Annotated in this window: 59 protein-coding genes and 2 pseudogenes (1 of these 61 cut by a window edge); 38 read left to right on the top strand and 23 right to left on the bottom strand. The window is 42.3% G+C overall.

Features of this window, described 5'->3' with window-relative positions:
- The 4 genes and pseudogenes from walI to bslm_RS21500 form a co-directional block, all read left to right on the top strand.
- A protein-coding gene (gene walI / locus bslm_RS19920) for a WalRK two-component regulatory system regulator WalI (protein WP_003244037.1) crosses the window boundary here: on the top strand, positions 1-719 show its 3' portion. 124 nt of this gene lie to the left of the window's left edge; only the last 719 of its 843 coding nucleotides appear in the window; its start codon lies off the left edge, out of view; its stop codon occupies positions 717-719.
- Between the two features lie 21 nt (positions 720-740).
- Positions 741-1,535 carry an MBL fold metallo-hydrolase gene (locus tag bslm_RS19915; RefSeq protein ID WP_046381476.1) on the top strand — a complete coding sequence of 265 codons (795 nt, stop codon included), beginning with the start codon at positions 741-743 and terminating at the stop codon, positions 1,533-1,535.
- Between the two features lie 81 nt (positions 1,536-1,616).
- Positions 1,617-2,819 (top strand): serine protease HtrC, encoded by a 1,203-nt coding sequence (htrC, locus tag bslm_RS19910; protein WP_046381475.1) that lies wholly within the window; start codon positions 1,617-1,619, stop codon positions 2,817-2,819.
- A 20-nt stretch (positions 2,820-2,839) separates the two neighbouring features.
- Positions 2,840-2,966, top strand: a pseudogene (locus bslm_RS21500) (hypothetical protein).
- Here the strand turns inward: bslm_RS21500 and bslm_RS19905 are convergent.
- Both bslm_RS19905 and bslm_RS19900 read right to left on the bottom strand, forming a co-directional pair.
- Positions 2,963-3,463, bottom strand: coding sequence for a PepSY domain-containing protein (locus bslm_RS19905; protein ID WP_046381474.1), 501 nt, complete (start codon positions 3,461-3,463; stop codon positions 2,963-2,965). The pseudogene bslm_RS21500 and the gene bslm_RS19905 sit on opposite strands and share 4 nt — an antisense overlap.
- A 160-nt stretch (positions 3,464-3,623) precedes the next feature.
- Positions 3,624-4,523, bottom strand: a complete 900-nt coding sequence (locus bslm_RS19900; protein ID WP_046381473.1) for a PepSY domain-containing protein — start codon at positions 4,521-4,523, stop codon at positions 3,624-3,626.
- Positions 4,524-4,734: 211 nt separating this feature from the next.
- On the opposite strand from bslm_RS19900, the gene bslm_RS19895 reads away from it, so the two are divergent.
- Positions 4,735-5,418 carry a response regulator transcription factor gene (locus tag bslm_RS19895; protein ID WP_038428106.1) on the top strand — a complete coding sequence of 228 codons (684 nt, stop codon included), beginning with the start codon at positions 4,735-4,737 and terminating at the stop codon, positions 5,416-5,418.
- Positions 5,415-6,881, top strand: a complete 1,467-nt coding sequence (locus bslm_RS19890; RefSeq protein WP_046381472.1) for a sensor histidine kinase — start codon at positions 5,415-5,417, stop codon at positions 6,879-6,881. Before bslm_RS19895 ends, bslm_RS19890 begins: the two co-directional genes overlap by 4 nt.
- On the opposite strand, the gene rocR is transcribed toward bslm_RS19890, so the two are convergent.
- Positions 6,863-8,248, bottom strand: coding sequence for an arginine utilization regulatory protein RocR (rocR, locus tag bslm_RS19885; protein ID WP_003244510.1), 1,386 nt, complete (start codon positions 8,246-8,248; stop codon positions 6,863-6,865). The two genes, bslm_RS19890 and rocR, sit on opposite strands and share 19 nt — an antisense overlap.
- A gap of 226 nt (positions 8,249-8,474) precedes the next feature.
- Between rocR and bslm_RS19880 the strand changes: the two genes are divergently transcribed.
- The 8 genes from bslm_RS19880 (at position 8,475) to rocF (ending at position 15,860) form a co-directional block, all read left to right on the top strand.
- Complete coding sequence (locus bslm_RS19880) at positions 8,475-8,759, top strand: autorepressor SdpR family transcription factor (RefSeq protein ID WP_015715052.1); 285 nt, start codon at positions 8,475-8,477, stop codon at positions 8,757-8,759.
- Entirely contained in the window at positions 8,759-9,394 is a 636-nt protein-coding gene (locus bslm_RS19875) for an SdpI family protein (RefSeq protein WP_014481470.1), read from the top strand. The genes bslm_RS19880 and bslm_RS19875 overlap by 1 nt, the downstream gene beginning before the upstream one ends.
- Before the next feature lie 183 nt (positions 9,395-9,577).
- A complete protein-coding gene (locus tag bslm_RS19870; protein ID WP_015715050.1) occupies positions 9,578-10,132 on the top strand; it encodes an SdpA family antimicrobial peptide system protein in 555 nt (184 codons plus the stop codon).
- On the top strand, positions 10,117-11,070 hold the full coding sequence (locus bslm_RS19865; RefSeq protein ID WP_014481469.1) for a sporulation-delaying protein SdpB family protein: 954 nt from the start codon (positions 10,117-10,119) through the stop codon (positions 11,068-11,070). Before bslm_RS19870 ends, bslm_RS19865 begins: the two co-directional genes overlap by 16 nt.
- Positions 11,071-11,125: 55 nt before the next feature.
- On the top strand, positions 11,126-11,734 hold the full coding sequence (locus bslm_RS19860; RefSeq protein WP_014481468.1) for a sporulation delaying protein family toxin: 609 nt from the start codon (positions 11,126-11,128) through the stop codon (positions 11,732-11,734).
- A gap of 331 nt (positions 11,735-12,065) precedes the next feature.
- Complete coding sequence (rocD, locus tag bslm_RS19855) at positions 12,066-13,271, top strand: ornithine aminotransferase (protein ID WP_033882007.1); 1,206 nt, start codon at positions 12,066-12,068, stop codon at positions 13,269-13,271.
- Positions 13,272-13,493: 222 nt separating this feature from the next.
- Positions 13,494-14,897 carry an amino acid permease gene (locus tag bslm_RS19850; protein ID WP_014481465.1) on the top strand — a complete coding sequence of 468 codons (1,404 nt, stop codon included), beginning with the start codon at positions 13,494-13,496 and terminating at the stop codon, positions 14,895-14,897.
- A 72-nt stretch (positions 14,898-14,969) separates the two neighbouring features.
- Entirely contained in the window at positions 14,970-15,860 is an 891-nt protein-coding gene (gene rocF / locus bslm_RS19845; RefSeq protein WP_003226959.1) for an arginase, read from the top strand.
- A gap of 236 nt (positions 15,861-16,096) precedes the next feature.
- Here rocF and bslm_RS19840 read toward each other — a convergent pair whose 3' ends face one another.
- The gene (locus tag bslm_RS19840) at positions 16,097-16,213 is read right to left on the bottom strand and encodes a Phr family secreted Rap phosphatase inhibitor (protein WP_003226961.1); all 117 of its coding nucleotides are present in this window, start codon (positions 16,211-16,213) and stop codon (positions 16,097-16,099) included.
- Positions 16,214-17,311 (bottom strand): response regulator aspartate phosphatase RapG, encoded by a 1,098-nt coding sequence (gene rapG / locus bslm_RS19835; RefSeq protein WP_014481464.1) that lies wholly within the window; start codon positions 17,309-17,311, stop codon positions 16,214-16,216. It lies immediately after the preceding gene.
- Between the two features lie 110 nt (positions 17,312-17,421).
- Here rapG and bslm_RS19830 point away from each other — a divergent pair, with 110 nt between their 5' ends.
- The 6 genes from bslm_RS19830 to fdhA all read left to right on the top strand — a co-directional run bounded on the left by bslm_RS19830 (position 17,422) and on the right by fdhA (position 21,767).
- Positions 17,422-17,892, top strand: coding sequence for a GNAT family N-acetyltransferase (locus bslm_RS19830; RefSeq protein WP_014481463.1), 471 nt, complete (start codon positions 17,422-17,424; stop codon positions 17,890-17,892).
- Positions 17,893-18,033: 141 nt separating this feature from the next.
- Positions 18,034-18,771 carry a YiiX/YebB-like N1pC/P60 family cysteine hydrolase gene (locus tag bslm_RS19825; protein ID WP_014481462.1) on the top strand — a complete coding sequence of 246 codons (738 nt, stop codon included), beginning with the start codon at positions 18,034-18,036 and terminating at the stop codon, positions 18,769-18,771.
- A gap of 10 nt (positions 18,772-18,781) precedes the next feature.
- Positions 18,782-19,939 carry a hypothetical protein gene (locus bslm_RS19820; RefSeq protein ID WP_046381471.1) on the top strand — a complete coding sequence of 386 codons (1,158 nt, stop codon included), beginning with the start codon at positions 18,782-18,784 and terminating at the stop codon, positions 19,937-19,939.
- Positions 19,940-19,954: 15 nt separating this feature from the next.
- On the top strand, positions 19,955-20,203 hold the full coding sequence (locus bslm_RS19815) for a DUF2651 family protein (RefSeq protein ID WP_014481460.1): 249 nt from the start codon (positions 19,955-19,957) through the stop codon (positions 20,201-20,203).
- A gap of 104 nt (positions 20,204-20,307) precedes the next feature.
- Positions 20,308-20,478 (top strand): hypothetical protein, encoded by a 171-nt coding sequence (locus bslm_RS21180; RefSeq protein ID WP_014481459.1) that lies wholly within the window; start codon positions 20,308-20,310, stop codon positions 20,476-20,478.
- Positions 20,479-20,540: 62 nt separating this feature from the next.
- The gene (gene fdhA / locus bslm_RS19805) at positions 20,541-21,767 is read left to right on the top strand and encodes a formaldehyde dehydrogenase, glutathione-independent (protein ID WP_082098086.1); all 1,227 of its coding nucleotides are present in this window, start codon (positions 20,541-20,543) and stop codon (positions 21,765-21,767) included.
- Positions 21,768-21,800: 33 nt separating this feature from the next.
- On the opposite strand, the gene bslm_RS19800 is transcribed toward fdhA, so the two are convergent.
- Positions 21,801-22,214 (bottom strand): hypothetical protein, encoded by a 414-nt coding sequence (locus bslm_RS19800; RefSeq protein WP_046161069.1) that lies wholly within the window; start codon positions 22,212-22,214, stop codon positions 21,801-21,803.
- A 183-nt stretch (positions 22,215-22,397) separates the two neighbouring features.
- Here bslm_RS19800 and bslm_RS19795 point away from each other — a divergent pair, with 183 nt between their 5' ends.
- From bslm_RS19795 to bslm_RS19780, 5 genes are all read left to right on the top strand, one after another.
- On the top strand, positions 22,398-22,568 hold the full coding sequence (locus bslm_RS19795; protein ID WP_003219122.1) for a CxxH/CxxC protein: 171 nt from the start codon (positions 22,398-22,400) through the stop codon (positions 22,566-22,568).
- Between the two features lie 80 nt (positions 22,569-22,648).
- Positions 22,649-23,128 (top strand): 23S rRNA (pseudouridine(1915)-N(3))-methyltransferase RlmH, encoded by a 480-nt coding sequence (rlmH, locus tag bslm_RS19790; RefSeq protein ID WP_003243164.1) that lies wholly within the window; start codon positions 22,649-22,651, stop codon positions 23,126-23,128.
- Entirely contained in the window at positions 23,125-23,253 is a 129-nt protein-coding gene (locus bslm_RS21795) for a hypothetical protein (RefSeq protein WP_257726411.1), read from the top strand. Before rlmH ends, bslm_RS21795 begins: the two co-directional genes overlap by 4 nt.
- Before the next feature lie 129 nt (positions 23,254-23,382).
- A complete protein-coding gene (locus bslm_RS19785) occupies positions 23,383-25,341 on the top strand; it encodes an AAA family ATPase (RefSeq protein ID WP_046381469.1) in 1,959 nt (652 codons plus the stop codon).
- Positions 25,342-25,423: 82 nt separating this feature from the next.
- Entirely contained in the window at positions 25,424-26,914 is a 1,491-nt protein-coding gene (locus bslm_RS19780) for an SIR2 family protein (RefSeq protein WP_046381468.1), read from the top strand.
- Positions 26,915-27,197: 283 nt separating this feature from the next.
- Here the strand turns inward: bslm_RS19780 and fbp are convergent, their stop codons facing one another.
- On the bottom strand, positions 27,198-29,123 hold the full coding sequence (gene fbp, locus bslm_RS19775; RefSeq protein ID WP_046381467.1) for a fructose-1,6-bisphosphatase: 1,926 nt from the start codon (positions 29,121-29,123) through the stop codon (positions 27,198-27,200).
- Positions 29,124-29,603: 480 nt separating this feature from the next.
- Between fbp and bslm_RS19770 the strand changes: the two genes are divergently transcribed.
- Both bslm_RS19770 and bslm_RS19765 read left to right on the top strand, forming a co-directional pair.
- Positions 29,604-30,233, top strand: coding sequence for an ATP-binding cassette domain-containing protein (locus tag bslm_RS19770; protein WP_014481448.1), 630 nt, complete (start codon positions 29,604-29,606; stop codon positions 30,231-30,233).
- A 20-nt stretch (positions 30,234-30,253) separates the two neighbouring features.
- Positions 30,254-30,976: a peptide ABC transporter permease gene (locus bslm_RS19765; RefSeq protein WP_014478516.1), complete on the top strand. Its 723-nt coding sequence runs from the start codon at positions 30,254-30,256 to the stop codon at positions 30,974-30,976.
- 90 nt (positions 30,977-31,066) lie between these two features.
- Here bslm_RS19765 and bslm_RS19760 read toward each other — a convergent pair whose 3' ends face one another.
- Positions 31,067-31,777, bottom strand: a complete 711-nt coding sequence (locus tag bslm_RS19760) for a GntR family transcriptional regulator (protein WP_040081205.1) — start codon at positions 31,775-31,777, stop codon at positions 31,067-31,069.
- A 156-nt stretch (positions 31,778-31,933) separates the two neighbouring features.
- On the opposite strand from bslm_RS19760, the pseudogene bslm_RS21900 reads away from it, so the two are divergent.
- From bslm_RS21900 to bglA, 3 genes and pseudogenes are all read left to right on the top strand, one after another.
- Positions 31,934-32,095, top strand: a pseudogene (locus bslm_RS21900) (PTS transporter subunit EIIB); the annotation flags it as partial.
- 28 nt (positions 32,096-32,123) lie between these two features.
- Positions 32,124-32,339 carry a PTS glucose transporter subunit IIA gene (locus bslm_RS21895; RefSeq protein ID WP_394336118.1) on the top strand — a complete coding sequence of 72 codons (216 nt, stop codon included), beginning with the start codon at positions 32,124-32,126 and terminating at the stop codon, positions 32,337-32,339.
- A gap of 13 nt (positions 32,340-32,352) precedes the next feature.
- Entirely contained in the window at positions 32,353-33,792 is a 1,440-nt protein-coding gene (bglA, locus tag bslm_RS19750; protein WP_046381465.1) for a 6-phospho-beta-glucosidase BglA, read from the top strand.
- Positions 33,793-33,901: 109 nt separating this feature from the next.
- On the opposite strand, the gene ahpF is transcribed toward bglA, so the two are convergent.
- From ahpF to gntR, 6 genes are all read right to left on the bottom strand, one after another.
- Positions 33,902-35,431 (bottom strand): alkyl hydroperoxide reductase subunit F, encoded by a 1,530-nt coding sequence (gene ahpF, locus bslm_RS19745; RefSeq protein ID WP_003226996.1) that lies wholly within the window; start codon positions 35,429-35,431, stop codon positions 33,902-33,904.
- A 13-nt stretch (positions 35,432-35,444) separates the two neighbouring features.
- Complete coding sequence (gene ahpC / locus bslm_RS19740; protein WP_003243686.1) at positions 35,445-36,008, bottom strand: alkyl hydroperoxide reductase subunit C; 564 nt, start codon at positions 36,006-36,008, stop codon at positions 35,445-35,447.
- A gap of 465 nt (positions 36,009-36,473) precedes the next feature.
- On the bottom strand, positions 36,474-37,880 hold the full coding sequence (gene gnd / locus bslm_RS19735) for a decarboxylating NADP(+)-dependent phosphogluconate dehydrogenase (protein WP_019712613.1): 1,407 nt from the start codon (positions 37,878-37,880) through the stop codon (positions 36,474-36,476).
- A gap of 22 nt (positions 37,881-37,902) precedes the next feature.
- Positions 37,903-39,249 (bottom strand): gluconate permease GntP, encoded by a 1,347-nt coding sequence (gene gntP / locus bslm_RS19730; protein ID WP_019712612.1) that lies wholly within the window; start codon positions 39,247-39,249, stop codon positions 37,903-37,905.
- Between the two features lie 28 nt (positions 39,250-39,277).
- Entirely contained in the window at positions 39,278-40,819 is a 1,542-nt protein-coding gene (gene gntK / locus bslm_RS19725) for a gluconokinase (RefSeq protein WP_019712611.1), read from the bottom strand.
- Entirely contained in the window at positions 40,812-41,543 is a 732-nt protein-coding gene (gene gntR, locus bslm_RS19720) for a gluconate operon transcriptional repressor GntR (RefSeq protein WP_014478509.1), read from the bottom strand. The genes gntK and gntR overlap by 8 nt, the downstream gene beginning before the upstream one ends.
- A 195-nt stretch (positions 41,544-41,738) precedes the next feature.
- Here gntR and bslm_RS19715 point away from each other — a divergent pair, with 195 nt between their 5' ends.
- Both bslm_RS19715 and bslm_RS19710 read left to right on the top strand, forming a co-directional pair.
- Complete coding sequence (locus bslm_RS19715; protein WP_046381464.1) at positions 41,739-42,887, top strand: glycerate kinase; 1,149 nt, start codon at positions 41,739-41,741, stop codon at positions 42,885-42,887.
- A 92-nt stretch (positions 42,888-42,979) separates the two neighbouring features.
- Complete coding sequence (locus bslm_RS19710; RefSeq protein WP_021481049.1) at positions 42,980-44,011, top strand: polysaccharide pyruvyl transferase family protein; 1,032 nt, start codon at positions 42,980-42,982, stop codon at positions 44,009-44,011.
- 39 nt (positions 44,012-44,050) lie between these two features.
- On the opposite strand, the gene bslm_RS19705 is transcribed toward bslm_RS19710, so the two are convergent.
- Together bslm_RS19705 and bslm_RS19700 are read right to left on the bottom strand one after the other, a co-directional pair.
- Entirely contained in the window at positions 44,051-44,743 is a 693-nt protein-coding gene (locus tag bslm_RS19705) for an LrgB family protein (protein ID WP_014478506.1), read from the bottom strand.
- Positions 44,713-45,117: a CidA/LrgA family holin-like protein gene (locus bslm_RS19700; protein WP_009968420.1), complete on the bottom strand. Its 405-nt coding sequence runs from the start codon at positions 45,115-45,117 to the stop codon at positions 44,713-44,715. The genes bslm_RS19705 and bslm_RS19700 overlap by 31 nt, the downstream gene beginning before the upstream one ends.
- Before the next feature lie 226 nt (positions 45,118-45,343).
- Here bslm_RS19700 and bslm_RS19695 point away from each other — a divergent pair, with 226 nt between their 5' ends.
- Positions 45,344-45,775, top strand: a complete 432-nt coding sequence (locus tag bslm_RS19695; RefSeq protein WP_003243994.1) for a MarR family winged helix-turn-helix transcriptional regulator — start codon at positions 45,344-45,346, stop codon at positions 45,773-45,775.
- A 56-nt stretch (positions 45,776-45,831) separates the two neighbouring features.
- Here the strand turns inward: bslm_RS19695 and bslm_RS19690 are convergent, their stop codons facing one another.
- Positions 45,832-46,902 (bottom strand): SDR family oxidoreductase, encoded by a 1,071-nt coding sequence (locus tag bslm_RS19690; protein ID WP_046381463.1) that lies wholly within the window; start codon positions 46,900-46,902, stop codon positions 45,832-45,834.
- 130 nt (positions 46,903-47,032) lie between these two features.
- Here bslm_RS19690 and yxaF point away from each other — a divergent pair, with 130 nt between their 5' ends.
- The 3 genes from yxaF to bslm_RS19675 all read left to right on the top strand — a co-directional run bounded on the left by yxaF (position 47,033) and on the right by bslm_RS19675 (position 50,031).
- On the top strand, positions 47,033-47,608 hold the full coding sequence (gene yxaF, locus bslm_RS19685) for a transcriptional regulator YxaF (RefSeq protein WP_029318568.1): 576 nt from the start codon (positions 47,033-47,035) through the stop codon (positions 47,606-47,608).
- Positions 47,609-47,701: 93 nt separating this feature from the next.
- Complete coding sequence (gene qdoI, locus bslm_RS19680) at positions 47,702-48,715, top strand: quercetin 2,3-dioxygenase (RefSeq protein ID WP_046161060.1); 1,014 nt, start codon at positions 47,702-47,704, stop codon at positions 48,713-48,715.
- Positions 48,716-48,822: 107 nt separating this feature from the next.
- Positions 48,823-50,031, top strand: a complete 1,209-nt coding sequence (locus bslm_RS19675) for a DUF418 domain-containing protein (RefSeq protein WP_003244185.1) — start codon at positions 48,823-48,825, stop codon at positions 50,029-50,031.
- A gap of 29 nt (positions 50,032-50,060) precedes the next feature.
- On the opposite strand, the gene bslm_RS19670 is transcribed toward bslm_RS19675, so the two are convergent.
- A complete protein-coding gene (locus bslm_RS19670) occupies positions 50,061-50,516 on the bottom strand; it encodes an RDD family protein (RefSeq protein WP_003242940.1) in 456 nt (151 codons plus the stop codon).
- A gap of 256 nt (positions 50,517-50,772) precedes the next feature.
- On the opposite strand from bslm_RS19670, the gene bslm_RS19665 reads away from it, so the two are divergent.
- Both bslm_RS19665 and bslm_RS19660 read left to right on the top strand, forming a co-directional pair.
- Positions 50,773-51,198: a DUF5391 family protein gene (locus bslm_RS19665; RefSeq protein ID WP_003242533.1), complete on the top strand. Its 426-nt coding sequence runs from the start codon at positions 50,773-50,775 to the stop codon at positions 51,196-51,198.
- A 100-nt stretch (positions 51,199-51,298) separates the two neighbouring features.
- Positions 51,299-52,531 carry an outer membrane protein assembly factor BamB family protein gene (locus tag bslm_RS19660; RefSeq protein ID WP_003243209.1) on the top strand — a complete coding sequence of 411 codons (1,233 nt, stop codon included), beginning with the start codon at positions 51,299-51,301 and terminating at the stop codon, positions 52,529-52,531.
- Positions 52,532-52,594: 63 nt separating this feature from the next.
- Here the strand turns inward: bslm_RS19660 and bslm_RS19655 are convergent, their stop codons facing one another.
- The 5 genes from bslm_RS19655 to bslm_RS19635 are packed head-to-tail and all read right to left on the bottom strand — an operon-like array spanning position 52,595 to position 57,544.
- Complete coding sequence (locus tag bslm_RS19655) at positions 52,595-53,794, bottom strand: MFS transporter (protein ID WP_003244232.1); 1,200 nt, start codon at positions 53,792-53,794, stop codon at positions 52,595-52,597.
- Positions 53,791-56,034, bottom strand: coding sequence for an asparagine synthase (glutamine-hydrolyzing) (gene asnB, locus bslm_RS19650; protein ID WP_003244103.1), 2,244 nt, complete (start codon positions 56,032-56,034; stop codon positions 53,791-53,793). Before asnB ends, bslm_RS19655 begins: the two co-directional genes overlap by 4 nt.
- A 20-nt stretch (positions 56,035-56,054) precedes the next feature.
- Positions 56,055-56,537, bottom strand: coding sequence for a hypothetical protein (locus bslm_RS19645; RefSeq protein WP_003243073.1), 483 nt, complete (start codon positions 56,535-56,537; stop codon positions 56,055-56,057).
- Positions 56,538-56,540: 3 nt separating this feature from the next.
- Positions 56,541-56,810 carry a PqqD family protein gene (locus tag bslm_RS19640; RefSeq protein ID WP_003242779.1) on the bottom strand — a complete coding sequence of 90 codons (270 nt, stop codon included), beginning with the start codon at positions 56,808-56,810 and terminating at the stop codon, positions 56,541-56,543.
- Entirely contained in the window at positions 56,810-57,544 is a 735-nt protein-coding gene (locus tag bslm_RS19635; protein ID WP_003243600.1) for a class I SAM-dependent methyltransferase, read from the bottom strand. The genes bslm_RS19640 and bslm_RS19635 overlap by 1 nt, the downstream gene beginning before the upstream one ends.
- Positions 57,545-57,671 lie beyond the last annotated feature (127 nt).

The raw sequence follows: 57,671 nt of genomic DNA, 5'->3' as shown, positions 1-57,671 counted from the left end.
ATGTCGAGCATGACATGAAGGCCGATCATATCACGTATGAAGGTTTGAATAAGGAAGCGACAGAAGGTTATCGGATCACGGCAAATCAAAAGTCTTTCTCCAAGGAGGAAATTGAGGCGCTGAAGGATCAAAAGCCTTTAATGGACATGCCTAGTGATGATCATAAAGTAACGAGCCTGAAAATGAAGTTTGCAAATCCAATCGCCCTATCAAAGAAGGATATCGAGGACGATGCTCAGGCACTTGTTTCTTCGAAAATTCAAGATGGCGAAAAATATAAGCTTTGGAAGGTTGATAAATCGAAGAAAGAAATTATTTTCTTCCAAACGTACGAAGGTCATTATATTTACCAAAAGACCGACAATCCCTCTAATATGATCGGGCAAGTGGTGCTGCACTTAAACGGTAAAAACGAGGTTGTGTCATACGACCAGACTACGCTTGAGACCTTCAAGCAAATCCAGAAAGAAAGCTTAATTACTGAAATGGATGCGGTTGAGCTATTGTACTATCAAAATCAATTAAAAGAATACAGCACTGTGAAGAGCTGTAAATTCGGCTATGTAGCACAATATCCGCTGACAAGTACGCAGGTGCTGGCGCCGGTATGGAGAATTACGGTCGAGTACGAGAAAAAAGTGAACGGTGAGAAAAAGACAGTACAAGAGTATTTTACTGTGAATGCTTTGGAGAGTACGATTTTAGATACAGATCAATGAAAATAATGGAGTGAGACAAACATGAGCTTGCAATTTAGCGTACTTGCGAGCGGGAGTACGGGAAATGCGTTTTACCTCGAAACAGAGGATCACGCATTTTTAGTGGACGCCGGTTTGAGCGGGAAAGCCATGGATGGGCTGATGGCGCAGATCGGGCGTAAGCTGGATGATGTAGACGGCATTTTTGTGACGCATGAGCATAGTGACCATATTAAGGGCCTTGGTGTCGTCGCCAGAAAGTACAAGCTTCCGATCTATGCGAACGAGAAGACTTGGAAAGCGATGGAGAATCAAATCGGCAAAATTGACACCGATCAAAAGTTTGTATTTCCGATGGAGACGGTAAAGTCGTTCGGCGGACTTGATGTTGAATCGTTTGGCGTCTCCCACGATGCGGCCGAACCGATGTTTTATGTGTTTCATTATAACGGCCGAAAGCTCGCGTTAATGACAGATACGGGATATGTCAGCGACCGAATGAAAGGCATTATCCGTTCAGCGAATGTGTTTGTGTTTGAAAGCAATCACGATGTCGGTATGCTGCAAATGGGAAGATACCCATGGAGCATTAAGCGGCGGATTTTAAGTGACGTCGGGCACGTGTCAAATGAAGATGCTGCCTTGGCGATGACGGATGTCATTGGCGATGAGACGTCTCGTATTTACCTGGCGCATTTGAGCCAGGACAACAACATGAAGGAGCTGGCAAGAATGTCTGTGCAGCAGACATTGGCTTCTAAAGGATTTATGACGGGTGAGACATTTGACTTATACGACACTGATCCGAAGAAGGCCACTCCGCTTTGCGCTGTATAATTTTTCTATGTAAATCATGACTATTCTAGGAGCTTCTAACCCACAATATAACCATATTAACGTTCTTGGAAAGGATGGAATATGGTGGATTACGAACGTGAGGAAGAACATACTACTCCTGAACAGCCAAAGAGAAGCAAAAAAGGATATTTTCTTTCAAGCCTGATTGGTGTGATTGTCGGTGCCGTATTAATGGCGTTTATCATGCCGTACCTTTCAAATGAAGGGCTGGATACGGGCGCTTTAGATCAGCAGCGGAACAATAACGGCCGGGAATCAATCAGGACGGTGAATGTCAGTGTCAACAATACGGTCACCAAGATTGTCAGCAATGTGTCGCCCGCCGTTGTCGGTGTTGTGAACATCCAAAAATCAGATATACGGGGAGAGAGCGGCGAGGCTGGGAGCGGCTCTGGCGTCATCTATAAGAAAAATGACCATTCCGCTTATGTCGTGACCAACCATCATGTCATCGAAGGCGCTTCCCAAATTGAAATCAGCTTGAAAGACGGATCGCGTGTATCAGCTGATCTTGTCGGCAGCGACCAGCTGATGGATCTTGCCGTTTTACGGGTGAAAAGCGATAAAATTAAAGCAGTCGCCGATTTCGGAAATTCAGATAAAGTGAAGTCTGGGGAGCCGGTTATTGCGATCGGGAACCCGTTAGGCCTTGAGTTTGCTGGCTCTGTCACACAAGGCGTCATCTCGGGTACGGAGAGGGCGATCCCAGTAGATTCAAACGGTGATGGACAGCCTGACTGGAACGCAGAAGTCCTGCAAACAGATGCGGCCATTAACCCTGGGAACAGCGGCGGCGCTTTGTTAAATATGGATGGGAAGGTCATTGGCATCAATTCAATGAAAATTGCCGAGTCAGCGGTTGAAGGGATTGGCCTGTCCATTCCGTCTAAGCTCGTGATCCCTGTGATAGAGGATTTAGAGAGATACGGAAAGGTCAAACGCCCGTTCCTTGGCATTGAGATGAAATCCCTAAGCGACATCGCAAGCTATCATTGGGATGAAACATTAAAGCTTCCTAAGAACGTCACCAATGGAGCGGTTGTGATGGGTGTAGACGCCTTTTCACCTGCCGGAAAAGCGGGACTGAAGGAACTCGATGTCATCACGGAATTTGACGGTTACAAAGTAAATGATATTGTTGACCTGCGAAAACGGCTTTATCAGAAAAAAGTCGGTGACCGGGTGAAGGTGAAGTTTTACCGCGGCGGAAAAGAAAAATCTGTTGACATCAAGCTGTCGTCCGCAGACCAATTAGGAAGTTAATCAAAACAGTCTGGCATCGTTTGCCAGGCTGTTTTGATATGCAAAAAAACTGAACGGGGGTCACGCCCGTTCAGTTGAAAAGGATATATCGAATATGAAGAAAAATACAAGATGGATGTTACACGTGAAACAGCAAATAGCAGTTAGCTGTAAATACTTCCGTTCTCTGCATGGACTTTAATGGTTTGTACCGTGTGGTTGCTGGCTGTGATGGTGATGATGTACACATAGGTGCCATTTTCTTTCTTCAATGCAGAAGATGTGACGGTGCCTTTGCATTTGTTCAACGCAATGCTTTGTGCTTTTGCTTTTGTGATCGCGGCTTGTTTATTTTCAACGTGATGCTTGACGATTTTTCCGCTGCTGCAGTTAATGTTAAAGGTGTGAATTTTGCCATCCTCACCAAGCACTTTAATGACATAGACATAAACGCCATCTGCTTTCTTCATTTGTGCTGATTGAACTGCGCCTTTGCAGTTCTTTATAGCGACAGTTTTTGCTTTAGAGAGCGTAATAGAAGCCTGCTGCTGGGTTTGAACTTTAGCAGTGTCTTCTTTATGCAGAACAGCCGCGTGTGCGGATGATAAAGAACTGATTGAAATGACCGCGCCTAAAGCAGCTGCAGAACATATTTTCATATTCATTTGTAGGTCCTCCTTAGAAAAAGAACTGAACGCGGGTCACACACGTTCAGTTTAAAAGAGTATTTAGAAAAAGGTAGACATGAACTTAGAACTTTGTGTTAAAACAAGACTGGTGTTATACGTTGAATTTCAGTTATTTTACTGCTGGCAAGCAGTTATTTTATTTGCAAATGCTTCCGTTTTCAGCGTTCACTTTCACTGTATGTTCAGTGTGGTTTTGGGCAGTGATTTTAAACACGTAAACGAATGTGCCGTTTTCTTTCTTCAAATCAGTAGATTTCACTGTGCCTTTACATTTATTTAGTGCAATTTGATGTGCTTTTGTTTTTGTAACGGCTGCGTTTTTCTTTTGCACTTCTTGTTTTACGATTTTACCGCTGTCACAGTTGACATGAATTTTATGAGTTTTTCCATCTTCGCCAAGCACTTTGACAACGTAGATGTATGCGCCGTTTTCTTTCTTCAGTTCAGAAGATTGAACTGCGCCTTTGCATTTGTTGAGTGCGATTTGATGCGCTTTTGTTTTAGAAAGATGTGCTTGTTTCTTTTGCTCGTGTTTTGCGACTTTGCCGTTTTCTCCATTGATATGGAGCGTGTGAAGGCTTCCGTCTTCACCCATTACTTTCACGACGTAAGCGTAAACACCGTTTTCTTGCTTCAGCTCAGAAGATTGAACCGCACCTTTGCAGTTTTTCAAAGCGATCGATTGGGCTTTTGTTTTGCTGATATAGCTTTGTTTCTTTTGAACATCATGTTTCACAACTTTGCCGCTGTTGCAGTTGACGTTCATCGTATGCTGTTTGCCGTCCTCACCGAGAACTTTCACAACATATACGTATGTGCCATTCACTTTCTTCATTTGGGCCGTTTGAACAGTACCTTTGCATTTGTTCAAAGCAACCTGTTTTGCCTTTGCTATTGTGATGGAAGCCTGTTGCTTCGTCTCAACCTTCGTTGATGTATCATCCTTTTGAATGACAGCGGCGTGAGCAGAAGTGAAAGAACTGATTGAAATAATCGTTCCCAGTGCAGCTCCTGATAAAACTTTAGTGATATTCATGTGAGATTCCTCCTTTATTTCATTGTTGGCTGTACCAACTAAGGCAATTGTATAGGCCGAAGCTGAAAATCAAATGAGGGCTGGCTGAAAACTTGCTGAATTCAGCTGATTTTTAGGGAAGATTCAGTTTGTTTTCAGTTAAAAACGAATAATAGGAGGGGAAGGGAAAAAACTAATCAGAGGTTTATGCCAACTAAGGAGAGAGCACAGCATGAATAGGATGAAAGGCATCAAGATTTTGCTCGTGGACGATGAACCGGCGATATTAGATTTTTTGACAATGGGTCTTGAAAATGAAGGCTTTGAAGTGAAGACAGCAGCTGATGGAATGACAGCGATGAACACCGTAAAGACATTTCAGCCGCATGTGGCCATCTTGGATGTGATGATGCCCGGAATGGATGGACTGGAAGTATCAAAAATGATAAAAAAAACCGGCCATACCGCGGTTATTATGCTTACGGCCAAGGATGAGGTGGGGGTTCGGGTAAAAGCGCTGACAGAGGGCGCTGATGATTATATGATCAAACCCTTCAGCTTTGAAGAGCTGCTGGCGCGAATCTATGCGAGAATTCGGGATCACTTTCCCAACCTGTTTGAAGAATTCGCGCTCGGTCCGTTTCGAATTGATGATCGGCGCAGAGAAATCCGCTATCAGGAAGAGGTGCTCAAGCTTTCAGCAACAGAATACGAGCTTTTAAAGTTTTTGGTGCTGAATCACGGCCTTGTGCTCAGTAAAGCAAGGATTCTGGATAAAGTATGGGGGTATGATTTTTATGGAGAAGAGAATATTGTTGAAGTGTACATTCGTTCCTTGCGGGAAAAATTGAATGACAAAAAGCATGAAGTGATCCGAACGGTTCGGGGTGCGGGCTATCGGGTGGATATTGAATGAAAAAACGATTCAAAACACTGCGCTTTCAGCTTTTATTCCGTTCATTATGCATTCTCGTTCTTCTATTGGTGTTTGTCGGCGCTATGCAATATGTGTTTGGAAAACGCCTCTTATATGAAAACCGAGCTGTCAGCATTCAAAGTTATATCAACTCAACGGAGCCAACCATCTGGAATAATATTAAAACATACAAAAGCCATCCCGACAGCTCGGAAAAGTCAGATGGTGCTGTCCGTCCCGCCTTTATCTATCCGGGCGTGACCATTGTTTTTATCGATAAGAAAACAAAAGACAGTACGGTATTGTCGACCGATCCATATGCGGGAGCACCGCCAACAGTGAAAAAAAGTGTATATGATGAGGCATTAAAAGATACGATGGCCTTGCATTACAAAATCACGAAAAATGAATCCGGCGAGGAAGTGCTGATTGTGTTTCAGGCTATTACTATTGATGGAAAAGAAGCAGGCGTGATCCAAATGAGTACTTTAACAGAACCACTGAAGGACGTACTGCTCCGGCAAATCAGCATTTATTCCACGCTCTCGCTGGTTGCGCTCCTGCTCGGGCTTTTCACGTTCTTGCCTGTGGTCAGACATACGCTTAAACCGTTATCACAAATGGTACATATGATGGGAGAAATCAATGCAGGAAATTTGAATAAAAGGCTTCCTGTATATCGAAAACAAATGGAAATCGACACGCTCGCTATTTCGTTTAATCGCATGCTGGAGCGGATTGAAACGTCATTTAAAGCAGAAAAAGAAGCGAAGGAGCGCATCCGGCAATTTGTATCAGACGCTTCACATGAATTGAGAACGCCTTTAACGTCCATACACGGCTTTATCGAAGTGCTGCTGCGTGGCGCCGCGCTTCAGCCGGAGCAGAGAGATAGGGCGCTGAATAGTATGTATGAAGAGTCGAAGAGAGCCACTCGGCTGATTGAGGATCTGTTGTTTTTAGCAAAAATTGATCGGGTGCCGAGCTTTGAAATGAAGAGAGGAAATCTCGATGCGCTCATAAGGGAGATGGAGCCGCAGCTCAGTCTGCTTGCGAAAGAAAGAAGGCTGCAGCTGCTGCTTGAGGATGACGCTAAAGCGGTGTTTGACCGGGATAAGATGAAACAGGTCATTCTGAATTTGGTTTATAACGCGGTGCAGTATACAAATGAGAGAACCGGTGCCATCACCATTTCTCTGCAAAAAGGCAGTTCCGGCGTGATGCTGATGATAGCAGACAATGGCACAGGCATCGCGCCGGAACATTTGCCGCATTTATTTGACCGGTTTTACAGGGCAGACCCATCCCGCTCCCGAAAATATGGAGGTTCGGGATTAGGCCTTGCCATAACGAAATCGATTATCGACAGTCACAATGGGACGATTGACGTGAAAAGTGAAATCGGCAGAGGCACTGTTTTTCTGATCAGGCTTCCTGCTCCGGATTATTCGTTAGACGAGTGAGAAAATTTCTTCAGCCGATATTGGAGGCTTTGTCTGCTGATGCCAAGCTCCTGAGCAGCTTTCGAGATGTTATGGCCGTGTTTTCTTAACACGTTCTCTATCACATATTTTTCGAAGCTTTCCATTTTTTCTTTTAAGTCCGCGGCTGGCTGGTGTCTTGGTGTTTCCGGCTCTGGGATGTCAGCCGGCTTGATTTTCATGCGGTATTGATAGGGCAGATGGGAAGCCGTAATCGTTTGCTCGTCCGTCATGAAATTCATTGCGCCTTCGATCATATGCTCAAGCTCGCGAATATTTCCCGGCCAGTCATAAGAAAGGAAAAATTGCTTCACGTCATCGCTGATGTGTTCAACATTCATTTGGAACAGATGGTTGTTTTTCTGGATGAACTCCGACGCGAGAAGCAAGATGTCTTCTTTTCGTTCCCGAAGCGGCGGGATGATCAGTGTGACGACACTCAGCCTATAATACAAGTCCTTCCGCATTCGTTCGCCTGCAATTGCATCAATTGGGTCTTCATTCATCGTGGCAATAATACGTACGTCAATCGGTGTATCCTTTGTTGAACCGATGCGCCTGATTTTCCGTTCTTGAAGGGCGCGCAGCAGCTTCGCCTGAAGGCTGAGATTTAGCGAGTTGATTTCATCTAACAGCAGTGTGCCGCCATGGGCTTGTTCAAACAGGCCGGGCTGGTCGACAGCGCCGGTAAACGCGCCTTTTTTCGTCCCAAACAAAATGCTTTCGACAAGGCTGTCTGGCAGTGCCGCACAGTTTTGCGAAATAAACGGGCCGCCAGAACGATCGCTTCCATTATGGATACTTTGCGCGAACAGTTCTTTTCCCGTGCCGGTTTCGCCTGCGAGAAGGACAGATGATGACGTACGGGTTGCCCGCTTGGCGTTTTCGATGACGTCTTGAATGGCCGGACTGGTGCCGAGAATACTGTCAAACGTATAGGTTGTGCTGCCTTTTTTGTTCATATTCTCCCTGATCAGCCGTTCAAGCTTTGTCACATCCTTGGCAATTTCAACAGCGCCCCTGATTTTGCCGTCTTGGACGATGGGATATGTATGATTGATCGTCGTAATTTCCTGGCCTTTATTATTGAAATAGCTCTGTTTGACGTTTTTAATCGTCTTGCCTTCCTGAAGAGCCTGTACCAGTGTGCTGTCCTGCTGCTTTGAAAACATAAACACATCCATCAGGTTTTTATTCAAGACGTCATGCTTCTCCATATCTTCAATCTGCATCATTTTATTGTTATAAACGATTGTGTTTCCATGCTCGTCTACCACGTGCAGGCCAACATCGATTTCATCTAAAATGCTCTGAAAAACCAATGTGAGGAATTCGCTGTCTTTGACCACTGTATGAACCTCCCTCAGTTTTCTTAATATTGCTTCTATTTTATAAAAAAATGGAGAGGATATGCAAAAGAATTTTGCACTTAGGATTTGTATTACAGTTAATCCTAATATCGTTTTATCGTAAAGGAAGGAAATACTGGTGTTGTATATTGACTGGAAAAATAAAATGTTTTATTATTTAGGTAAATATCTAAATCCTAATGTTTACCAAAGGGGGGAGAATTATTTGAATAAGGCTTTTAAAGCTCTGGCCGATCCTACAAGGAGAAGGATTTTGGATTTGTTAAAACAACAAGATTTAACAGCCGGGCAAATTGCTGACCAATTTGATATGTCAAAACCTAGTATTTCTCATCACTTAAATATTTTAAAGAACACTGATTTAGTACGAGACCAAAAAAAGGGACAATTTATTATTTATTCTTTAAATACGACTGTACTTCAAGATCTTATTGGCTGGTTTTTTTCCCTTACAGATACAGACCATGACAAGAAGGAAGGTGGAGAATGATGAAAAAATATTTCTTTGCACTAATTATGATAGCCTTAACAATTTTAGCTTGGGTTATAACATATTCACACTTACCTAATGAATTGGCAACACACTGGGGTATAAGTGGTGAAGCAGATGACTTTTCAAAGAAACCTACGGCCATAGCAACGTTGGTAGGTATAATGATAGTACAATATATTCTTATGGTGCTTATTCCTAAAATTGATCCCCGACGAAACTATCCGACCTTTACTCGTGCATACTTATCTATTTTTAATACCATGTTTCTCGTCTTATTTCTCATTAATTTGATTACAATATTGACGGGGCTGGGTATTAAACTTCCTATTCCATATTTAGGTTCATTTATTCTTGGAGCTATATTCATGGTTTTTGGTAATTTTATTCAGCAGGTTAGACCGAATTTTTTCTTGGGAATTAGAACTCCTTGGACATTAAGCAGTGAAAATGTATGGAGGCTTACACATAGATTGAGTTCAAGAATATTTGTTCTAGCCGGAATCATTATTGTTTTAACTGCATTTATTCCTGAGTCTTTTACCGAGCCGATTATTTTTATAGCGGCAATAGGTAGTATACTCTTATCCGTATTCGCATCTTATTTCATATATCAAAAAGAGCTAAATAAATAGCCGGGTTATGTTTCCTATTTAAAGAGGTTAGAGTCTTATTCTAACCTCTTTTTAACTGGGAAAAAATAACTAAATATTAAAAAACTCTTCATTTTTCATATAGCCTATGATAATATTTTTCTGTATTTTATGGGTTTATTTAGAAATAAATAGGATAAATTGTAATCGGGAGAGTGTTCAGAATTGAACGATTTTAGTAGTGATAAAAGTAGAATAGGCCTCTTTTTTTTAACAATTTGTGCATGTCTAACGATCTTGCTTTTCTCAAGTATCATAGTTGCATTACCGAAAAATCCTCTCTCGACAACTGTTAGAGCAGAGTTTTTGGTGAAACAATTTATTCCACAGGGATGGGGGTTTTACAGTAGGGATCCAAGATCTGATCATCTTTATGCATACAGTATGAGTGGAGATACAGATATGCTTTCATGGCCAAATAACAAAATAAGAAATGTATTTGGACTTAATAGATATGGCAGAGCACAGGGCATAGAACTTGGATTACTTATTTCTAAACTACCAAGTTCATTAAAGTGGAAAACATGCGATAAGGATGCAAAGAATTGTCTTGATGAGATGAAGGTACAAGTGGACATTGCAAACCCTACGCCTAATGCTTCACTTTGTGGTGATCTGGGAATCGTAAGCGGAAGTCTTGTTCCATGGGCATGGAGCCAATATAAGGTCGTTCCAACTTCTAAGGTTATGAGGGTGAATGTAAAATGTTCGAAACGTTAAACATTAAAATTTATAAGTGGGCAAATGATAACGTACCTTGGACCAATGTCTATGGTTTGGCAAGAAGTATTATGGCTTTATCTACAGCTTTAACACTTGCTTTAAATGATTCTAGCATTTTCTTTAGACCGGGTGCAGGACAAGAAACACCGTATTGTAATGGAACATATAGCATTTTTTGTACAGTGCCTAATAACCATATATACCTTAATTTAATACGATGGATTTGTGTCATCTTATTACTGGTTGTTGTGTCAGGCTGGAGGCCCAGATTGACTGGAATTATACATTGGTGGATATCTTATAGTTTACAAGTATCCGCTATGACTATTGATGGGGGAGAGCAAGTGAGTGCAGTTTTTACGTTACTACTCCTGCCTATAACTTTGACCGATTCAAGAAAATGGCATTGGGAAAGTATAAAGACTGGTACAGATCTAATCAACAAGAAAGATTTATATTTTCGCGTCATAGCACTTACAACTTTTGTATTTATTAGAATCCAAATTGCAATTTTATATTTTAATTCAGCTACGGCAAAATTAGCTGATCAAGATTGGTTAAATGGAACGGCTGTTTATTATTATGCTCAAGATCCAATGTTAGGTTTTCCGCCTTTATTACATACCTTATTTAATGACTTTTTGTCATCACCTTTAGTTGTAATTCCAACTTGGGGAACTTTAATTATTCAATTGTTATTATTTGCATTTTTATTTTCACCTAAATCATATCGAAAATATATGTTTATTATTGCAATACTTATGCATGAAATTTTTGCAGTAATGTTTGGTCTTATAAGTTTTTCAATGATTATGCTAGGTATTTTAATTCTCTATTTAAGGCCCTTAGAAAAACAATTTCATTTTTCATTAGGAAAACGGTTTTACATTAGCCATTTATTTATGAAAAGGGGTGATGCAGGAAAGTCATTATAGATATTGTTTTTGTTGTCACTAGTCGTAGCCATAGGAATAAAAATCGGGAGGAGAAATGGATATGCGTTTAGCTGCTCAAGATTTAAAACTTAAATTGGTCTATTTAATGCTCATTGTGTTGGTTGTATCTATATTTTCTGGTGCAACACCTATTACTCAAGCAAAGAATCTACATAAATACTCAGGTGAAGAAATTTTTGCTGGAATTGTTTTTGGTCAAGGTGAAATCTCGAAAAAATTTCCTGAAATTTGGAACACCAACGATTATAATGTTAGAAATTCAGATAAATCTAAAGAACTTACTCAATTGTTAATAAGTGAAATGAAAAAAATCGATCCTCAATATTTTAACGATTTGAAAAAATCGGTTTATGAAAAGGATCTTAAATTAATTGATGAGGAATTCAGCAAGGGTGGAGATCTTTTAAAAGAAGCTGCTGAGAAGGTTAACATGGGCAGTTCTGAACATGCGGATTTAGTCTCAGGTAAATGTGTTGAAACTCTGGGTGCTGCTATTTTTGTTTTGGTACTAGCAGCAGGTGGCGCTGTAGACTATCTGTACGTTTATAATGCAACTAAATTTTGGGGAATAACTTCTAATGATAAAGAGTCTAAACTTGCGACAGAGATGTTTGTTAAGGATGTTGCAGATAAACTGAACTAAGAACTATAGGTAAAAGGCGTAATCATAATTTAGATTACGCCTTTTTATAGTGGAAATATTTCTTATAAATGTCATTCTTATTTTAATTTTTTAATTAAAAGGATCTTTTTATCTGGCTTGTGAAGACCTTCTTTGTTGATATATTCATTTGAACTGCAAAATAATTTTGCCCTTACTGAAGTCTTTTTGCTCGAAATATCAGAATGTTTTTGCACCTTGTCCTCGAAAATTGTAGAAAACACACGAATTCTTGATTTGGCACAGAACTTGCATTTATATAAAGGGAAAGCAGGATAACATGTTGAAACAGAAAACAAGGGGGAATTCAAATATGACAGCTTTATCTAAATCCAAAGAAATTATTGATCAGACGTCTCATTACGGAGCCAACAATTATCATCCGCTCCCGATTGTTATTTCTGAAGCGCTGGGTTCTTGGGTAAAGGACCCGGAAGGCAATGAATATATGGATATGCTGAGTGCTTATTCTGCGGTAAACCAGGGGCACAGACACCCGAAAATCATTCAGGCATTAAAGGATCAGGCTGATAAAATCACCCTCACGTCACGCGCGTTTCATAACGATCAGCTTGGGCCGTTTTACGAAAAAACAGCTAAACTGACAGGCAAAGAGATGATTCTGCCGATGAATACAGGAGCCGAAGCGGTTGAATCCGCGGTGAAAGCGGCGAGACGCTGGGCGTATGAAGTGAAGGGCGTAGCTGACAATCAAGCGGAAATTATCGCATGTGTCGGGAACTTCCACGGCCGCACGATGCTGGCGGTATCTCTTTCTTCTGAAGAGGAATATAAACGAGGATTCGGCCCGATGCTTCCGGGAATCAAACTCATTCCTTACGGCGATGTGGAAGCGCTTCGACAGGCCATTACGCCGAATACAGCGGCATTCTTGTTTGAACCGATTCAAGGCGAAGCGGGTATTGTAATTCCGCCGGAAGGATTTTTACAGGAAGCGGCGGCGATTTGTAAGGAAGAGAATGTCTTGTTTATTGCGGATGAAATTCAAACGGGTCTCGGACGTACAGGCAAGACGTTTGCCTGTGACTGGGACGGCATTGTTCCGGATATGTATATCTTGGGCAAAGCGCTTGGCGGCGGTGTGTTCCCGATCTCATGCATTGCGGCGGACCGCGAGATCTTAGGCGTGTTTAACCCTGGCTCACACGGCTCCACATTTGGCGGAAACCCGCTTGCATGTGCAGTGTCTATTGCCTCATTGGAAGTGCTGGAGGATGAAAAGCTGGCGGATCGTTCTCTTGAGCTTGGAGAATACTTTAAAAGCGAGCTTGAGAGCATTGACAACCCGGTTATTAAAGAAGTCCGCGGCAGAGGGCTGTTTATCGGTGTGGAATTGACTGAAGCGGCACGTCCGTATTGTGAGCGTTTGAAGGAAGAAGGGCTTTTATGCAAGGAAACGCATGATACAGTCATTCGTTTTGCACCGCCATTAATCATTTCCAAAGAGGATTTGGATTGGGCGATAGAGAAAATTAAGCACGTGCTGCAAAACGCATAAATCCGTACCATGGCGGGATATTCACTTCGTTTGTATAAATTTACAACAGAAAAATCAGCACTCCCTATTTGCTCAGCTACAGTATTTTAGTATAATGTATCTTTATGAGAAGAAGTGAATTTTATATTAAATAGATAGAGACTCTTTGGACAGCAAACTGGGATAGCACCATGCAGATGTTCCAGCTTAGATCCAATACAAGTTGCTGAAGGGGTGCAGAATGTGAATACAAACCAAGATAACGGAAATCAGCTCCAGCGGACAATGAAATCACGCCACTTGTTCATGATTTCATTGGGCGGAGTGATCGGAACCGGTTTCTTCCTTGGAACCGGGTTTACCATTAACCAAGCGGGACCGCTCGGCGCGGTTCTGTCCTATTTAGTGGGCGGCTTTATCATGTTTTTGACGATGCTCTGCTTAGGAGAGCTGGCAGTCGCCTTTCCTGTGTCAGGGTCCTTCCAGACCTATGCGACAAAATTTATCAGCCCGGCCTTCGGGTTTGCGTTCGGCTGGCTGTACTGGCTCGGCTGGGCGGTTACATGCGCCATTGAATTCTTATCAGCGGGGCAGCTGATGCAACGATGGTTTCCGCATATAGACGTGTGGATCTGGTGTCTGGTCTTTGCGGCACTGATGTTTATTTTAAATGCGATCACCACAAAAGCCTTTGCGGAATCAGAATTCTGGTTTTCAGGCATTAAAATTTTGATTATCCTTTTATTTATTATTCTCGGCGGAGCTGCCATGTTTGGCCTGATTGATCTGAAGGGCGGAGAGCAGGCGCCGTTTTTGACACATTTTTATGAAGACGGGTTATTTCCGAACGGCATAAAGGCAATGCTGATTACGATGATTACCGTGAACTTTGCGTTTCAGGGGACTGAGCTGATCGGGGTTGCAGCCGGAGAAAGTGAAGACCCTGAAAAAACGATTCCACGGTCAATCAAACAGACAGTATGGAGAACGCTTGTCTTCTTTGTGCTTTCAATCATTGTCATTGCCGGCATGATTCCGTGGAAACAGGCGGGTGTCGTGGAAAGTCCATTTGTTGCCGTATTTGAGCAAATCGGGATCCCATATGCAGCTGATATCATGAACTTTGTTATTTTAATCGCGCTGTTATCTGTTGCGAATTCAGGTTTATACGCATCGACACGTATTCTGTACGCGATGGCGAATGAAGGACAGGCCTTCAAAGCGCTCGGAAAAACAAATCAGCGCGGTGTACCGATGTACTCGTTAATCGTAACGATGGCTGTGGCCTGCCTATCACTTCTGACAAAGTTTGCGCAGGCTGAAACTGTATATATGGTACTGTTATCTTTGGCGGGTATGAGCGCGCAGGTCGGCTGGATTACGATCTCGCTTTCCCAAATCATGTTTAGACGCAAATATATCCGCGAAGGCGGGAAGATAGAAGATTTGAAATTTAAAACACCGCTGTACCCGGTGCTTCCGCTGATCGGCCTAACATTAAATACGGTCGTGCTCATCAGTCTTGCATTTGATCCGGAGCAGCGTATCGCGCTGTATTGCGGCGTACCGTTTATGGTCATTTGCTACATCATTTATCATGTCGTCATTAAAAAACGCCAGCAGGCGAATCGTCAGCTAGAGCTTTAAAACGTTGTCCGTAAGTCATCTTTGTTAGAACCCGCATAGGACATTATCTTAAATGTTGAGGTGGAATCACAGATGGATAAAACGATTTCGGTTATTGGAATGCCAATGGATTTAGGACAAGCACGACGCGGAGTAGATATGGGCCCGAGTGCCATCCGGTACGCTCATCTGATCGAGCGGCTGTCAGACATGGGGTATACGGTTGAAGATCTCGGTGACATTCCGATCAACCGCGAAAAAATCAAAAATGACGAGGAACTGAAAAACCTGAATTCCGTTTTGGCGGGAAATGAAAAACTCGCGCAAAAGGTCAACAAAGTCATTGAAGAGAAAAAATTCCCGCTTGTCCTGGGCGGTGACCACAGTATTGCGATCGGCACGCTTGCAGGCACAGCGAAGCATTACGATAATCTCGGCGTCATCTGGTATGACGCGCACGGCGATTTGAATACACTTGAAACTTCACCATCGGGCAATATTCACGGCATGCCGCTCGCGGTCAGCCTCGGCATTGGCCACGAGTCACTGGTTAACCTTGAAGGCTACGCGCCTAAAATCAAACCGGAAAACGTCGTCATCATTGGCGCCCGGTCACTTGATGAAGGGGAGCGCAAGTACATTAAGGAAAGCGGCATGAAGGTGTACACAATGCACGAAATCGACCGTCTTGGCATGACAAAGGTCATTGAAGAAACCCTTGATTATTTATCAGCATGTGATGGCGTCCATCTGAGCCTTGATCTGGACGGACTTGATCCGAACGACGCACCGGGTGTCGGAACCCCTGTCGTCGGCGGCATCAGCTATCGGGAGAGCCATTTGGCTATGGAAATGCTGTATGACGCAGGCATCATTACCTCAGCCGAATTCGTTGAGGTTAACCCGATCCTTGATCACAAAAACAAAACGGGCAAAACAGCAGTAGAGCTGGTAGAATCTCTGCTAGGGAAGAAGCTGCTGTAATAAGAAAACCCCCGCACCCGCGGGGGTTTCAGCGTGTCGACAAACCCTCGCATTCGTTGTCAGGCCTGCGCTTCGGTGCTCACGAATTCCAAACATTCGCTGCGCTCCAATGCTCGTTCTTCCTAGACTTCAAGGGTTTTCAATCACGCTGAAAAGATGAAAGAATCCTAAAACTACAAACCGTTTTAGGATTCTTTCGTTAAATTGAACCCCCGCATCCCGCGGGGGTTTTTCATTTATCCAATCATTTTCTCAGCGACTTTCATTTCCTGTGAATGGGTTTGATGGTCCGCAATAAACCAACCTGATAAAATCACCGCTGCGACGCCTGCGCCAATCAGAAATCTTTTCATTTATATAACCTCCGTTCGTTTAATCAGTTCTTCAATCTGTAATGCTTCATAAAAAAAGTGGGCAGCTTCTTTGTAAAGCTCAAGTTCCCTATACCGTTCGCCAGCCAAAATGGAAAGTTCTCTTACACTGTCATACTCTTTCTCGGACAACAAGTCATCCATATGTTGTTTGCATAAGTGAAACGTTTCCGCATGACCCCCTTCTGCATAAATGGCATATAAAATGTCTATTTTTGCCTCACATATTCTATTCGGCTCAGCAGTCAATTTTTCCTTCACTTCTTGGTAATAAGATAAGGCCTGTTCTTTCTTTTTGATCTTAAACAGCTCTCGTATCAGCAGGTAGGCAGAGTGATAATAATAGGCAGAGCGGGCATACTCATCGTTCTGTAAGGCCTCTTCTAATTTCGAAACCGCTTCTTCTGATTTGCCGCTTTGCGCATGAAGAAGGCCGAAGTTATGCAAAAGCTGGGCTTCAAAAAAATGATCCTCTAATTCACTCGTGATCCGAATTGCTTCGTCCAAATAAGCCTCAGCTTCTTCAAACTGGCTCATCTCTGTAAAATTGCCTGACATGGTAATCAGGGCTGAAGCCAGCTTCTTTTTATAATCGGTCTCTTCCCTGAACGTTTTGACCGCTTGCCGTGTATGATTGAGGGACACAATATTTTGTCCCAGCTTATAATAGAGCTTTCCGACCTTCAGGTGAAATTCAGCTTTCTCAATCGGATCGGGAATGTTGTCGAGATACTGCTCTGCATCTTTATACAGCCCAATGGCAATGTCATAATTATTTTTATAGGCCTCATACATGCCTTCAAACAGAAAAAAGTAATATTTCAGCATGTCAGACGTAGCATTCATATGAGAAGGCTCCTCATGCTGAAAGCCCTGTCCTCTCGCCTCGTGAAGCAAAACCTTGTGGCGCAGTTCCAATAAGGAGAAGTAGGCAAGCACCTCCTGATCCTCTTCCATGTCATCCAATAAAGGCTTCACTTCTTCAAATAAACGGGAGGACTCTTCCACTTCATGTTTCTTGATAGCAAGGTACCAATCGTTGAGCATGCTAGCGATTTCTGCGGGTGCGATCTTATTCATGTGAAACTCCTTTCTCTAGTGACTTATCAATCTCAGTTGCTTATTCTGATAGTAACACCTCTTTCTATTTTATGTAAAATCCTCTAGTCAATATATGAAGGAGAGATGATATGACAATCATGCTGACCCCAATGCAGTCAGAAGAATTTCGGTCTTATCTCACATACACAACAAAGCATTACGCGGAAGAAAAGGTAAAAGCGGGAACATGGCTGCCTGAAGATGCACAGCTTTTGTCTAAGCAGGCGTTTACTGATCTGCTTCCGAGAGGGCTGGAAACACCCCATCACCATTTGTGGAGCCTCAAGCTGAATGAAAAGGATACCGTTGGCTGGCTCTGGATACATGCTGAACCGGAGCATCCGCAGCAGGAAGCGTTTATTTATGATTTCGGGTTATATGAACCGTATCGGGGAAAGGGCTACGCAAAGCAAGCATTGGCAGCATTAGATCATACGGCACGCAGCATGGGAATCCGCAAGCTGTCCCTTCATGTCTTTGCTCATAATCAGACGGCGCGAAAGCTATATGAGCAAACCGGATTTCAAGAAACAGACGTAGTGATGAGCAAGAAGATTTAACGAAAAGGGCCTGATAAAGGCCTTTTTCTGTAAACGATTTCTAAAAATTCTGTAAATAACCTAGTTACTTTCCTTATTTTCCTAATATAATGTGGGTGAGGAAATTACCTTTCCTACACTCACAAGAAAAGAGGAGATGTAATGAAGTTGAAGAAACGAGTGTCGATGTTTTTGGTAGCGCTTACAATGTGCGGCGGCCTGTTTGTTTCTCCCGCCAAAGCCGTAAAGACCACAAATTATGCTGAAGAAATCGCCGCACTGCAGCCAGGCACGACACCGGAAGAAATCATGAAATCTGCCAGCCAGATTGCCAAACAACAGCACGTAAAGCAGGATGTTATCCTAAAACAGTTCTATAAGGAAATCACGGCTGATAAAGCAGAGGGAGACCGGCTCGCCAAGGAAAGCGGCATGTCTATCATGGGCGGCTCGTCCGGCACGAAAAAACTCCCGACAAGCGCGAAAGGCAATATCTATTACACGAACTCCTACACAGCCTACTACAATCACGGCCACGTCGGCATGTACTCCGCTGCTGACAAAATTGTTGAATCTGTCCCGAGCGACGGCGTCAGGCAGATCGCTTATAATGCCAGAGACGTGGAAGACAACTCCATTGTGCAAACCGTCAGCGTATCCTCATCTCAAAAAACAGCTGCTGCCGACTGGGCGGTATCAAAAGTAGGCGACCCATACTCATTTAACTTCGTCAATAACAGAAATACCGGCCATGACGGCGCCAAAAACTGTTCAAAGCTCCTATGGTCTGCCTTTTTGCTGAAAGCAGGCATTGATATAGACAGCAACGGAGGCTTAGGCGTGTATCCGCGCGACATCACAAGTTCTTCGTATACGACAACCATCATGACCATCAACTAAGGAGAAGGATATGAAAAAGTGGATGATTACCATCGCCATGCTGATTCTCGCAGGAATCGCACTATTTGTCTTCATTTCTCCTAGCCATAAAACTGTAAGTCACCAGGATCTTCGAGACTCCGGTTTCTTGGATGACAAAGAAGTCCTGTTATATTTTTCAACCTCTGCGGATCAAGATGCATTTGGCGGCGGGAAAAGCTATGCCTTGTTTATCAGCCAGGACGGGTCGCTGTCTTCCTTTCAGATGAAGGGCCTTGAGCTGGGATCAGCCAAGGTTCACGGCGACAGTGTGATGCTGGAGGACAAAAACAAGATTTATACGATCAAAAACGGTCTGCGCTCCCATAAAAGAACCTATCAGCACACAGGCGACAGCGCAGGCTTTCTGCAAAACACGGACGGCTTTTATACCTTATACAACTCCGGCTACGACAAAAAGGGAGACGGGTACCGCTCAGAGCTGTACCGCCAGATGAACGGAGAGTGGAAAAAAGACGTCATCCCCTACTACATCCGGGCCTCCGGTTTTCATAAGGGCACCATTTACGCACTCGTTCCGACAACTGACGAAAAAGGTTATCAGCTCCTTCAGATTCAAGCAGATCAAAGGAAGCTCACTTATCACAAGATAACAGAATGGCAGTACCGGGAAGGAGCCTCAGTCGAATCCCAGCTTGCTGTGGACGACCAAGCTGTTTATGTTATGGTTCGCGGCCAAAAAGCCCGCAATCTCTATCAAATGGTCAAGATCAACAAAAAAAGCGGCAAAGTAGAGCTGCACGACATCGACGAATACAAAAACGACGAACAAACGATATACAGCTCCATGCCCTTCAGCTTTAAAAACAGCTTTTTCCCTTATGACGGGAACCTGTATTTCATTGACGGCTTCGGAAAGGTACACAAAATTGATGCCAAGACAGGAAAAACAAGCATCGCCTTCACCTTTTCCCAGGACAAAATGAAAGCCGATTTCAAAGAAATCACCCAAAAAGGCAGCAGCCTCTATTTCTTCACATACACGCATAACAAGCCTGCCTACATTGAACAGTACAGCCTGAAAACCGGAAAGAAATTGAAAGAAAAAGAGATTGGGAAGGTAAAGGATGTCGTGACGCCGAAGAGTCATTTGAAGCTGTATGATTTTGAGGTGATGAAGAGGTTTTAAGGCAAGGAGGGTAGTATGGGAGCCATCGCCGTTTTATTTATCGTTTTTGGTTTTCCGATCATCGCAGGTGTATTTGGTATAGCGGGTCATTTTTTATTTAAGAGATTTTGGGTGGCACCGCTCATCGTCCTTATCGCGAGCTTGATATTGTTAGTTACGTTAGCTTCGGGCAATAGCTCATTCATGTTTTGGGTTGTTATATATACGGCGATTGCGTTAGTAACCAGTATTGTCACATTATTTCTCAGGAAATTTTTTAATTGATCTCTAATTATAAAGAGACTGGTGTGAAGTCTCTTTTTTTGCTGAACCGAAATTTGCAGAGGATTTTGGGTATGGTTTAGAAACGAATCTAAAGGAGGAATTACATGCGCACCAAACGGGTTATTCTTCTGGCAGTTATGATCAGCCTGGTTTCGGCCATTACTGTATTCCTGTTAAATGGATGTAAAGTCGACTTCTTAGACATCGGCGGAACCATTATTGGCTGCTTTCTTGGCATATTTGTTGTTATAAGAATACAGAAAAAACAGTCGTGAAAAAGGGAAAGAGTCATGCCGAACCGAAGTCATGTTCAAGGACCAAGAGTCCAAAAACATGAATGGGAGGAATGGCGTTGACAGGAAACAAAGCGGTTGTGTACAAAGGCAAAGGGACTGTAGCGGTGGAGGATATCGGTTATCCGGAGTTAATCTTGAGGGACGGGCCCGGCGTCCCGAAGGCGAATGTGAATCGAAAATGTGAGCATGGGGTTATTCTCAAAGTCATTACAACCAACATTTGCGGAAGCGACCAGCATATGGTCAGAGGCCGCACAACGGCGCCTGAAGGCTTGGTGCTCGGGCATGAAATCACCGGAGAAGTCATTGAAACGGGGCGTGATGTCGAATTTATCAAAAAGGGCGATATCGTATCCGTTCCTTTCAATATTGCCTGCGGACGCTGTGTGATGTGCAAAACGCAGAAAACGCATGTGTGCCTGAATGTCAATCCGGATCGGCCGGGATCTGCTTACGGCTACGTCGATATGGGCGGCTGGATCGGCGGCCAGTCTGAATACGTCATGGTGCCATACGCTGACTTTCAGCTTTTGGTATTCCCTGATAAAGAACAGGCGTTAGAAAAGATTCTCGATTTGACCATGCTGTCCGACATTTTCCCGACCGGCTTCCATGGAGCTTACACAGCGGGCGTGCAAACAGGTTCAATCGTTTACATCGCGGGAGCGGGGCCTGTCGGCTTGGCAGCTGCACACTCCGCTCAGCTCCTAGGCGCCTCCACCGTGATTGTCGGCGATCTGAACGAAGACAGACTGGCACAGGCAAGAAGCTTCGGCTGTGAAACGGTCAACGTGCAAAAACACGACCGCCTCGGCGAGCAAATTGAACAAATACTAGGTGAACCGACCGTTGATGCCGCAGTGGACTGTGTCGGCTTTGAAGCATCTGGCCACGGCAATCAAGGGGAAGCGCCTGCCGCCGTGCTGAACTCGATCATGGACGTCACCCAGGTCGGAGGCAGCCTCGGCATTCCAGGCTTATACGTGACCGAAGATCCCGGCGCAAAGGATGCGGACGCTAAAACAGGCTCACTAAAAATCCGATTCGGACTCGGCTGGGCCAAAGCCCACACCTTCGTCACCGGACAAACACCTGCCATGACATACAACCGCAATTTGATGAAAGCGATCCTGAGCGGCAGAGCGCAGATCGCAAAAGCCGTCAACGCCACCGTCATTTCTCTGGACGACGCGCCAAAAGGCTACAGCGACTTTGACAAAGGCGCAGCCAAAAAATTCGTCATCGACCCGCATGGGACATTGAAGTAAAAGAAAAAGCCGGACGTTCTCAGAACGCCGGCTTTATTGCTGGTAATCTGTTTCTTCAAAGCGATCTCCTGATTCGTCTTGGACAATTAAATCCCCTTCGATTTTGTCCAGTCCAATCAAAATATAAGGGTTTTTCTCATTTGCCGTAGGAGCAGGTTTTCGTTTCACAGTTACAATCGTTTCTTTAGGTGAGAATTTGACGTCTGACACTTCAAGCTTCTTATCTTTCTCGCTGCTTCCGAGAGACACAATAACCATTTTTCTCCCTTCTAAAATGGTGAAGACTTGATATCCTTTCACGTCATCATGCATTTGGAGATAATTAGCGTATATTTCTAAGTCTGGACTGCCTTCACCGATTCGATCCTTCTCTAACACCCAATAAGACGGCTGACACCCAGCAAGCAGCAACATGATCACAAAAAGCCAAACCCATCTAAAGCGCAAATGCAAACCTCCCCACACATCGGTTACATCCAAACTAACACACGAGCGAAATAGAGTCATCAACAGCTTGTTTGTCGAATTGTGGATAAAACTCAGCCCGAAGCACTACTAACATGTGAATAAATAGGTTATATTGAGAAGAGAACAATTGTAAAAATGGAAGAAACATCGGAGGATTTGAACATGAAACAAGCGTATTATTCCTGTGAAGAACACATCGAAACGGTGCTGGATATGTACATAGACGACCACGAGCTGCCGCCCGAAATCAGAAAAATCGAACATACTAACAGTTTATCCACAGCCTGTGAATTATGTGGAGACCCCGCAGTATATATAGTGGGGAACGAATGATCTTACACAAAATACAGAAAAGATATCCACAATTGTGGACAACATATATGAATAACTTGTTTTTAAAGTGGGGATGACCTGTGAATATCAATATTGTGACAATCGGAAAACTAAAAGAAAAATACCTCAAGCAAGGCATTGAAGAATACACCAAACGACTTTCGGCCTACGCAAAAATCGACATCATCGAACTCCCGGACGAAAAAGCGCCGGAAAACCTAAGCGACCAGGACATGAAAATCATAAAAGACAAAGAAGGCGACCGCATCCTATCCAAAATCAGCCCCGACGCCCATGTCATCGCCCTCGCCATCGAAGGAAAAATGAAAACATCCGAAGAACTAGCCGATACAATAGATAAGCTGGCTACATATGGAAAAAGCAAAGTCACCTTCGTCATCGGCGGATCACTCGGATTGAGTGACACGGTGATGAAGCGAGCGGACGAGAAGCTATCGTTCTCGAAGATGACATTTCCTCATCAGTTGATGCGTCTCATACTAGTCGAGCAGATTTATCGGGCTTTTCGGATTAATCGGGGGGAGCCTTATCATAAGTGAGTGAAGTTTTAAAAAATACTTTGGACTTTTTAGCAAATAGATTAGCTAAATCTATTTGTAAATTAGAGTTAGCACAATTAAAACTCCAGAAGATATTATCTATGCTAGAGAAAATCGAAAGATGAAATAATTGATTTAAAATCCGGAACAATAGAACTAAGTACTAACATTTCTTCTTCATCAGGAAACATAAGGTACAACTTCTATTTTGAAATGATACAGAGGGAATGCATAAAATTTTAGGAGTGTCAAATATGATAGTAGGTCTTCTATGTAGGCATTACAAAATTTACCAAGGACTTAACTTTATACCTATCTGCAACGACTATGAAAATCCGTTCACTTTATTTATAGGCAATAATGCCGTAGGGAAAAGTTCAGTATTAGAAAGTTTAAATACTTTTTTTAATAATGGTTATTGGAATAGAACGAAAAGTACAAAATCAGATGAGGCTTTTATTGCTCCAGTTTTTCTAATAAGGAAAGATGAAATAAAAGAAAATATTGATGAAGAGTATTACCAAGTCTTGTTGAATCTTAGCAATTATTTCTGGGAGGTAACAGAGGAAGCTAATGGTAATTTAAGGAATAATGAGGTATTTGAGAAGTTTTTTCAGTTTCGAGATGAGTTGAAATATAGATACGGTAAGGATACCTATTTATTTTTCATTTTAGGTTTAGATTATACTGAAAAATCCAAAGTATACTATAGTACATTTACTACACATTTAGATAATAGTTTAAATGAAAGCGGAATTGATTGCCGGGATATAATGATAATTAACGCTATAAGAGAGTATTATTCTTATATATACATACCAGTAGAGTCTATTACAAGTGAAATCATTAAAATTGAAAATAAAGAAATGCAAGATTTAATGAGTACAGATATACTGTATGAAATTGATAATATATTAAATGAAAAAACTTTTACAAAGAAAAATGGTACAACTAGAAAAGTTAGTTTGATGGAATATCTGAACACTAATTTAGATGATTACATGAATACAATAAATCAAACAATAGGATTAATTGATGAAAGTTATGCTTACAAAGTAGAGCATGATTATAAAAAGAACTTGAAACCTTCCGATGTAAGAAATCGAATATTAGAAGCATATTTCTCTATTAGAACCCTAAAAAAAGATAAAAAAGAGATATATGAATTGAGCTCTGGAGAACAGAGAATCGCATTAATAGATATTGCTACAGCATTCTTGCAAAATAAGTCAGATAATAACAAAAGAAAAACAATATTGGCAATAGATGAACCAGAAAATTCGCTACATATTACTAAAGCATTTGGACAATTTGATAGGTTATATAATCTTGTAGGAAAGAATCAATTATTATTGACAACGCATTGGTATGGTTCTTTACCTATAACGAGTATAGGAAATGTACAACATTTAGACGTAAAGACCGAAAGAGAGAATAAAGTCTATATAAATACATTTGATTTAAATAATTATTTTGAAAAACGAGGATCTCTACCTGAAGATATACAGATGAAAAGTTATTTCGATCTTACATCATCAATACTAAGTTCAATTAGATCTGATCAGTGTAATTGGATTATTTGTGAAGGGAGTGATGACAAACTTTATTTATCTCATTATTTAAATGAAGTTGAGAACCTCCGATTATTAAGTGTTGGTGGTTGTGGTAATGTAATTAAAGTATATCGATATTTATTTACTCCTTTCTTAGAAAAAGATGAAAAGAGAGCTATAGAAAGTAAGGTACTCTGTTTAATAGATACTGATGATATAATGCATGATTTGGAAATAAGCAGTGACATAAAAGGTAAATTAAAACTAGCAAGAATTCAGCCTGAAAGAAATGGAACTATTAAGTTGCAAGCAGTATCAAAATCGGGATACTACTCACCTACAGAGATGGAAGATTGTTTAAGTCCTTTAAAATATTATAATTCTATTAAAGAAGTAGTTATGAACACAGATGATCAAGAACTAAAAGATATTTTTAATAAGTTTAAATTTAAAGAAGGTTCTACCTCTTCACGAGTTAAAAATGAAGAATTCTCTATATTAGAACCTAAAGAATTAGTACCTTATAATGAAAAAAAACGTATATTTAATTTTTTAGATGATCATTATAATAAATTTTTAATTGCGAAGCAGTATACATCTAAAGAAAGAGGAGAATTACCTGTCCTGTTTAATTTAATAAAAAAATATATAGAGGAATAAAGATGTATCATAAGTGAATGCTAAACATGAACGTGATTGGACTTTTTATTAAATAACACTACTTTAAAAGGGGTGTTGAATTTTGGAAATAGGCGAATTTGTAAATAATTTTAAAAACCATCCAATACTCTTTGTAGGAACGGGTATAAGCCTAAGATATTTAGAGAATTCATTTACATGGGATGGATTATTATCTTATATCTCTAACCAATTAAAAGGAAATGATGAGTTTTATTATGATTTAAAATATAAATACCAAGTTAACGGAGAATATGATTATCCAAAAATTGCAACAGATCTCGAGAGAGAATTTGATTTAATCTTGCAAACTGATAGAAATGGTAAGTTCAAAAAAATAAATGATAGGTTTTACGAAAATATTAAAAAGGGTGTAAACATTAGCCGTTTTAAATTGTTTATTACTGATCTCCTAAACAATTATTCTATAAAAGAAAGTAAACGAGAGGAAATGTTAGAATTACAAAAGGTTAGAAAAAATATTGGTTCAATAATTACAACTAATTATGATACTTTTATTGAAGATATATTCGAATTTAAACCACTTATAGGTAATGAAATTTTGCTAAGTAATCCTTATGGTTCAGCATATAAAATACATGGTTGTATTAATGAACCTGATAAGATTATTATAACTAACAACGATTATATAATTTTCAATGAAAAGTATGAGCTAATAAGGGCACAATTATTATCACTTTTTATTCATAGCCCGATAATTTTTTTAGGTTATAATTTAGGAGATAAAAATATCAAAAGCATCTTAAAAACAATATTTACTTATGTTGATGCTTCTTCAGAAATGGCCAAAAAAATTAGAAGTAATTTCTTGTTAGTAGAATATGAAGAAAACTCCTCTAATTTAGAAGTAGTTGAACATGATATTGATATTGAAGGAATGGCTACTATTAGAATCAACAAATTAAAAACTGATAACTATACTGAACTTTATAGACATTTAGAGAAACTAAGCTTACCTGTTTCTGCAATGGACATTAGAAAAGTTCAAAATGTAGTTAAGGAAATTTTTGCAGGAGGGGATATTAAGGTTAGTATAACAGAGGATATTGATAGCTTAAAAAATGGAGAAAAAGTATTAGCTATTGGATCCCTGAAAACTATTAAATATGAATATCATACTGCAGAAGAAATGATGATGAATTATTTTAAAATAATTGAGGAATCAAATCACCAATTGTTAAGATTAATTGAAAAACATAGAATACAAAGGAATCAATTTTTCCCTATATTTGGTTTTTTTAGAATTCAACAAGAAATTTCTAATTTCGAACGGCTAAAACAGATACAGCTAGCTAAAATTAAATCCTTAAAAGAATTGAATGATTTCGCTCCTAACCATCATAGTATTCAGAGTATATATGATGATCAAACTATTTCAAATTCTAATAAAATTTCAGCTATAGTCAAAGGGGTTCTTGCTAGAAGAATTGAAATTTCTGATTTGGAAACCTTCTTGAAAAGCTTTCAAAATAAAAAGGAAACAGATTATAAAAAACTATTGTGTGTATATGATTATGTAAAATATTATACATGAGTCAGCAGCTGAATTGACTCTATTATGAAGATCAAGTTATATTTACTTGGTAATTAAATATTCTTGATCAAAAATATAAGTAAAAAAAGACCAAGAAAAAAATCTTTTGGTCTTTTTCTATAGCAAAAAACTCACTTTTTTATAGCAGTTTCACCAACACCTCATCTATCCAATCGAACAACTCTTCCAAATTATAATCTCCGTCATGTCCCTGACCAAACAGTTTTTTTATTTTTTCTGCCTACCTTTACTGGAGCATATCATCATCGTGAAATCCTATCCCTCACTTCATATACCGATACTCCCGCAAACTCTCCAAAATAGCAACTTCCTGCAGCAGTTCCTCACCCACATTCGTTTCCTTCACTTTCTTCCGCTCGAGCTCTTTGTCCACTAATCGCTTCACCGTTAAGACATCGGTTCCGGTGCTTAGGACTTCTGCCTTGGAGTTGAAGTGTTTATGGGCGACGAGCTGCATGCCGTAGGAGTTGTATAGCAGCGTGTAGCCGGCGATGCCTGTTGTGGATTGGTAGGCTTTGGAGAAGCCGCCGTCGATGACGATCATTTTTCCGTTTGCTTTGATTGGGTCTTCTCCTTCGATTTCTTTTACGGGTGTATGGCCGTTGATGATATGGCCGTGATCTGGATTGAGGCCGAATTCTGCCAGGATGTTTCGGCAGGTTGCCTCGTCTTCTCGTAAATAATAATACGGGTTTTTCTTTTCTTTATGCGTTTCCTTCTCTTTAATGAAATACCGCTCAAATGTTGTCATGGCGCGTTTTCCAAAGAGAGAGGAGTACTCGCCTGTCCATAAATACCAGGCCATATCAGTCGCCAGATCATCGGTTTCTTCCGGGTGGGCAAAGGCTTCCCGCAAGAATCGTTCAAATACATCGAGCAGCTCACGGCCCGCATACGGTTTATCCTCAATCATCATCGTTTCCATATTGCCGTTTTCATCGACAGGAATACAGCCGTGAATCAACAGGTTGCCGTTATATTTTAAATAAAGGCTGCCTTTTTTCATCATAAAATTCATATGGCGGCCCAGCTTTTCGGAATGCTGGACAGAGAATAGCAGCTTGTCTATGACTTCTGCTTCTTCTTCTAATAGCTGATCTGGCTGCTCCGGATTAATCGTCGCAAAGCAGGTGTTTTCCAGTTGATATGTTTTACCGTTCAGCGTGATTTCATTTTTGTCATAATCTATTTTCTCTAATAACAGCCGCTCTTCCATATTAAAGTTCGGCCGTCTCTTGATAATCGGGCTCTCAAGCTTGAATTGGATCATCGCAATCGCCTGATGGATTTTTGTGATTTGCTTAATCTCATCCTCTGGCCTGTTGTCGTCTGCTTTTGGACGGAATGCTGGATTATCATCGTAATATTTTTCGGCCAGGTTCAGCAGCAGTCTCAGGTTGATGCCGTACACGTCTTCAATAATATCCAAGTTATCGTAGCGGGCACAGATGCGGATAATATTGGCCAAGCACACTTTGGACCCGGCATAGGCTCCGATCCAAAGGACATCGTGATTTCCCCACTGAATATCGACAGAATGATAGTTGATCAGTTCTTCCATAATCCTATCCGGCTGCGGGCCGCGGTCGTAAATATCGCCGACCACATGCAGATGGTCGACCACCAGCCGCTGAACGCTGTAAGCAAGGCCGGTGATCAGCTTATCGGCTTGGCCAAGCTCAATGATCTGATCAATGATTTCGGAGTAATATTGCTCCTTGTTGCCTGCTTGTTCTGTTTTGTATAGCAGCTCCTCCGTAATATAAGCAAACTGAGTAGGCAGTGCTTTGCGCAGTTTGGAGCGGGTATACTTGGAGGAGCAATATGAAACGAGCTTAATCATTCGGTTAATCGTTTCTTTATACCACTCGTTTAATGCTGCTTTCGCATCAAAGTCATGTTTGATTAACTTCAGTTTGTCTTCCGGATAATAGACCAGTGCTGCTAATTCATCGATTTCTCTATCGTAAATGACACCGCTGAAGATGTCGCGTATCTTCTCTTTGACTCGTCCTGAACCATTGCGCAGCACGTGCTGGAATGCCTGATACTCCCCGTGCAAATCACTGACAAAATGCTCGGTGCCTTTTGGCAGGTTCAATATCGCTTTCAAATTAATGATTTCTGTTACCACTTTTTCTTCACAATCGTATTTTTGTGCGAGTAGATCTAGGTACTTGCTTTCCAAAATCGTCCATCCCCTTTTTAGAATAAACCCCTATTTATGAGCATGTGCATGATAAGGTGAATTTAAAAGTATGACATTATTTTTAAACATTGGACCTTTATATGATAGTACCGCATAACTGCTTTTATAGACAATTGAAACGAGTGAAAGATTAAGGCAGCTAGAGCTGAAAAACCTTTCAGCAGAATCTACGGAGGAGGTTATTTAGTCAAGGGCTTAGGCTAAAAGGTTCAGTATCCTCCTTATTGTTGTTATCAATATGCATTGATATGGTATTGACGATCCATTTATTTAGCTTGTTGTCGGTTATCTTGTAAGGAATTGCCTTGAGGAAACTGCCGTTGTTGTACATTGAGTGTTATATATTGTAAACTAGAGTAAAAGATATCCAGATTAATCATCGAAAAACATTTCTTACAGTTCCAAACCGGAAACGAAAGAGGTACCTCGAAAATACAAATATTTCCTAGGAGTATGTATATGAATATAGCGAATTACACTTTAAAAGTGAAAGGCAAAACGTTACTTCAGGACACCGACTTGCATTTTTCGAGCGGGAAAATTAATCACGTTGTCGGAAAAAATGGAGTCGGTAAATCACAGCTTGCTAAAGACTTTTTGTTAAATAATAGCAAAAGAATCGGCAGAGATATTCGTCAAAATGTTTCTTTAATATCCAGCTCTTCGAATATACCTAATGATGTTTCTAAGGACTTTTTATTACACTTTTTGAGTAAAAAATTTGATGCAGAAATGATAGATAAAATCGCACATTTACTTAATCTGGATAATATTGATGGAAAAGTTCTGATCAAAAATTTGAGTGATGGACAAAAGCAAAAATTAAAATTGCTCAGTTTCTTATTAGAGGATAAAAATATTATTGTTTTAGATGAAATAACGAATTCATTAGACAAAAAAACGGTTATAGAGATTCATGGCTTCTTAAACAAGTATATTCAGGAGAACCCCGAGAAGATTATCATCAACATTACACATGATTTGTCTGATTTAAAGGCGATAGAAGGGGATTATTATATATTTAATCACCAAGAAATTCAACAATATCATTCAGTGGATAAATTAATTGAAGTGTATATAAATGAGTAATAAAACAGTGGGGGCTTGAGATGAAATTAGAGTTTAAAAAGAGTATTAGCAACAAAGTTATCATTATTTTAGGAGCAATGTTTGTATTTTTATTTTTGCTGGGTTATTTTTTACTTGTTGGAATTGATAAAGTCAGCAATGTTACACCTGAAATGTTTTTCTTTAGCTCCTATACTGTTGCGACCCAGTTTGGTTTGATGTTATTTTCATTTGTTATAGCTTTCTTTATTAATAGAGAGTATTCAAACAAAAATATTCTCTTTTACAAGTTAATTGGAGAGAACATCTATACTTTCTTTTATAAAAAGATAGCTGTTTTATTTTTGGAATGTTTTGCATTTATAACGCTAGGCCTGCTAATCATATCGTTGATGTACCATGATTTTTCGCATTTTGCATTATTACTTTTTTTATTTTCTGCAGTTATACTGCAGTATATTCTAATTATCGGAACTATAAGCATGTTATGTCCTAATATATTAATTAGTATAGGTGTCAGTATCGTTTATTGGATGACTTCTGTTATCTTAGTAGCTATAAGCAATAAAACGTTTGGTTTCATTGCTCCTTTTGAGGCAGGTAACACTATGTATCCCCGAATAGAAAGAGTGCTGCAATCTGATAACATGACACTTGGGAGTAATGATGTTTTATTTATTATTTTGTATTTAGTTTCAATTATTATCATAAATGCGATTATCCTTCGCTTTTCTAAAACTAGATGGATCAAAATGGGCATTTAATAAAGGAAGCTACTTCACAGTGAAGTAGCTTTTTTTGAACATAATATTTGGTGGAGAATTATTAAAAGAAATCCTATTAGATACCGAATTTCACAATAAAAAACTATTAGCCTGCACCACAAACTGCGACTGCTTATAATTATACGAAATCTTCGAGTAATCAAACGGCTGCCCATTTGTCAGGTGAAAAATACTTTCTATATACAGCTTCGGCAGTCCAGCCTCTAATCCCAAATATTCCGCTTCTTCCTCATTAAGCTGGCCCACGTGCAGAAACAAATCAGAAAAACCAATCTTCAACCCCAGTCCTTCCCGGATGTAATGGAAGATGGAGTGGGAAACGATTTCGTTGTTTAAATACGTCACGATGGATTTGTTGTAATAGGATTCTTCGTAGCAAAGGGTCTGGCCGTTGATGTAGCGGACCCTTTTGACATAGTAGATGTCTTCGTTTATTTCGATGTTCAGATTTTCCGCCGCTTCCGGTGTTGGCTTTCTCACGTCCAGTTCGATGACTTTTGAGGTGACGTTGAAATCCTCGAGGTCTTTTTTAAATCCCTGATTCGACAGAAGGCTGATATAGCCTTTTCGTTTATGTTTTCTGACGAAAATTCCGCTTCCTCTGACCTGAAAGATCGCGCCTTTTTGCTCTAGTAGCTCTAGGGACTTTGTGATGGTGCTTTTGCTGACTTCAAACTGGGCCATGAGGGTTTCTAGGACTGGCAGTTTGTCTCCCCGCTGAAGCTGGTGTTCTTCTATATATGTTTCAATTTCCGCTGCAATTTGCTGGTATTTTAACATACGCATTCCTCATTTATTCGTTTAGTTTCACTGCCAAAATTATAGCATAAACCGCTTACAATTATAGTTAGTGCGTAAATATTTTGTTTCGGCATTGATAAATTATACCGGTACAATTATAATGAAAGCGTAACCAAAACGAAGGGGTGGGTGAAAATGTCGGGGAAAGTGAGAGATTATACGAGACTAGCAAAAGACATTTTAGAGGCCGTAGGCGGGGGAGAGAATGTGATTGGGGCTTCTCGCTGCGCTACCAGACTTCGATTGGTGCTGAAGCGGTCTACCCCTAAAGCGAAGGATATCGTGAAATTGATGCCACCATCCCGGCGTCATTACGGTTGTCATGGTGGCGCCTACAAAGCTGCGTTCAGCGTCCGGCGTCGAATTGCTTGCGCACATCGGGCTGGATACGGTGACATTAGGCGGCACTCCTTTTTCCTTGAAGGTAAAAGAAGGCGATACCGTCAAAAAAGGCGAAGTGCTTGTTGAGTTTGATAAAGCTTTCATTGAAGAGATTGAGGAAAGTGCATTACATCAAAAAATATTTACAGTCGTAAGCTGAGGAGGAATTAAACATGGGAAACATGCCAAAGGATTTTTTATGGGGCGGTGCTTTAGCTGCCCACCAATTTGAAGGCGGATGGAATCAAGGCGGTAAAGGGCCGAGTGTCGTCGATGTGATGACAGCGGGTGCGCACGGCGTGCCGAGAAAAATCACGGACACGATTGAAGAAAACGAATTTTATCCAAACCATGAAGCCATTGATTTCTATCACAGATACAAGGAAGATATCGCTTTGTTTGCGGAAATGGGATTAAAATGCCTGCGGACGTCCATCGGCTGGAGCCGCATTTTTCCGAAAGGCGATGAGGCTGAACCGAACGAAGCGGGTTTGCAGTTTTATGATGATGTGTTTGATGAATTGCTGAAGCATGGGATCGAGCCGGTCATTACCCTGTCTCACTTTGAAATGCCGCTGCACCTGGCAAGAGAATATGGCGGCTTCAGAAACCGGAAAGTCGTGGACTTCTTCGTCAACTTTGCAGAGGCTTGCTTTACCCGTTACAAAGAGAAAGTGAAGTACTGGATGACATTTAACGAGATCAACAACCAAATGGATGTGAACAATCCGCTGTTCCTATGGACGAATTCAGGTGTTGTAGTTGGCGAAAACGAAAACGCCAAGGAAGTCATGTATCAAACGGCGCACCACGAATTAGTGGCGAGCGCATTAGCAGTGGCAAAAGGAAAAGACATCAATCCAGAGTTCCAGATCGGAGCTATGGTATCACACGTGCCGATTTATCCTTTCTCCTCCAATCCTAAAGATGTGATGCTGGCTGAAGAAGAAATGAGGCAGCGCTATTTCTTCCCTGATGTGCAGGTTCGCGGTTATTATCCAAGCTACGCGTTGAAGGAATTTGAACGCGAAGGCTACAACATCACATTCGAAGACGGCGATGATGAGATTTTAAGAAACGGAACCGTCGATTACTTAGGCTTCAGCTATTACATGTCAACAACTGTGAAAAGCGATGTGAAAAATGATAACACTGGCGATATTGTAAATGGCGGCTTGCCGAATGGTGTCGAAAATCCGTACATCACTTCGAGTGACTGGGGATGGGCGATTGATCCAACCGGGTTGAGATATACGTTAAATCGTTTTTATGACCGATACCAAATCCCGTTATTCATCGTTGAAAATGGCTTTGGCGCAGTGGATACGCTGGAGGAGGACGGCAAGGTTCATGATCCGGAACGCATTCAATATTTAAAATCGCATATTGAAGCATTGAAAAAAGCGGTCACGTACGATGGTGTTGATTTAATTGGCTACACGCCGTGGGGCATTATTGATATTGTCTCCTTCACAACTGGCGAAATGAAAAAACGCTACGGCATGATCTATGTTGATCGTGACAATGAAGGAAACGGATCCATGAAACGATATAAGAAAGACTCCTTTGAGTGGTATAAAAATGTCATTCAAACGAATGGTGAGGAACTATAAGAAGCGCTCGAATCGAGCACTTTTACCGTAGTGCCTGGTTCGGTTTTTTTCTGTAGAAAAAGAAAAATCCGCTATCCTGCCAATCTGGCAATATAGCGGATTTCTTATATTAGTTACGGATTAGGTAATCAAACGCGCCGAGGGCGGCAGTTGCACCTGATCCCATAGAAATAATAATTTGGTTGTACGCACTGTCTGTGCAGTCGCCGGCAGCAAATAAGCCTGGTACGCTTGTTGCGCCGTGTTTGTCGACAATAATTTCGCCCATGCGGTTGCGTTCAACCGTTCCTTCTAACCATTCTGTGTTTGGCACGAGACCGATTTGGACGAATACACCTTGAAGTTCAACGTGTTTTTCTTCGCCTGTTTCGCGGTCTACGTATGTGATGCCGTTAACGCTCTGATCGCCTGTGATTTCTTTTGTTTGTGCGTTTTTCACGACAGTAACGTTAGGCAGGCTGTAGAGACGTTTTTGCAGGACTTCGTCTGCTTTCAGTTCCGGTGCGAACTCTAGCACAGTAACATGATTGACAATACCTGCAAGGTCAATCGCTGCTTCAATACCAGAGTTTCCGCCGCCGATTACCGCTACGTCTTTGCCTTCAAACAATGGCCCATCACAGTGCGGGCAGTATGCGACACCTTTGTTTTTGAACTCTTGTTCACCTGGTACGTTGACATTGCGCCAGCGTGCACCTGTTGAAAGGATCACTGTTTTACTTTTCAGAACAGCGCCGTTTTCGAGTTCAAGTTCGAACAGATCTTTCTTCTCAAGGCGTTTCGCACGCTGAAGGTTCATGACATCAATATCATATTCCTTCACATGCTCTTCAAGACTTGCCGCAAGCTTCGGTCCTTCCGTCGCTTTGACGCTGATGAAGTTTTCGATGCTCATGGTGTCGAGAACCTGTCCGCCGAAGCGTTCAGCGACAACCCCAGTGCGGATGCCTTTACGTGCAGTGTAGATCGCTGCACTTGCACCAGCAGGTCCGCCTCCGACAACAAGAACGTCAAACGGCTCTTTGTCAGCAAACTCAGATGCATCTGCGCCGCTGCCCATTTTCGCAAGGATTTCTTCAAGCGTCATACGGCCGCTTCCGAAGGATTCGCCATTCAGGTAAACGGTCGGCACTGCCATGATGTTTTTGCTTTCAACTTCTGCTTTGTATGCTGCACCGTCAATCATCGTGTGCGTAATGTTCGGGTTCAGCACGCTCATCATGTTTAAAGCTTGTACAACATCAGGACAGTTGTGGCATGTCAGGCTGATATAAGATTCGAAGTGGTATTCACCGCTGATCTTCTTCACCTGATCAATGACTTTTTGGTCCACCTTAGGCGGTCTGCCGCTCACTTGGAGCAGCGCCAACACTAATGATGTGAATTCGTGGCCCAGAGGGATACCGGCGAAAGTCACGCCAGTGTCTTCTCCGACACGATTGACACTGAAGCTTGGCGTTCTGTTTAATTCAGCTTTTTCAACTGAAATTTTCGATGACATGGAAGCCAGCTCATCAACGAGAGCCAGCATGTCCTTAGAAGTGTCATCTTCGCCTGCGCTAACTTTGAGAACAATGTCATTCTCAATTAGCTGCATATATTGATTTAATTGTGCTTTGATGTTTGCATCAAGTACCAATTGAATGCACTCCTTAGATTTTACCTACTAGATCAAGGCTAGGTGTAAGAGTTTCGCCGCCTTCTTCCCATTTAGCCGGGCAAACTTCACCTGGGTTTTGACGAACGTATTGAGCTGCTTTTACTTTGTTTACAAGGTTGCTTGCGTCACGGCCGATACCGCCTGCATTGATTTCAACAGTTTGGATAACGCCGTCTGGATCGATGATGAATGTTCCGCGGTCAGCAAGGCCAGTTTCTTCGTCAAGAACATCGAAGTTGCGAGAGATCGTTTGAGATGGGTCACCGATCATTGCGTAAGTGATTTTGCTGATTTTTTCAGAGCTGTCATGCCAGCCTTTGTGTACGAAGTGAGTATCTGTAGAAACAGAGTATACTTCAACACCTAATTCTTTAAGAGCAGCATATTGTTCTTGAAGATCTTCAAGCTCAGTTGGGCATACGAAAGAGAAATCTGCTGGGTAGAAGCAGAATACGCTCCATTGGCCTTTCAAATCTTCGTTTGTTACATCGATGAATTCACCGTTTTTGAATGCTTTTGCTTCGAATGGAAGTACTTCTTTACCGATTAAAGACATAATGTATATTCCTCCTAAAAATGTATTAGAAAGCATAATCGCTTTCAATAATAATTCTAATTATATATGAATTATTAATTAATATATATTTTTTGTCAAGCCATAACCTACTTTTTTTCATCTTACTAAAGGTGTGACAGGTAGGATTTATGCATTTCTTTTATAACAAATGAGAGGCTGATTCTCAATTAGACAAGGTTTTCAGGGACTTTTGTAAATCAGAATGACAGGCCGTTTTGGCATTTGAACATTTTATGACACCATGGTCAAGGGCAAAGGACAATGGCCAAAAGCAGAATAGAACGGAACAGCAAGCTGCTGTCACATGATGATCTTGGGGATTGTTTCTAGCTATTATTGTATCACTGTTTATGATATTTAAAACATAACTTATGTCTTCTGTTGTTTGGGATAGAAGAAAAAAACACGGTTCAGTTGAAAACTGACCGTGTTTTTGATGACAGGTTATTCAGACCAATTCGTATGGAAGACGCCGTCCATATCAGTCCGTTCGTACGTATGAGCGCCAAAGTAATCGCGCTGCGCCTGCAAGAGGTTCGCATTGGAACGCCCTGTGCGGTAGCCGTCGTAATAAGAGAGCGCGGTAGTTAAGCATGGGAAAGAGATTCCGGTGCTGATACCCTCGCAAACGACTTTTCGCAGGCCTGTTTGATAGTCGTGGAGCTTATCTGTGAAATAAGGCGCGATCATCAGGTTTGCCAGATTTGGCTGCTCACTGAATGCTTCGCTGATCACGTTTAGGAAATCAGCGCGGATGATGCAGCCGCCTCGGAAAATCAAGGCAATGTCTTTGAGCGGCAGATTCCAGCCGTAAAGCTCAGATGACATCTTATATTGGGCAAAGCCTTGTGCATAGGCGCATACTTTCCCCATGTAAAGAGCCTGTCTGACGTATTCAATCCAGGTGTCTTTATCCAAGTGTTTTTCTTCGGATTCCGGGCCTGCTAATACGTCTTGAGCTGCCATCCGTTCTTCTTTTAAGGATGACAAGTAGCGGGCGAACAAGGACTCTGTGATGATCGTGGACGGGATGCCGTTATCAATCGCCTGCATGCTCGTCCATTTTCCAGTGCCTTTTTGTCCGGTTTTATCAAGGATGACATCGATCAGAGGCTGTCCTGTTTTTTCGTCTTTTTTGCGTAAAATCTCAGCTGTAATCTCTATTAAATAGCTTTTCAGCTCACCTTGATTCCATGTTTCAAAAATAGATGCAATTTCATCTAGCGGCAGACGAAGCGTTTCTCTTAGAAACGTATACGCTTCTGCAATCAGCTGCATGTCTGCATATTCAATGCCGTTGTGCACCATTTTTGTAAAGTGCCCTGCCCCTTTTGGTCCGATATAGACACAACAAGGGGCATCTCCGACTTGAGCTGCGATTTTCGTCAGGATAGGAGCGGCTTTCTCATAGACGTCGCGATCTCCGCCCGGCATGATGGAAGGTCCTGTTAATGCGCCGATTTCACCGCCGGAAATGCCGACTCCCAGGTAGCCGATCCCTTTTTCCTTCAGCTCGTCATATCTTCTTTCTGTGTCTTCATAGTGGGAGTTTCCTCCGTCCATGATGACGTCGCCTTCTTCAAGCAAAGGCTTTAATGATTGGATGACGGAATCTACGGGTTTTCCCGCTGTGACCATCAAAAAGATTTTTCTTGGTTTTTCTAACGATTGAACAAAGTCCTCAAGCTCGTAATACGGGCTGAGAGATTGTCCATCCAGCTTTTGGATAAGCTGGTCCGTTAAATCTCTGGTGTAATTATAGACAGCGACGTTTTCGCCTTTATTTGCCATGTTTAAGGCGATGTTGCTTCCCATTACGCCTAAGCCTATGACACCAATCGTATTGAACATGTGTTACAGCTCCTTCTTAATTTCATACAACTAAACTTAACAATAAAATGAATCCCAGTCCAGCAACGGAAATAATGGTTTCCAGCAATGTCCATGTGGCAAATGTTTCTTTCATGCTTAATCCGAAGTATTCCTTGAACATCCAGAAGCCGGCGTCATTGACGTGTGAAGCGATGACACTTCCGGCTCCTGTTGCGAGTACGACTAACGCCAGGTTAACATCAGAATGGCCCAATAACGGAATGACCAGACCTGTTGTGCTTAGTGCGGCAACAGTCGCTGATCCTAGAGAAATGCGCAGGATCGCTGCGATGAGCCATGCCAGAATGATTGGCGATAATGCCGTTCCTTTGAATAAGTCTGCTACGTAATCGCCGACACCGCCGTTGATCAGCACTTGTTTGAAGGCGCCGCCTCCTCCGATGATCAAAAGCATCATGCCGATTTGTGAAATGGCAGTTGAACAAGAATCCATCACGGTTTTGACTGGAATATTGCGCTTGATGCCCATTGTATAGACTGCGACCAATAACGAAATAATCATAGCAGTCGATGCGTTTCCAATCAATCTGATAAAAGCTAAAACTCCGTTATCTTCAAACCCGATTGTTTCTTGAAGCAGGTCGATAATGGTCGCGACCGACATGATGATAATCGGGAGCATTGCAGTAAAGACACTGATTCCAAAGCCGGGTGTTTCTTCAAGGTTAAATGTTTTTTGTGTGCCGAGTGATGCAATATTGCCGTTTTTCGCAAATGATGCAGGAACGATTTTTTTCGCGAACTTTGTAAATAACGGCCCTGCAATGAGCACTGTCGGAACAGCAACGATAAAGCCGTACAGCAGCACTTCTCCAATGTTTGCGCCATACTCACCGGCGATCGCCGTAGGTCCCGGGTGCGGCGGCAGGAAACCGTGTGTGACGGATAGTGCCGCGACCATCGGGATTCCGAGAAATAAAATAGAAATCTTCAATTCTCTTGAAATCGCAAAGACAATCGGAATTAATAGAACCAGTCCTACTTCAAAAAATAACGCAATCCCAATAATAAATGAGGCAATGACAACGGCCCATTGAATATTTTTCTCACCGAATTTGTTGACGAGCGTCATCGCAATGCGCTGTGCGCCTCCTGAATCCGCGATCAGCTTGCCCAGCATCGCACCGAGTCCAAAGATGAGCGCGATGTGGCCAAGAGTTCCCCCTATTCCTGCTTCGATGGAGCTGACAACTTTATCGAACGGCATCCCGAGTGCCAGTGCCACGCCGAACGATACGACCAGCAGGGAAATAAATGTGTTTAATTTTAAGCCCATAATCAGAAATAGTAATGCTAAGATCCCAAGTGCAACGATGATTAACGGCATGGTAATGCCCTCCCCTTCATGTCATGTACTATTTGTGTGTGATTAAGCCCCTCTGATAATCTGCAATTTGTGTATATTGATTTTCTAATAATCTTGATAGATTGATGAAAATCGGCATTAATGTTCTGTATTCCTTGGCTGAGTCTTCAATCGGCGTATGTCTGTATGTGCTGCCGATCATGTCGGACACGGCGTCGAAAGAGTCAATTTTTCCTGTTGCATACAGGCCTAAAATGCAGGCGCCGAGACATGAGCTTTCGTAGCTTTCTGGAACGACAACCTCTGATTCGAAGATATCAGACATCATTTGGCGCCAAACCTCTGACCTTGCAAAACCCCCTGTCGCTTGGATGCGGGTTACCGGGCCATCCATGCATTCAGTTAACGCCAAGAACACCGTGTACAGGTTGTAAATGACGCCTTCCAATGCCGCGCGTATCATATGCTCTTTCTTATGCGACATGGTCAGGCCGAAAAATGAGCCGCGTACATCCGGATTCCACAACGGAGCGCGTTCTCCGGCGAGATATGGGTGGAACAGCAGACCGTCAGAACCGGGTCTGACGCGTTGGGCAATTTTCGTCAGCACGTCATATGGATCAATGCCCAGCCGTGTCGCTGTTTCGATTTCGGAGGAGGCAAACTCGTCTCTGATCCAGCGAAGGACGATGCCCCCATTGTTCACAGGTCCCCCAATAACCCAATGCTTGTCCGTCAAGGCATAGCAAAAAATTCTCCCTTTTTCATCGGTTTGCGGCTTGTCAATAATCGTCCGGATGGCACCGCTTGTACCGATGGTGACGGCGATTTCTCCCTTTTTAATGGCGTTGACGCCGAGGTTGGACAGCACGCCGTCGCTGGCCCCGATGACAAAAGGCGTTTCCGGATCGATTCCCATTTGGATCGCTATTTCCGGGCTGCAGTGCTGAAAGATCTCGGTTGTCGGCACGAGTTTGGATAAGTGATCCGGCGTGATGCCTGCGATGCGCAGTGCCTCTTCGTCCCAAGCCAAGCTTTTCAGGTTCATCATGCCTGTCGCTGATGCCAATGAGTAATCGATGACATACTCATTGAACAGCTGTTTAAAAATGTATTCTTTGATGCCGATATATTTTTTTGCCTTGGAAGCGATTTCTTTCCTTTCATTCGTGATCCAGGCAATTTTACTTAACGGTGCCATCGGATGAATCGGTGTTCCCGTACGTTTGTACACGTCATGTCCGTTCAATTCCTCTTTGATCTTATGCGCCCAGCCTTCACTTCGGTTGTCGGCCCATGTGATGCATGGCGTCAGCGGCTTGTCATTTTCGTCGATTGCAATGACGCTGTGCATGGCGCTGCTGAACGAAATGAAAGAGATCTGTTTTTCGGGATGCTGTTTTGTAATTCTCGCTGTTGTATGGATGACTGCCTGAAATATCTCTTCCGGGTTTTGTTCAGCTGTTGAGATGTCCGGTGTATAGAGGGGGTAGCCGATGCTTTCTTTCTGTACCACATCCCCGTTTTCACTGAACAGCACAGCTTTTGTGCTTGTCGTGCCGATATCGATTCCTAACATATAACTAGTCATTGCTGTATTCAGCTCCTTTTGCCAGCATTTGTTGTGAGAGCCATAGGTCTTCTACCTTATCCTGCACATCATCAAAGTTTTGGTGAAGAGACTGAATCATCAGCGCCCTATCCTTTGTTTTGATGGCTTGAATATAAAGCTCGTGGTTATCTAAAATCCTTGTGAAGTCTTCATACTTTTCCTTTAACCGTACCCGCATCGATAAAAGAATAAAGCTTTCCATGACGGGTTTTAGATTGTTCCAGATCATCTGAATGTATGAATGATCAATCGCTCGGATAATGGTTTCATGGAACAGCACATCTTGAAATGAAAATTCGTCAGCGTCCTCATATTTGATTGAGACTTTCATCATTTCAAGAATTTTGCTGAGATCCTTAACTAAAGGCTCAATGTCTATTTTGACAAGCCGTTCAAAGACAAATGTTTCTAATAGTAACCGCACATCATAAATTTCCGCGATTTTCTTCTCAGTTAAACCAATTACGACCGCTCCCATTCGTTCTAAGCGGATGATTTTTTCGGATGCGAGAATTTTTAGCGCTTCGCGAACCGGCGAACGGCTTACTGAAAACTCGGCGGCGATTGTATTTTCTGATAAAATGGTACCGCTTTCAATCAGGCCTGAAACGATCCGCATTCTCAGCTCGTATGCGACACGAACTCCGGTTGACGCTTTTGAGAGCCATTTTGCGGGATACAACAGGTCTTTGGAGTCTAGCATACACTCACCTTCCTCACTCAAGAAGTATACTTGTATACAAGTATGATAACGTGAATATTTCTTTTATGCAAACACTTTCATTTCTAATTTTTAATAAAATTTTTCCCAATCATTATGGTATTTATTTCTAAATGGAATATGGTACATTGGAGATAACTAGCATAAGTGAATCATGTTTTGAAAGAGGCGATTTGGATGAAAATCATCATTGCACCTGATTCTTTTAAGGAAAGCTTATCAGCTCTGGAGGCCGCAGACGCGATAGAAAGAGGTTTCAAGTCGGTCTTTCCGGGTGCTGATTACAGAAAATTGCCGGTGGCGGATGGCGGCGAGGGAACCGTTCAATCTCTGGTCGATGCGACCAACGGAAGGATCATAGAGCAAGTTGTCACAGGGCCGCTGGGGGAACCGGTGAGAGCTTTCTTTGGCATGATGGGAGATGGGAGAACAGCTGTGATTGAAATGGCTGCTGCTTCAGGGCTGCATCTGGTGCCTGTAGATAAGCAAAATCCGCTCATCACTACAACAAGGGGAACGGGAGAATTAATCGGGGCAGCTCTTGATGCAGGAGCGGAGCGTTTGATCATCGGAATCGGCGGAAGCGCCACGAACGACGGGGGAGCCGGGATGATTCAGGCATTGGGCGGAAGGCTTCTTGATAACTCAGGCAGCGAGATTGGCCCGGGGGGCGGCGCGTTATCTCAGCTTGCATCAATAGATGTGAGCGGGCTTGATTCCAGATTGCGGAATGTCAAACTGGAAGTTGCCTGTGACGTGGACAATCCGTTAACAGGACCAAAGGGTGCTACGGCTGTTTTCGGACCGCAAAAAGGCGCGACGGCCGACATGCTGGATGTACTAGAACAGAACGTAAGCCATTTCGCTGATATGGCAGAAAAAGAGCTCGGATCAACCTTCCGAGATACAGAGGGTGCCGGTGCAGCGGGCGGTCTTGGATGGAGCCTGCTGACTTATCTTCAGGCTGACCTGAAAAGAGGCATTGATATTGTCCTTGAAGCGGTTGATTTTGAAAGTATCGTTCAGGATGCAGATCTTGTGATTACCGGCGAGGGACGGATCGACAGCCAAACGGTTCATGGAAAAACGCCGATCGGCGTAGCCAAGGCGGCTAAATCATACGATGTGCCTGTCATCGGTATTGCGGGATCAGTATCACGTGACAGTGATGCCGTCTATCAACACGGAATCGATGCGCTTTTCAGCATCGTCCCCGGAGCCGTGCCGCTAGAAGATGCGTTTGAACATGCCGCGGAATATATGGAAAGAACGGCGCGGGACATTGCAGCGTCTATCAAATTGGCGAAAACGATGTTTCTGATATAGCCGATGCACATGCCAATGCATAGCCATCCTTCTTTTTGGGTAGAGACAGTTAACACACAATGAGGAATTCATCCCAGAAGGAGGACGCAGATATGACTGTACAAGAAATCAAAGGCAAAAAACTAGTAAAAGGCATTGCGCCAAATGTGGAGCCGGAAGCTCTGTTAAATGATAAACGAAAAGTATTTTTGTTTGGTTCCCCTAGTTACACAAATATTGGCGACCAAGCGATTGCGTATGCGGAAGAGAAATTTGTTAAAAATCATTTTCCGTATTATGAATACATTGAGATTATGGATTATGCGACGGATGAGGGCATTGAACTGGTGAAGGAGATCATTCGTGAAGACGATATTGTCTGCTTTACAGGCGGAGGGAACTTAGGAAACCTTTATCTCGATATTGAGGAAGACAGAAGAAAGGTCTTTTCGGCGTTTAAAGACTACAAATCAATTTCTCTGCCACAATCCGTTTATTTTGAGGATACAGAGGAAGGACAGAAGGAAAAGAAAAAAACACAGGATGCGTACCATCAAAATACAAATTTAACGATTGCTGCGCGTGAGACGCAAACACTGGATGTTGTGAAAGAGACCTTCAACTCCAATGTGATCTTTACACCGGACATGGTGCTTTCCTTGGATATTGTGCCTCGAGAGCTCGAGCGGGACGGCGTTCTCTTTATTTTAAGAGCGGATAAGGAGAAAGTGACTGACGAAGATTTTATTTCACAGATGAAGCAATGGGCAGAAAAAACAACTTACACAGAGCGTACCGATACGGTGCTGGATACGGTAGACACCATCGATTACGCTGATCGTGAAAAGCATTTTATGGAGATGCTGGACCGCATCGGCTCCAGTAAATTGGTGATTACCGACCGCCTTCACGCGATGATTTTCTCGATTATCACCAAAACACCTTGCCTTGTCTTTGGAAACAGCTATGGCAAAGCCAAACATTCATATCGGGATTGGCTTGAAAGCTTAAACTTCATTGAATATACGGATAAGAATGATGTTGAGGAGCTGGAGCGTATGATTGACCGCCTGCTTCAAGCAGAACCGAATGACGTTGATTTATCTAAGGACTTTCAGCCGCTGATTGATTTTTTTGCTTCTTAAACGAAAAAGACTGCCCTCCCCCGGGGCAGTCTTTCTTTGTTAAATATGAAACAGCCAGACGACGAGCGGGCCGAAGAATGAGCCGAGCACCGCACAAAGCGTCATGGAGACGGAACTCATGGATACGGCCAATTCCCCATATTCCAATGCTTTGGAGGTGCCCAGTGCATGGGAGGCGCTGCCTAATGCAATGCCTTGTCCAAGGGAGCTGCGTATGCGAAGCCATTTTAGGAAAAGCGGCCCGAGGATGACGCCTGAAAAGCCCGCAATCATGACAAATACGACTGTCATGGAAGGGACGCCGCCAAGACCGGCGGCGATCTGAATAGCGACAGGGGTTGTGATCGACTTTGGCAGAATGGATAATAAGAGATCATGATCAATCCCGAATGCTTCTGCGAAGATCAGCCCGCTGATCATTCCCATGCATAATCCGACCAGGACGCCGCCTAGAATTGGAACACAATGTTTGACAATAATATGCCATTGTTTATAAAGCGGATAGGCCAGTGCCACGACAGCCGGCCCAAGCAAAGAATTGATCCATTTCCCCCCGATCATATAGCCTTCATAGGAAACATGGAACATCATCAAAACCGCTACAATCAAAATGGTCGTTGTCAGAACGGGGATCAGAAATGGAAGCGGGAATCGCTTATAGAGTTTGACCATCGCTAAATAAGCGGCAACTGTTAAAAGAATTATAATGATCGCGATACATGCTTGCTGCATTTCTCTTTCTCCTCCCGTTTTTTTGCTTTTTTCTCTAATAGCTGGCTGGCGAATCCAGCCGCAATGATCGTGACGATGGTGCTCAGAACGACTGTAATCAGCAGCATCAGGCCATTGAATGAAATGAGAGACGGATAGTTTATCACTCCTGTCATTGCCGGGATGAACAACAATGGAAGGAAGGATAATAAAAACCCTGCTCCGTCTTCAATGATGGAGACGGGAACAATACGGAGGCCCAAGCAGATCAGAAGCAATACCAATCCAACGATGCTTCCTGACACGGGTAAATGAAACAGATGCTGAATGGCTTCCCCGATCATAAAAAATACATATAATATCAACACTTGCAAGATAATTCGTATGACTTTCACATCAAGTGCTGCTCTCCAATCAGAACAGCTTCCTCCTTTCTGGTGCTTGCTTCTAGGATGGTTCTGAGGAATCGCTTTACTTTCTTTTTATATGATTGTACTATACAAGTATAATGATTGATTTAGTCATATAACGACTTGTATTTATTCAGTTAATGTACATTTGTATTATACAAGTATATATGATGTTGTCAATGCCGGAGATTGGAATAGGGAGCGAGAGCGATTGCAAAATCAAAATCCAGTTGAATTAATTGAATATGAGCTGACGACTTTTATCAGGAGAGCTGTTTATCTGGATCAATCAGAGAAAAGAACAGGGAATTTGGAGAGATCTTCGTACTTATTACTGAGACAATTGGATGAGTTTGGGCCTGCTCGTGTTAAGGAATTGGCAGAATCGTTTAAGCTTGATATTTCTACTCTTTCAAGACAAGCAGCTGCATTAGAGGCAAAGGAGCTTATCTATCGTTTCTCAGACCCATCTGATGGGAGAGTCAGCCTGTTTACCATTACAAAACTCGGCAAACAACTATTAAAAGCCGATCAGCAAAAGCGCCTTGAACGTTATGAACAGATGCTGAAAGAATGGTCAACACAGGAAAAAGAGATGTTTGGCGAGCTGCTGCAGCGTATGAACAAGGCTTTTATCGATTAACAGCTGAAAAACCCATGGTTCGCTGGAACAGCATGGGTTTTTCTTATGGTCAGAGATTATCTGCATCGTTTGGCGGCAGCCCAAGCCACTAGTCCGGCAACAACAGCCGCCGATACAATTGGGCGCTTCGTCGCTTTTGTGTAGTAGCTTCTTGACCTCATCCATCCTTTATTTGTGCCTCTGTCATGCATACCGCAGCCAGCATCATAAAGAGCGCTTTCTTCTCTCGGATTGGACGGTCTTTCGGCATGCTGGCTGTGATACATGATTTTTTCCATCAGTCTGTCGGTCAGACGAGGAAAAAGCGCGCCCAGCATGGCGATGGCTTTGGCCTGTGAGCCGATGTACATGTCGCGCTTAGGGTGTTCGGCGGCAAACAGGATCGCTTCGGCGACCGCTTCCGGCGGATAGATCATGGAGCGGTAATGAGCCGGCTGTTTGTCGAGGTAGCTGTGCGCATGCTCGTTATATGGTGTGTCAATTCTGCCCGGGTGGATGAGCGTTACCGAGACGGGCGCCTGTTCCTTTTCAAGCTCCATTCGGATGCTTTCCGTCCAGCCGTGAAGCGCAAATTTGGCAGATGCATATGTGGATTGAATGACCGTTCCCCTGTCTCCGAACAGGCTTCCTACATTAATGAGTGCGCCCGGCACACCTCTGCCAGTGTAGTGTTTGACAGCAGCTCTTGTTCCGTAAACAGGTCCCCAGAAATTTGTGTCGAACATGCGCTTCATGTCTTCAACGGTGACGTCCATGGCATGTCCGAAAGTCGAGACGGCCGCATTGTTGACCCATGTGTCAAAGCGGCCGAATGTGCTGATCGCGGTTTCTGCGATGCGGTTGACGTCCTCTTCTTTTCCGACATCCGCCTTTACCCATATGGCGTCGTGCCCTTTTTCCTTAAGTTCATCAGTGAGCTCCTTCAGCGCCTCTTCATTTCGCGCTGCTGCCACGACCTTTGCGCCTTTTTCAGCTGCCATTCTCGCCGTGACAAGTCCGATTCCGCTTGAAGCGCCGGTAATGACGATCACCTGATCCTTGAGTTTTTTCAGTTTGATCTTCGTTTTCATGCCGGGGTTCTGTTGTTCAAGCTGCTCTGTATTCGTGACTGAATGATCGATTGTCATTGAGAGATCCCTCCTAGACGCTGTTTTTGTACATTACCCCATCCGGAAGGGTCTTACCCCTTTTGACAATCACAGGGTTCTTTTTTATATTATATAAGTCGCTCTACCATACCTAGGAGGGAATGTTTTAATGACTAGCAGAGGAGATTCACGTGAAAAAATCCTTCACACGGCGTCACGTCTGTTCCAGCTGCAAGGATATCACGCGACAGGTTTGAACCAGATTGTAAAAGAAAGCGGTGCTCCAAAAGGATCGCTTTATCACTTTTTTCCGAATGGCAAAGAAGAATTAGCAATTGAAGCGGTTACATATACAGGTAAGATCGTTGAACATCTGATACAGCAAAGCATGGATGAATCCTCTGATCCTGTTGAAGCGATTCAGCTTTTTATCAAAAAAACAGCCAGCCAATTTGATAACACAGAAAGCATTAAAGGTATTCCAGTCGGTTTGCTGGCGAGTGAGACAGCGTTAATCAGTGAACCGCTGCGGACGGTTTGCATGAAGGTGTTTAAAAGCTGGGAAGCGGTTTTTGCCAGAAAATTAATGGAAAACGGATTTGCAGATGAAGAAGCAAATCAGCTTGGAACGCTGATTAATTCGATGATTGAGGGCGGCATCATGCTTTCGTTAACGAATAAAGACAAAACGCCTCTTCTTCTCATTGCCGAACAAATACCAGTGCTGGTGAGAAAAAAAGGGTAGCATTTTGTTATCCTTTCTCCTACAATTATATAGAACGGTCTAGACAAATGAATGATAATATATAGACTGGTCTAAATTGGAGGAAATGATAATATGAAAACATTATGTACACATTCATTGCCTAAAGAAAAAATGCCTTATTTGCTCCGGAGCGGAGAAGGCGAGCGCTATCTGTTCGGCAGACAGGTTGCCACGGTGATGGCGAATGGGAGGAGCACAGGTGATTTGTTTGAGATCGTGCTTCTTTCCGGGGGAAAAGGAGATGCCTTTCCGCTTCACGTCCACAAGGACACACATGAAGGAATTCTCGTTTTGGACGGGAAACTGGAACTGACACTTGACGGTGAACGCTATTTATTAATATCAGGTGATTATGCGAACATTCCGGCGGGAACACCGCACAGCTACCGGATGCAGAGCCACAGAACAAGACTGGTATCTTACACGATGAAAGGAAACGTAGCGCACTTGTATTCCGTTATTGGGAATCCGTATGATCACGCTGAACATCCGCCGTACGCAATCAAAGAAGTCTCAAACGAGCGATTTGCAGAAGCAGCCGCTGTAGCGGACATTGTATTTCTAGATGAAGCAAAGCCTGCATGTTCGGCCAAATTAGCGGAACTTACAGAGCTGCCAGATGGAGCGGTTCCATACGTTCTTGAATCTGGAGAAGGAGATCGTCTGTTGACTGGAGATCAGCTTCACCGCATTGTGGCTGCACAAAAAAATACAGATGGCCAGTTTATCGTCGTATCATCTGAAGGCCCTAAAGGTGACCGAATCGTTGATCACTACCATGAATATCATACAGAAACATTTTATTGCCTTGAAGGCCAGATGACGATGTGGACAGATGGCCAGGAAATTCAGCTGAATCCGGGAGATTTCCTGCATGTCCCTGCAAATACCGTTCACTCCTATCGCCTTGATTCTCACTATACAAAGATGGTGGGCGTATTGGTTCCTGGTTTATTTGAACCGTTTTTCCGGACGTTAGGCGACCCGTATGAAGGCCACATCTTCCCATGTGAGCCTCAGGCTTTGCGCTTTGATCGCATTTTGCAGAATATCGAAGCATTAGATTTAAAGGTGATGAAACCATAAAGATGACAAGATTGTAAGGTTTTCATGCCGGCCTGACACCTAAATCGATGTTACCGCGCTTCATTTTTTCCTACCCTTAAGGTACAGAAAAAAGGAGCGTGATGGCTATGTCTTCATTACAGCCGACTTTAACAAATGAGCGGATCGGTGTGCTTGATGTGCTGAGAGGAATGGCGATTTTCGGCATCTTATTTGTCAATCTGGCACATTTCAGTTATCCGGATATGTATTTGTCTATGCTTGGAAAAGAGAATTTTTTCATGGATAAGTGGTCTGAAGCTGATTTTGCCGCCGCAGACATACTGAAATTCTTCATTCAAACAAAATGTATTTTATTGTTTTCCTTTTTATTTGGATTTGGCATGGTTGTCATGATGGAGAGAGCAGAAAACAAAGGGAAACGGTTTGTTCCGTTATATGTGAGAAGGTTAATGGCGCTTCTCTTGTTTGGAACGATTCATGCCTTTTTGATATGGGACGGGGATATTTTAACAGAATATGCCCTGCTCGGATTTGTCCTGCTCTTGTTTCGAAAAGCAAAGCCGAAAACACTGCTGATATGGGCGGTCTCTTTGTATCTTCTGTTTTCCATTCCGTTCATGTTGACAAGTTTTGATCAATCAAACGGACAGGAATGGGTACAAGCGGTAACACAGCAGGCAAAACAAGCGATTCATGTTTATGGAAGCGGCAGCCTGAAGGATATTGCAGAACAGCGGATCCACGACCGTCTTGTTTACATGTCTTCGAATGGCATGCTTACGTATAATCCGCTCAACTACTTCTTTGCATCCATTCCATATTTCAGCATGTTTTTGCTGGGAGCTGCGGCAGCAAAATCACGGTATTTGCATGAACCGGAAAAGCATCGCAAAGGATTAAAACGATTATGGATGGCTGGGCTTGTCATCGGCATCGGCGCCCAGGTGCTGTACAGTGTAACGGATAAAGAAATATGTTTGCTGATTGGCGCGCCTTTCCTCATGTTTTTCTATGTTACAACGGTTGTCTATCTTTATCATAAAACAAGAGTGAGAACAGTGCTGCAATCATTCTCCGCTGTTGGGAGGATGGCATTTACCAATTATTTGATGCAGTCTATTGTGTGTACTTGGATTTTTTATCATTACGGCTTGGGCCTGTATGGAAAAGTGTACCCTGCTGCCGGTGTGCTCATTACAATTGCTGTTTGTGCCGTTCAAATGGTCTTCAGCCACCTTTGGCTTCGTGTCTTTCGGATGGGGCCGTTTGAGTGGTTGTGGAGAAGCGCTACGTATCTGTCGTGGCAGCCTATTGCAAAGAAAACAAAAGTCTAGATGCCTATTGGCGTCTAGACTTTTTTCTATTATTTATACACGACACGTGTTTTGCAAATGATGTCATGCAGGCCTTTTTTCTCTCCAAAGGCGATCATGATAAACCCGATATAAAAGATGATTCCAGATAAGATATAGGCAAAGTAACGGCCAATTCCCTGTCCGACAGAAACCCGTTCACCTTGTTCATTGACCACTTTCAGGCCAAGAATTTTTTTGCCAAGTGTGCCTTGCATTTTAGAAGCTGTGAGCAGCCCGTAATATAACACGCTGATGACGATCATGATCAGCATAGTAGGCAAAAATGCAAGCGTCATGTATTTCACTAAATACTCTTCTTCCGTCATGTAAGGGTTTGTTGCCACAGCCCCAGCTACAAACACAGAATTGATAATAAATAGAATAATATAACTAGGAACAGATACAATAATGCCGTCAATAAAATAAGCTAAAAAACGAATCCAAAATCCTGCTGGTTTTTCCATGTATTTTTCTCTCTCCTCTGAATTAATCTGGAATAGTATACTTTGAAAAACATGTACGTGCAATATGGTATGGTGATAAAATCCTGATATTACAGAAAAATGAGTCTTTTATCCTTTGTTTTTTACTATATAAATATACTAGAAAGAAGCATAGCATTTGTGTATGTATTCTGGAATTTTTTAAAAATATAATGAATATAACATTCAACTTACTTATAATAAAAAAGGTTAATATTTCTATTAAAGGAGGAGTTTGATGTCAAAAAAAAATAGCGTGGCGATCATGACAACCATTTCTGCGTTTCTTTTTTGCGCCGTGATTGTGGCGGCTTCACTTTCGCCGCTGGCCGGAACGGGAGCGGCGGCCAATCAGTTTAATTCAGCTGGCATGTGGTCAGCTGTCGGTATGATCCTTGTCTTGTATTTCATTCCATTTCTCGTTTATATGCTCGGAGTCGATGCAATGAGGTATGTCATGGCGGTGCTTTGCGGCTTCGGGCTTTTGATTCATTTGTCTTCGGCCGGTTTTATCTTGATGTTTAGTTTCTTTAGTGACCATCTGCTTTCTGAGGTGATCTTTGTTTTGGGAGTTAGTCTCGCTGCGGCTGCTGTCAACGTCATTTGGTTTGTGGCTGCATTTCGATCGGGTGCTGAAAAAACGTCCGTGAATACTCTTACATAGTTTTCTAGTTTGTGATGTTTTTGTGAAATAGATTTATAAAATGGATGAATATGTTATGATGGTCACAAATTAGAAGTTACATATAATGGGGGTCTCAATGATGGTCAAGTCATTTCGTATGAAAGCTTTGATTGCGGGAGCTGCGGTGGCGGCGGCTGTTTCGGCCGGCGCTGTTTCTGATGTGCCCGCTGCCAAAGTGCTTCAGCCGACAGCTGCTTATGCGGCGGAAACGGTGTTTTCTCAAAATAATGGAGCATCTGGCTTTTTGCCAGGAAGATATGATGTACAAGCGATGGCGCCTGCCATGTTTAACTGGTCACGCGAAAGCCGGTTCGCCGGAAATACAGACGGGACGCTGAAATGGCAAAACGACATCAGAACGACTCCGCAAAATGGAGCGGGGGCTGTGATTGACGGAGACGGCACAGTATATCTTCATTCCAGAGACGGGGAAATGAAAGCCTTTAATCCAGACGGCTCAGTCAAATGGGTGACGGGCAATCTTGGAAAAACATATACGCAATCTCCTGTACTTGGGACCAACGGCGTTATCTATTTGGCATCCTATGACAAAAAGATTTATTTTATTGACAAAGAAACGGGAGAAATTTTAACAACGGTTCCGTTAAGCGGCGGGCCAAGCTCTGAAACGGTGATCGGTTCAGACGGGACGTTGTATTTCTCAACACTTGATAATTATGTTCACGCGATCAAACCGACGTCAAAATCAACCTGGACAGAGCGCTGGAAGTTGAAAACAAATGGGGTCGTCAGCTCTGTGCCGGTGCTTGCCAAAAACGGCACCGTGTATGTCGGCACATATAATTACGTGTTTTATGCGATCAACTCCGGAACCGGACAGGTGAAATGGTCCAGAACGACGTCAAATGCGTTTAAAGGATATCCGGTGATTGATAAGGACGGAAACATTTATGCCGGCAACCAAGATGGACAGCTGTATGCTTATACATCAACAGGCAGTTTGAAATGGACATTCCCGCTAAACGGGTTCTCCAGCTCATCTCCTGCGATTGATCATAATGGCAATATCTACATCGGCTCAGGAAGCGGCGAGCTGTTTTCCATCAGCAAAAACGGGGATATGAACTGGTCATTCTACACAGACGGCCCTGTCAGAACGGCGCCGCTGATTGACGCGAAGGGAACGGTTTATTTCGGGTCAGATGATATGAAGGTTTATGCGGCAGACGCAAACGGCAATGAATTATGGAGCTATCAAACCGACAGCAACGTCGTGTCTTCTCCTCAGCTCGCTGAGGACGGAACACTTTATATTGGAAGTTATACGAAGCTGATGGCTTTTGGGAAATAACTGAATAGAATAGCAGAAGACCTTCTTTTAATAAGAAGGTCTTCTTACTGTGATACAAAACATTTACACTTGCTGGGATTTTTCAATCTGAACTTTCATATCATTGTCTTTAATCTTAGGCACTATCGTATAAAGGATAATAGGGATTAATAGAAATACAGCTACAACAACAAACATGGCAGAGAGCCCAAAGGCTGCGGAAATGATGCCGAAAATGACACCGGAAAGAATTTCTCCAATTGCTCCTACCCCTGAGTTTAACGAGAAAAGTGTGTTCTTGTATGAATCGGGGAAAAACTTATTTAAGTAACTTGTTACGATCGGATGATGAATATCTTCAATTGCAAGCAAAAACGCTGTACATGGAATGCCCAGCGGCCTGAATGCTCTAGACAATAGAAAAGTCATGACCATGCCCATGGAATCCAATGAGGTTAAAGCGAGATATGGATTTTTTTCGATCTTCTTTTCGAACCTGATGGTTAATGTCAAAAGAACGAGAGCGGTAAACCCTCCTAGGGCAAAAATATATCCCAGTGACTTTTCTGAAAAGCCTAAATCACTCAAAAAAGGCTGCCAGTAACGGGAAATTGTGTCATAGGCTGTGGCTGTAAAGAAACCGGCTATGACGATTAAAAGAACCCTTTTTTTGTTAAAGATAATTTTTAAACTTTCTTTGATAATCTTTATCGAATCATGTTGGTTCTGATCCCCATGATTTGTTTCGGAAACAGAAGGGACTTTAATAAATACAGACATCCAAATAAATAGTAATAAGTAGATCACCATAACGAGCAGGAAAGGAAAATAGATATTTAATGAATACAAATACCCGCTGGCAATACTTCCAATAATTAAAAAAGTGATTAGCAATTGTGTGTTTTTCATCATTTCTTTGCCGAATCGATCTTCCCCTGCGACACGGCTCATCCAAGTTTCAAAAGAACCGGAAATTAAGGAATCTGATAAAGCCCATATGATCATAGCCAGTATGCAAATAGCAGCTGAATCGATAAAAGGGAAGAAGGCCCATGTAAGGATGGAGAAAAAGAATGAACTGGCAATTGAAATTTTAATTCCATAACGATCAGCAAAAACGCCGGAAGGAACTTCAAATATAAGCTTAGCAATTTCAAGTACCGCTCCCATTAATCCAATCTGAAGGAAATCATAATCTTTAGATATCAGATAAAGAATCCAAATAGGCGAAAAAATCCCCATTGCTAATCCCCTAAGTGCGGAAAACGAATAAAAGATGCTCATCTATATGCTCCTTCTGGCAGATTTTTTTGTTTGATCAAAATGATATTGTGTTCGATGGCTTCTTGAATATATTTGGCCACTTCTTCAAGGCTGACACCATGTCTGTCTAAAATCGTATGAAGTGTGTCTTTTCCATTAATATCGCAGAGAATATGCAGCCAAGCTCCGACGTCTTCCTCCGAAACAATAAACTGAATAAATCCTTCTTCCGCAATGTAGATGCAATGCTCACTATCGCTTTCCGGCCTTAACAGAGTGACGCCAGGGTTTAGCGCCAAAATATCTTGTCCTTCACACTTATTGGCTGAGATATTTAAACGACTGGCAATATCACCTTCCTGTGAGTGCCAGTCTTTTATTGTTATCGATTCTAAATGGCTGGTTATGTCTAATTGAACAGAAGGGGTTTCTTTAGTCATTTTTGATAAAAGTCCCATGTTCACCAGTCTTAATAAAAATTCAAAATTTGTAAACTCAGGATCATCCTCCAAATATGTCATGATGGCATGAATGTGTTCAACCTGTATTATGCTGGAGGCATCGCTGTGAGAGAAGGCCTCCTCTATAAGCTGATAATTGTTTTTCTTCAGAAGATGAAACATCATTTTATGTGTATATCTCACGTCCTTACCATAGAAAAAAGGAACCTTTGGCCGGTGGGTATAGCTTGTATGCAGCTCATTTGTTAATGATTTTCGCAATACCGACTTATCCCATAACAAGTCTTTACGGAGTCCATCAGGTATTCCGCAAACCCATTCAACAAGCCGATGGTCCAAGAACGGTACACGGTTTTCGATATGATTAGCCGCGGCGATCCGATCTTCATGCCAGCAATTATACATTTGCAGATCACGGTATTTTGTCAGGACATACGATTGCCAAGGATCTGCTTGGCTGGAATCATTGCTCTTTAAATAAGAAAGGTTTATAGGAGAAAGTCCAAAATGCTCCTCCCACACTCTAAAGATATTTCCCTGCAGCCGATGCAGCCGGTTCATCTCCATCGTATTGACCGATTCAATAAATCCTTCCCAACTTGGGTTCTCGGCTGGTGAAAGTGTCGTGCTGTAACCGCCGTTAAATTCGTCGCTGCCCTGGCCGGTCAGCATGACTTTCAGGTTTGGCCTTATCGCTTTGGCATACTTATGTAAATGAAACTTATATAATTGTTCCGGTCCGCAAAACGGTGTTTCACAGATCCATAACAAATGTTTATATGACTCTGGTTGTAATAACTCATCGTTCCCTAATTGATAGAGAACCTGATGATTTGGAAGGTGTAAATCTTTAGCCAGCCAATGGGCATATTTTGCATCTTCATTTGTAAATGTACTTTGGCTTAATACTGTAAACGTATGGAGATCCTGTTTTTCTGCAGCAAAATGTGCGACTGCAGCTGAATCAATGCCACCGCTAAGAAACAACCCGACTTCAACGTCGCTTTGTAAACATCTATGGACTGAATCTGCCAGCAGTTCTCTATATCCTTCAATCAGGTCATCGGGATGGAGATTCTCACGATAGCCTTGCCTGAGCAAAATATCCTGTAAAGACCAATAGCTTGCTGTTTTTCGTTCATTTGTTGTCAAATTAATTTCGAGATAATGGCCAGCATCGAGATTTTGGATGTTTACAAAAAAGGAAGTGGTTTCTTTATGATTACTGGCTGCTTCCCCGCTTAGCCAAATGTCTGAGAGTGCTTCTTTCCAATTAAATTGGCGGGGACAGTGAGGATGAGAAAATAGGGATTTTATTTCAGAGGCAAATATAAGCTCGTGTTTTAGCTCTGTGTAAAAAAGCGGTTTAATCCCAAAGCGGTCACGAACTAAAAATACTTTGTTTTTATTTTTGTCCCAAATGGCTATTGAAAACATTCCGATGATGTCGTCTACAAATCCAATCCCTTTTTCTTCATATAAATGAACAATTACTTCACAATCAGATGTCGTTTTAAACATATGATTGTGTAAAGAAGCCTTCAGTTCTTTATAGTTATAAATTTCTCCATTTACCATAACGACGATTGATCCATCCTCATTTAAAAAGGGCTGCTGTCCATTTACAAGGTCAAGAATGGACAATCGCCGAAATGCAAAGCCGACTTTGGAATCAATATGATATTGTTCATCATCCGGTCCCCTATAGCTGATGGCATCTGCCATGCCTTTCAATATATGAAAGGTACATTCCTGAGAACGGGGAGCAGCCAGATTTATAATACCCGCGAGCCCGCACATATGTCTCCCTCCCAATAGCGTTATTGATGTTTATAGATATAAGCTGTCTCTACATCTGTTTCTTTTACAATATCGATTTTAATTCCGAGACGTTTTGCGTTTTCGATTGCGAGAATGGAAGCGTACGCAGAAAATTCTTCGGGATCAATTTCAAAATAAAAAAAGGCCTCACTAGGTTCTTTTTCATACCAAGTGTGGGTATTTACGACATATTTATCTTCTGTTTCAAACAATTCAATTTTGTCATAAAGTAAACGTCTTCCTTTTATAAAGAGTTCCACAAATGATCCAACTGGTTGTTGGCTGTTAATGTGTCTCCACTCATCATAATATCCTCTTTCCTCATATTGCTCGTGAATCCAGCTTACAATATCTTGATGAGTCAATCCTTGTTTTTTGGCAAAGGCAAGCAGAGTGATGATGTAATTTACGATTGATTTAGAACGGTGTGTACTCAGCTCATGTACATCGTCTGGTAAAGCAAGCACTTTTTGTTTTTCCAATTCTCATGCCCCCTGCTTAACTTTGATTGCTTCATGATCAATAAGCAACTCAAACAGCTCCATACAATCTTCTAAGCAGGTTTGATAATCAACATCATATTCATTGACGATTTTTGAGCAAATATCATGTATGCTGACCTTGCCGTCGATATGGTTATAAATATCTGATGCCATTTCATTTAAAGTGATGCCCGGCTCTATAATAATGCTTTTCAAATATTTTCTTGATGGCATTTCTGGATTTTTGGATAAAACAGTTGATTCATTGATCATTACAATGCACCTTCCTTTTCTTTTTCTATCGTTAACATCCATGTGACAGACTCAATTTCATGATCAGTACTTTGATCATTTTGTTCCCACAGGGGAGCATCCTCCAGCTCATCTAAGCTTTCTATAAAATCCTCCGGTAAAAAGTGAAAGGTTTCTAATGAATAATTGGGAATGCCGGCATCCTGAACAAACTGGTGAATGTCTTCAAAGGAATAACTTTCTTCAAATGCCTCTCTTACAAACCTGAAGTATTCCGGTTCTTTGATTTGTTTTCGCATAATCTCTAAATGGCTTCCTTGGGGATTAAATGTATCCAAAATGACAATTTTTCCGCCCGGAGCCAGAACTCTATAGCACTCTTTAAGTCCTTTAACAACGTCTTCCCAATGATGCAGGCAAGAGTAGGAGACGATGAAGTCAGCATATTGGTCAGCGTAAGATAAATGGTGGACATCTTCCAAATCAAATGAAATCAGGCTGCTTACTCCGCTTTTTTTAGCTTCTTCTTGAGCGATTTCATGCATGGCCGGGTTAATATCGACAGCATGCACGTGCGCATTTGTTCTTTTAGCCAACTGAATGCTTAAATAACCTGGACCTGTGCCCATATCGATAATGACTTTGTTTTTGGGGGAATACATCCGGGATAGTCTGGCGCCAAGCAAGGGGTAAAGATAGGATTGGTAAAGATCAACAAATTCTTTGTACGTTCTGCATTCTTCAGCCGTAATCATCTTCAGCATCCTCCTTATCAAGTTGGCGTGATAGCCTCAAACGTTAATCGTTTTGGATAAGATTAATGACCGCCAGCTGCTACAGCGCGGCGCAATTCAAAAAGGCGAGGTTTCTTATAAGCTTTTT

Origin of the sequence: Bacillus sp. LM 4-2, assembly GCF_000978495.1 — a bacterium.
Lineage (GTDB): Bacteria > Bacillota > Bacilli > Bacillales > Bacillaceae > Bacillus > Bacillus subtilis.
This window is presented reverse-complemented; position numbering and strand designations above follow the sequence as displayed.

Excerpts from the sequence above, each read along its gene's own strand:
- bslm_RS19890 (WP_046381472.1), top strand. The coding sequence starts at position 5,415 with ATGAAAAAACGATTCAAAACACTGCGCTTTCAGCTTTTATTCCGTTCA.
- bslm_RS19785 (WP_046381469.1), top strand. The coding sequence starts at position 23,383 with ATGATAGTAGGTCTTCTATGTAGGCATTACAAAATTTACCAAGGACTT.
- bslm_RS19815 (WP_014481460.1), top strand. The coding sequence starts at position 19,955 with ATGGGAGCCATCGCCGTTTTATTTATCGTTTTTGGTTTTCCGATCATC.
- gntP (WP_019712612.1), bottom strand. The coding sequence starts at position 39,249 with ATGCCGTTAATCATCGTTGCACTTGGGATCTTAGCATTACTATTTCTG.
- bslm_RS19655 (WP_003244232.1), bottom strand. The coding sequence starts at position 53,794 with ATGAGCATCTTTTATTCGTTTTCCGCACTTAGGGGATTAGCAATGGGG.
- bslm_RS19830 (WP_014481463.1), top strand. The coding sequence starts at position 17,422 with ATGACAATCATGCTGACCCCAATGCAGTCAGAAGAATTTCGGTCTTAT.
- htrC (WP_046381475.1), top strand. The coding sequence starts at position 1,617 with ATGGTGGATTACGAACGTGAGGAAGAACATACTACTCCTGAACAGCCA.
- bslm_RS19905 (WP_046381474.1), bottom strand. The coding sequence starts at position 3,463 with ATGAATATGAAAATATGTTCTGCAGCTGCTTTAGGCGCGGTCATTTCA.
- bslm_RS19795 (WP_003219122.1), top strand. The coding sequence starts at position 22,398 with ATGAAACAAGCGTATTATTCCTGTGAAGAACACATCGAAACGGTGCTG.
- bslm_RS19665 (WP_003242533.1), top strand. The coding sequence starts at position 50,773 with ATGTCAAAAAAAAATAGCGTGGCGATCATGACAACCATTTCTGCGTTT.
- gntK (WP_019712611.1), bottom strand. The coding sequence starts at position 40,819 with ATGACTAGTTATATGTTAGGAATCGATATCGGCACGACAAGCACAAAA.
- bslm_RS19635 (WP_003243600.1), bottom strand. The coding sequence starts at position 57,544 with ATGATTACGGCTGAAGAATGCAGAACGTACAAAGAATTTGTTGATCTT.
- rocD (WP_033882007.1), top strand. The coding sequence starts at position 12,066 with ATGACAGCTTTATCTAAATCCAAAGAAATTATTGATCAGACGTCTCAT.
- bslm_RS19760 (WP_040081205.1), bottom strand. The coding sequence starts at position 31,777 with ATGTTAAAATACCAGCAAATTGCAGCGGAAATTGAAACATATATAGAA.
- yxaF (WP_029318568.1), top strand. The coding sequence starts at position 47,033 with ATGACTAGCAGAGGAGATTCACGTGAAAAAATCCTTCACACGGCGTCA.
- bslm_RS19825 (WP_014481462.1), top strand. The coding sequence starts at position 18,034 with ATGAAGTTGAAGAAACGAGTGTCGATGTTTTTGGTAGCGCTTACAATG.
- bslm_RS19875 (WP_014481470.1), top strand. The coding sequence starts at position 8,759 with ATGAAAAAATATTTCTTTGCACTAATTATGATAGCCTTAACAATTTTA.
- bslm_RS19900 (WP_046381473.1), bottom strand. The coding sequence starts at position 4,523 with ATGAATATCACTAAAGTTTTATCAGGAGCTGCACTGGGAACGATTATT.
- fdhA (WP_082098086.1), top strand. The coding sequence starts at position 20,541 with ATGGGAGGAATGGCGTTGACAGGAAACAAAGCGGTTGTGTACAAAGGC.
- ahpC (WP_003243686.1), bottom strand. The coding sequence starts at position 36,008 with ATGTCTTTAATCGGTAAAGAAGTACTTCCATTCGAAGCAAAAGCATTC.
- rocF (WP_003226959.1), top strand. The coding sequence starts at position 14,970 with ATGGATAAAACGATTTCGGTTATTGGAATGCCAATGGATTTAGGACAA.
- bslm_RS19675 (WP_003244185.1), top strand. The coding sequence starts at position 48,823 with ATGTCTTCATTACAGCCGACTTTAACAAATGAGCGGATCGGTGTGCTT.
- bslm_RS19705 (WP_014478506.1), bottom strand. The coding sequence starts at position 44,743 with ATGCAGCAAGCATGTATCGCGATCATTATAATTCTTTTAACAGTTGCC.
- bslm_RS19640 (WP_003242779.1), bottom strand. The coding sequence starts at position 56,810 with ATGATCAATGAATCAACTGTTTTATCCAAAAATCCAGAAATGCCATCA.
- bslm_RS19895 (WP_038428106.1), top strand. The coding sequence starts at position 4,735 with ATGAATAGGATGAAAGGCATCAAGATTTTGCTCGTGGACGATGAACCG.
- gntR (WP_014478509.1), bottom strand. The coding sequence starts at position 41,543 with ATGCTAGACTCCAAAGACCTGTTGTATCCCGCAAAATGGCTCTCAAAA.
- rapG (WP_014481464.1), bottom strand. The coding sequence starts at position 17,311 with ATGAATAAGATCGCACCCGCAGAAATCGCTAGCATGCTCAACGATTGG.
- bslm_RS19840 (WP_003226961.1), bottom strand. The coding sequence starts at position 16,213 with ATGAAAAGATTTCTGATTGGCGCAGGCGTCGCAGCGGTGATTTTATCA.
- bslm_RS19770 (WP_014481448.1), top strand. The coding sequence starts at position 29,604 with ATGAATATAGCGAATTACACTTTAAAAGTGAAAGGCAAAACGTTACTT.
- bslm_RS21180 (WP_014481459.1), top strand. The coding sequence starts at position 20,308 with ATGCGCACCAAACGGGTTATTCTTCTGGCAGTTATGATCAGCCTGGTT.
- bslm_RS19690 (WP_046381463.1), bottom strand. The coding sequence starts at position 46,902 with ATGACAATCGATCATTCAGTCACGAATACAGAGCAGCTTGAACAACAG.
- bslm_RS19865 (WP_014481469.1), top strand. The coding sequence starts at position 10,117 with ATGTTCGAAACGTTAAACATTAAAATTTATAAGTGGGCAAATGATAAC.
- qdoI (WP_046161060.1), top strand. The coding sequence starts at position 47,702 with ATGAAAACATTATGTACACATTCATTGCCTAAAGAAAAAATGCCTTAT.
- bslm_RS19660 (WP_003243209.1), top strand. The coding sequence starts at position 51,299 with ATGGTCAAGTCATTTCGTATGAAAGCTTTGATTGCGGGAGCTGCGGTG.
- bslm_RS19670 (WP_003242940.1), bottom strand. The coding sequence starts at position 50,516 with ATGGAAAAACCAGCAGGATTTTGGATTCGTTTTTTAGCTTATTTTATT.
- gnd (WP_019712613.1), bottom strand. The coding sequence starts at position 37,880 with ATGTTCAATACGATTGGTGTCATAGGCTTAGGCGTAATGGGAAGCAAC.
- bglA (WP_046381465.1), top strand. The coding sequence starts at position 32,353 with ATGGGAAACATGCCAAAGGATTTTTTATGGGGCGGTGCTTTAGCTGCC.
- bslm_RS19820 (WP_046381471.1), top strand. The coding sequence starts at position 18,782 with ATGAAAAAGTGGATGATTACCATCGCCATGCTGATTCTCGCAGGAATC.
- bslm_RS19915 (WP_046381476.1), top strand. The coding sequence starts at position 741 with ATGAGCTTGCAATTTAGCGTACTTGCGAGCGGGAGTACGGGAAATGCG.
- bslm_RS19860 (WP_014481468.1), top strand. The coding sequence starts at position 11,126 with ATGGATATGCGTTTAGCTGCTCAAGATTTAAAACTTAAATTGGTCTAT.
- bslm_RS19710 (WP_021481049.1), top strand. The coding sequence starts at position 42,980 with ATGACTGTACAAGAAATCAAAGGCAAAAAACTAGTAAAAGGCATTGCG.
- bslm_RS19765 (WP_014478516.1), top strand. The coding sequence starts at position 30,254 with ATGAAATTAGAGTTTAAAAAGAGTATTAGCAACAAAGTTATCATTATT.
- bslm_RS19715 (WP_046381464.1), top strand. The coding sequence starts at position 41,739 with ATGAAAATCATCATTGCACCTGATTCTTTTAAGGAAAGCTTATCAGCT.
- asnB (WP_003244103.1), bottom strand. The coding sequence starts at position 56,034 with ATGTGCGGGCTCGCGGGTATTATAAATCTGGCTGCTCCCCGTTCTCAG.